Annotated in this window: 48 protein-coding genes, 4 tRNA genes and 1 pseudogene (1 of these 53 running past the window's edge); 16 read left to right on the forward strand and 37 right to left on the reverse strand. The window is 44.0% G+C overall.

Annotated elements, in window-relative coordinates; genetic code table 11:
- Window positions 1–130 (forward strand): IS1 family transposase (locus Xhom_RS02490; RefSeq protein WP_244590775.1); only part of this gene is annotated, 130 nt, incomplete at its 5' end.
- 342 nt (window positions 131–472) lie between these two features.
- Here the strand turns inward: Xhom_RS02490 and Xhom_RS45615 are convergent.
- Both Xhom_RS45615 and Xhom_RS36290 read right to left on the reverse strand, forming a co-directional pair.
- A pseudogene (locus Xhom_RS45615) lies at window positions 473–845 on the reverse strand (DUF805 domain-containing protein).
- Window positions 846–1,350: 505 nt separating this feature from the next.
- Window positions 1,351–1,488, reverse strand: coding sequence for a hypothetical protein (locus Xhom_RS36290; RefSeq protein WP_232326391.1), 138 nt, complete (start codon window positions 1,486–1,488; stop codon window positions 1,351–1,353).
- Here Xhom_RS36290 and Xhom_RS02500 point away from each other — a divergent pair.
- Window positions 1,430–2,011: an MFS transporter gene (locus tag Xhom_RS02500; protein WP_232326375.1), complete on the forward strand. Its 582-nt coding sequence runs from the start codon at window positions 1,430–1,432 to the stop codon at window positions 2,009–2,011. The genes Xhom_RS36290 and Xhom_RS02500 overlap by 59 nt on opposite strands.
- Window positions 2,008–2,520 (forward strand): MFS transporter, encoded by a 513-nt coding sequence (locus tag Xhom_RS02505; RefSeq protein ID WP_069317263.1) that lies wholly within the window; start codon window positions 2,008–2,010, stop codon window positions 2,518–2,520. Before Xhom_RS02500 ends, Xhom_RS02505 begins: the two co-directional genes overlap by 4 nt.
- Here Xhom_RS02505 and Xhom_RS02510 read toward each other — a convergent pair.
- The 6 genes from Xhom_RS02510 to pldA form a co-directional block, all read right to left on the reverse strand.
- Window positions 2,488–3,489, reverse strand: coding sequence for a LacI family DNA-binding transcriptional regulator (locus tag Xhom_RS02510; protein WP_069317264.1), 1,002 nt, complete (start codon window positions 3,487–3,489; stop codon window positions 2,488–2,490). The genes Xhom_RS02505 and Xhom_RS02510 overlap by 33 nt on opposite strands.
- A 55-nt stretch (window positions 3,490–3,544) precedes the next feature.
- A complete protein-coding gene (locus Xhom_RS02515) occupies window positions 3,545–4,942 on the reverse strand; it encodes an MFS transporter (protein ID WP_069317265.1) in 1,398 nt (465 codons plus the stop codon).
- 543 nt (window positions 4,943–5,485) lie between these two features.
- Window positions 5,486–6,286, reverse strand: coding sequence for a sugar/pyridoxal phosphate phosphatase YigL (gene yigL, locus Xhom_RS02520; protein ID WP_069317266.1), 801 nt, complete (start codon window positions 6,284–6,286; stop codon window positions 5,486–5,488).
- Between the two features lie 11 nt (window positions 6,287–6,297).
- On the reverse strand, window positions 6,298–7,305 hold the full coding sequence (gene pldB / locus Xhom_RS02525; RefSeq protein ID WP_069317267.1) for a lysophospholipase L2: 1,008 nt from the start codon (window positions 7,303–7,305) through the stop codon (window positions 6,298–6,300).
- A 92-nt stretch (window positions 7,306–7,397) separates the two neighbouring features.
- Window positions 7,398–9,224 carry an ATP-dependent DNA helicase RecQ gene (gene recQ, locus Xhom_RS02530; RefSeq protein WP_069317268.1) on the reverse strand — a complete coding sequence of 609 codons (1,827 nt, stop codon included), beginning with the start codon at window positions 9,222–9,224 and terminating at the stop codon, window positions 7,398–7,400.
- A gap of 115 nt (window positions 9,225–9,339) precedes the next feature.
- Window positions 9,340–10,200 carry a phospholipase A gene (gene pldA, locus Xhom_RS02535; RefSeq protein ID WP_084023177.1) on the reverse strand — a complete coding sequence of 287 codons (861 nt, stop codon included), beginning with the start codon at window positions 10,198–10,200 and terminating at the stop codon, window positions 9,340–9,342.
- 368 nt (window positions 10,201–10,568) lie between these two features.
- Here pldA and Xhom_RS02540 point away from each other — a divergent pair, with 368 nt between their 5' ends.
- Both Xhom_RS02540 and rarD read left to right on the forward strand, forming a co-directional pair.
- Window positions 10,569–11,054 (forward strand): thioesterase family protein, encoded by a 486-nt coding sequence (locus tag Xhom_RS02540; RefSeq protein ID WP_069317269.1) that lies wholly within the window; start codon window positions 10,569–10,571, stop codon window positions 11,052–11,054.
- 1,174 nt (window positions 11,055–12,228) lie between these two features.
- Window positions 12,229–13,119 carry an EamA family transporter RarD gene (rarD, locus tag Xhom_RS02550; protein WP_069317271.1) on the forward strand — a complete coding sequence of 297 codons (891 nt, stop codon included), beginning with the start codon at window positions 12,229–12,231 and terminating at the stop codon, window positions 13,117–13,119.
- 73 nt (window positions 13,120–13,192) lie between these two features.
- On the opposite strand, the gene corA is transcribed toward rarD, so the two are convergent.
- The 7 genes from corA to lptM all read right to left on the reverse strand — a co-directional run bounded on the left by corA (window position 13,193) and on the right by lptM (window position 19,893).
- Entirely contained in the window at window positions 13,193–14,146 is a 954-nt protein-coding gene (gene corA, locus Xhom_RS02555) for a magnesium/cobalt transporter CorA (protein WP_069317272.1), read from the reverse strand.
- An 88-nt stretch (window positions 14,147–14,234) separates the two neighbouring features.
- Window positions 14,235–16,400: a DNA helicase II gene (gene uvrD, locus Xhom_RS02560; RefSeq protein WP_069317273.1), complete on the reverse strand. Its 2,166-nt coding sequence runs from the start codon at window positions 16,398–16,400 to the stop codon at window positions 14,235–14,237.
- A gap of 83 nt (window positions 16,401–16,483) precedes the next feature.
- Window positions 16,484–17,200, reverse strand: coding sequence for a 5-amino-6-(5-phospho-D-ribitylamino)uracil phosphatase YigB (gene yigB / locus Xhom_RS02565; RefSeq protein WP_069317274.1), 717 nt, complete (start codon window positions 17,198–17,200; stop codon window positions 16,484–16,486).
- Entirely contained in the window at window positions 17,200–18,114 is a 915-nt protein-coding gene (xerC, locus tag Xhom_RS02570; RefSeq protein ID WP_069317275.1) for a tyrosine recombinase XerC, read from the reverse strand. Before xerC ends, yigB begins: the two co-directional genes overlap by 1 nt.
- Window positions 18,111–18,815 carry a DUF484 domain-containing protein gene (locus Xhom_RS02575; protein ID WP_069317276.1) on the reverse strand — a complete coding sequence of 235 codons (705 nt, stop codon included), beginning with the start codon at window positions 18,813–18,815 and terminating at the stop codon, window positions 18,111–18,113. The genes xerC and Xhom_RS02575 overlap by 4 nt, the downstream gene beginning before the upstream one ends.
- 76 nt (window positions 18,816–18,891) lie before the next feature.
- Window positions 18,892–19,716, reverse strand: a complete 825-nt coding sequence (gene dapF / locus Xhom_RS02580; protein WP_069317277.1) for a diaminopimelate epimerase — start codon at window positions 19,714–19,716, stop codon at window positions 18,892–18,894.
- A 42-nt stretch (window positions 19,717–19,758) separates the two neighbouring features.
- Window positions 19,759–19,893 (reverse strand): LPS translocon maturation chaperone LptM, encoded by a 135-nt coding sequence (lptM, locus tag Xhom_RS02585; protein WP_071933883.1) that lies wholly within the window; start codon window positions 19,891–19,893, stop codon window positions 19,759–19,761.
- Between the two features lie 78 nt (window positions 19,894–19,971).
- Between lptM and cyaY the strand changes: the two genes are divergently transcribed.
- Complete coding sequence (cyaY, locus tag Xhom_RS02590) at window positions 19,972–20,292, forward strand: iron donor protein CyaY (RefSeq protein WP_069317278.1); 321 nt, start codon at window positions 19,972–19,974, stop codon at window positions 20,290–20,292.
- 80 nt (window positions 20,293–20,372) lie between these two features.
- On the opposite strand, the gene Xhom_RS02595 is transcribed toward cyaY, so the two are convergent.
- Window positions 20,373–22,973 (reverse strand): class I adenylate cyclase, encoded by a 2,601-nt coding sequence (locus Xhom_RS02595; RefSeq protein ID WP_071933884.1) that lies wholly within the window; start codon window positions 22,971–22,973, stop codon window positions 20,373–20,375.
- A gap of 703 nt (window positions 22,974–23,676) precedes the next feature.
- Between Xhom_RS02595 and hemC the strand changes: the two genes are divergently transcribed.
- Genes hemC through hemY form a run of 4 tightly spaced genes read left to right on the forward strand, consistent with a single transcriptional unit; the run spans window position 23,677 to window position 27,804 of the window.
- Complete coding sequence (gene hemC / locus Xhom_RS02605; RefSeq protein WP_069317279.1) at window positions 23,677–24,618, forward strand: hydroxymethylbilane synthase; 942 nt, start codon at window positions 23,677–23,679, stop codon at window positions 24,616–24,618.
- The gene (gene hemD, locus Xhom_RS02610; RefSeq protein WP_069317280.1) at window positions 24,615–25,355 is read left to right on the forward strand and encodes a uroporphyrinogen-III synthase; all 741 of its coding nucleotides are present in this window, start codon (window positions 24,615–24,617) and stop codon (window positions 25,353–25,355) included. The genes hemC and hemD overlap by 4 nt, the downstream gene beginning before the upstream one ends.
- A gap of 20 nt (window positions 25,356–25,375) precedes the next feature.
- Window positions 25,376–26,596, forward strand: coding sequence for a uroporphyrinogen-III C-methyltransferase (gene hemX, locus Xhom_RS02615; RefSeq protein ID WP_069317281.1), 1,221 nt, complete (start codon window positions 25,376–25,378; stop codon window positions 26,594–26,596).
- Window positions 26,597–26,598: 2 nt separating this feature from the next.
- The gene (gene hemY, locus Xhom_RS02620; RefSeq protein WP_069317282.1) at window positions 26,599–27,804 is read left to right on the forward strand and encodes a protoheme IX biogenesis protein HemY; all 1,206 of its coding nucleotides are present in this window, start codon (window positions 26,599–26,601) and stop codon (window positions 27,802–27,804) included.
- A 764-nt stretch (window positions 27,805–28,568) separates the two neighbouring features.
- On the opposite strand, the gene Xhom_RS02625 is transcribed toward hemY, so the two are convergent.
- The 19 genes from Xhom_RS02625 to trxA all read right to left on the reverse strand — a co-directional run bounded on the left by Xhom_RS02625 (window position 28,569) and on the right by trxA (window position 46,594).
- Window positions 28,569–28,645: transfer RNA gene (locus Xhom_RS02625), tRNA-Pro, on the reverse strand.
- A 27-nt stretch (window positions 28,646–28,672) separates the two neighbouring features.
- Window positions 28,673–28,759: transfer RNA gene (locus Xhom_RS02630), tRNA-Leu, on the reverse strand.
- A gap of 15 nt (window positions 28,760–28,774) precedes the next feature.
- Window positions 28,775–28,850, reverse strand: a tRNA-His gene (locus tag Xhom_RS02635).
- A gap of 85 nt (window positions 28,851–28,935) precedes the next feature.
- A tRNA-Arg gene (locus tag Xhom_RS02640) sits at window positions 28,936–29,012 on the reverse strand.
- 183 nt (window positions 29,013–29,195) lie between these two features.
- Window positions 29,196–30,563, reverse strand: a complete 1,368-nt coding sequence (gene thrP / locus Xhom_RS02645; protein ID WP_069317283.1) for a bifunctional threonine/serine APC transporter ThrP — start codon at window positions 30,561–30,563, stop codon at window positions 29,196–29,198.
- A gap of 305 nt (window positions 30,564–30,868) precedes the next feature.
- A complete protein-coding gene (gene wecG, locus Xhom_RS02650) occupies window positions 30,869–31,606 on the reverse strand; it encodes a lipopolysaccharide N-acetylmannosaminouronosyltransferase (RefSeq protein WP_069317284.1) in 738 nt (245 codons plus the stop codon).
- Window positions 31,593–33,035, reverse strand: a complete 1,443-nt coding sequence (gene wzyE, locus Xhom_RS02655) for an ECA oligosaccharide polymerase (protein ID WP_069317285.1) — start codon at window positions 33,033–33,035, stop codon at window positions 31,593–31,595. Before wzyE ends, wecG begins: the two co-directional genes overlap by 14 nt.
- Window positions 33,032–34,126 carry a TDP-N-acetylfucosamine:lipid II N-acetylfucosaminyltransferase gene (locus Xhom_RS02660; protein WP_069317286.1) on the reverse strand — a complete coding sequence of 365 codons (1,095 nt, stop codon included), beginning with the start codon at window positions 34,124–34,126 and terminating at the stop codon, window positions 33,032–33,034. The genes wzyE and Xhom_RS02660 overlap by 4 nt, the downstream gene beginning before the upstream one ends.
- On the reverse strand, window positions 34,123–35,373 hold the full coding sequence (gene wzxE / locus Xhom_RS02665; RefSeq protein WP_069317287.1) for a lipid III flippase WzxE: 1,251 nt from the start codon (window positions 35,371–35,373) through the stop codon (window positions 34,123–34,125). Before wzxE ends, Xhom_RS02660 begins: the two co-directional genes overlap by 4 nt.
- Window position 35,374: 1 nt before the next feature.
- On the reverse strand, window positions 35,375–36,505 hold the full coding sequence (gene rffA / locus Xhom_RS02670; RefSeq protein WP_069317288.1) for a dTDP-4-amino-4,6-dideoxygalactose transaminase: 1,131 nt from the start codon (window positions 36,503–36,505) through the stop codon (window positions 35,375–35,377).
- Window position 36,506: 1 nt separating this feature from the next.
- A complete protein-coding gene (gene rffC, locus Xhom_RS02675) occupies window positions 36,507–37,220 on the reverse strand; it encodes a dTDP-4-amino-4,6-dideoxy-D-galactose acyltransferase (RefSeq protein ID WP_069317289.1) in 714 nt (237 codons plus the stop codon).
- A complete protein-coding gene (gene rfbA, locus Xhom_RS02680; protein WP_069317290.1) occupies window positions 37,198–38,079 on the reverse strand; it encodes a glucose-1-phosphate thymidylyltransferase RfbA in 882 nt (293 codons plus the stop codon). The genes rffC and rfbA overlap by 23 nt, the downstream gene beginning before the upstream one ends.
- A gap of 18 nt (window positions 38,080–38,097) precedes the next feature.
- A complete protein-coding gene (rffG, locus tag Xhom_RS02685; RefSeq protein ID WP_069317291.1) occupies window positions 38,098–39,183 on the reverse strand; it encodes a dTDP-glucose 4,6-dehydratase in 1,086 nt (361 codons plus the stop codon).
- A complete protein-coding gene (wecC, locus tag Xhom_RS02690; protein ID WP_069317292.1) occupies window positions 39,180–40,442 on the reverse strand; it encodes a UDP-N-acetyl-D-mannosamine dehydrogenase in 1,263 nt (420 codons plus the stop codon). Before wecC ends, rffG begins: the two co-directional genes overlap by 4 nt.
- Entirely contained in the window at window positions 40,439–41,569 is a 1,131-nt protein-coding gene (gene wecB, locus Xhom_RS02695) for a non-hydrolyzing UDP-N-acetylglucosamine 2-epimerase (RefSeq protein ID WP_069317293.1), read from the reverse strand. The genes wecC and wecB overlap by 4 nt, the downstream gene beginning before the upstream one ends.
- 179 nt (window positions 41,570–41,748) lie before the next feature.
- The gene (gene wzzE / locus Xhom_RS02700) at window positions 41,749–42,810 is read right to left on the reverse strand and encodes an ECA polysaccharide chain length modulation protein (protein ID WP_069317294.1); all 1,062 of its coding nucleotides are present in this window, start codon (window positions 42,808–42,810) and stop codon (window positions 41,749–41,751) included.
- 31 nt (window positions 42,811–42,841) lie between these two features.
- The gene (gene wecA / locus Xhom_RS02705) at window positions 42,842–43,915 is read right to left on the reverse strand and encodes a UDP-N-acetylglucosamine--undecaprenyl-phosphate N-acetylglucosaminephosphotransferase (protein ID WP_418384938.1); all 1,074 of its coding nucleotides are present in this window, start codon (window positions 43,913–43,915) and stop codon (window positions 42,842–42,844) included.
- Window positions 43,916–44,277: 362 nt separating this feature from the next.
- Entirely contained in the window at window positions 44,278–45,537 is a 1,260-nt protein-coding gene (rho, locus tag Xhom_RS02710; RefSeq protein WP_010845326.1) for a transcription termination factor Rho, read from the reverse strand.
- Window positions 45,538–46,252: 715 nt separating this feature from the next.
- Window positions 46,253–46,594 (reverse strand): thioredoxin TrxA, encoded by a 342-nt coding sequence (gene trxA, locus Xhom_RS02720; protein WP_069317295.1) that lies wholly within the window; start codon window positions 46,592–46,594, stop codon window positions 46,253–46,255.
- A gap of 121 nt (window positions 46,595–46,715) precedes the next feature.
- Between trxA and rhlB the strand changes: the two genes are divergently transcribed.
- Together rhlB and gppA are read left to right on the forward strand one after the other, a co-directional pair.
- Entirely contained in the window at window positions 46,716–47,999 is a 1,284-nt protein-coding gene (gene rhlB, locus Xhom_RS02725) for an ATP-dependent RNA helicase RhlB (RefSeq protein ID WP_069317296.1), read from the forward strand.
- A gap of 23 nt (window positions 48,000–48,022) precedes the next feature.
- Window positions 48,023–49,531 (forward strand): guanosine-5'-triphosphate,3'-diphosphate diphosphatase, encoded by a 1,509-nt coding sequence (gene gppA, locus Xhom_RS02730; protein ID WP_069317297.1) that lies wholly within the window; start codon window positions 48,023–48,025, stop codon window positions 49,529–49,531.
- Window positions 49,532–49,564: 33 nt separating this feature from the next.
- Here the strand turns inward: gppA and rep are convergent, their stop codons facing one another.
- The gene (gene rep, locus Xhom_RS02735) at window positions 49,565–51,586 is read right to left on the reverse strand and encodes a DNA helicase Rep (protein ID WP_069317298.1); all 2,022 of its coding nucleotides are present in this window, start codon (window positions 51,584–51,586) and stop codon (window positions 49,565–49,567) included.
- 753 nt (window positions 51,587–52,339) lie between these two features.
- Between rep and Xhom_RS02740 the strand changes: the two genes are divergently transcribed.
- Window positions 52,340–53,455 (forward strand): class II histone deacetylase, encoded by a 1,116-nt coding sequence (locus tag Xhom_RS02740; RefSeq protein WP_069317299.1) that lies wholly within the window; start codon window positions 52,340–52,342, stop codon window positions 53,453–53,455.
- Window positions 53,456–53,540: 85 nt separating this feature from the next.
- On the opposite strand, the gene ilvC is transcribed toward Xhom_RS02740, so the two are convergent.
- On the reverse strand, window positions 53,541–55,019 hold the full coding sequence (ilvC, locus tag Xhom_RS02745; RefSeq protein WP_069317300.1) for a ketol-acid reductoisomerase: 1,479 nt from the start codon (window positions 55,017–55,019) through the stop codon (window positions 53,541–53,543).
- A gap of 166 nt (window positions 55,020–55,185) precedes the next feature.
- On the opposite strand from ilvC, the gene ilvY reads away from it, so the two are divergent.
- The 3 genes from ilvY to emrA form a co-directional block, all read left to right on the forward strand.
- Window positions 55,186–56,091, forward strand: a complete 906-nt coding sequence (gene ilvY, locus Xhom_RS02750; RefSeq protein WP_069317301.1) for an HTH-type transcriptional activator IlvY — start codon at window positions 55,186–55,188, stop codon at window positions 56,089–56,091.
- Window positions 56,088–56,870, forward strand: coding sequence for a helix-turn-helix domain-containing protein (locus Xhom_RS02755; protein WP_069317302.1), 783 nt, complete (start codon window positions 56,088–56,090; stop codon window positions 56,868–56,870). The genes ilvY and Xhom_RS02755 overlap by 4 nt, the downstream gene beginning before the upstream one ends.
- A gap of 235 nt (window positions 56,871–57,105) precedes the next feature.
- Window positions 57,106–57,671 carry the start of a multidrug efflux MFS transporter periplasmic adaptor subunit EmrA gene (gene emrA / locus Xhom_RS02760; RefSeq protein WP_069317303.1) on the forward strand. It continues 589 nt past the right edge of the window, so only the first 566 of its 1,155 coding nucleotides appear in the window; it begins with the start codon at window positions 57,106–57,108; its stop codon lies off the right edge, out of view.

Consider the following 57,671-nt stretch of genomic DNA (forward strand, 5'->3'; position numbering starts at 1 on the left):
AGAGAGAACGAATTTAACTCAGCGTACTCGAGTAAAAAGACTGAATAGAAAAACTATCAGTTATTCAAAATCCGAAGAAATGCACGATAAGGTGATAGGGACTTTTATTGAGCGTGAGTACTATTTTTGATATTCAATCTAACTATTTAATACATGACCTGCAATAGATCAGGGGATAAATCGTAATACTCAAGACGCAATTCATGCATAAAGAACTCCTTATCTCAGACAATTAGTAAACATGATGAAGATATAATTTACTGACGGTTAGAATAAGGGACAAGATTAGAATTTTGGATCATGACACGTTATATCCAATGGATTTAGAGTTGCAGTGTGGCGGTAAGAGAGAGAACCCAAGTAGGATTATTTGTTGCTTGGAATTTTATTAAAAAAAACGCTGTCAGAAAATTAATAGGCAGCGTTTTAAAAATGTTGGCAAACTAAATAAAATCAAAGTTACTTTAAAGTATTAACGCATTCCTTTCGGATCAGCACCGTAATCATTACTACCTTCAGAGCCTTCAAGAAGGATAAATATAAACACGACTAATCCTCCAAATGGAATAAGGTTCAATAATAACCACCAGCCAGAATGGTTAGTATCATGAAGTCGGCGTACTGTTACTGCAATCTGTGGAATCAAAATAAAAACCCCATAAACGCCAGCCAACGCCAGCCAACGCCAGCCAACGCCAAACCAGAATTCTCATCAATTGCAGAACCCAATACAATGAGGATCAAGATATAATCATGTTAAATAAATAGAACATCCAATATTCTTGACGACGTGCACGCCCTGAAAAATCAGCATAATTTTTTAAAACACTTAAATACCAATTCATAATTTTATTTCTTTGAAATTTAACTTAACAAAAACAAGACAAACTATAAAGGATGGAGTGATTTTATACTTAATTATATTTTAAAGTCTATAATTCATTGTTATCAGAATAGTATTATCTTATTCATTACATTATTAGATAGTGAATTAAAAAACCCTGCCAAATGTGAAATTATAAAAACAAATGATATAAATATCGCTAAGACATATCAAAGTTAGATCTAAAACAATTGGAAAAATAAGCCCTATTAAATTATGATTAATACTCGTTAGAGTATATCTTCAATAAAAATATAATTAATCATGTTATTTATATAAATAAATTAATATCAATTCAAAATCATCTCATTCCATTAGCTAAGAGAGAAAAATCGAAAAATGCTACGCCAGAAATCAATTTATTTACATAAAATTAACATAAGACTATTATCCAAGCATCAATCATCCCTGTTTTTAATACCCTGATCATTCGAGATAGCATGAAAATTTTATCCGGTCGGCCTTGGTTACTGATAGCATTTTTTTGATATCGAATTTTTTTCCTCAGTCGCTGTCTCCATCGGAATGTATCTTATCCCGTGGTACATCAGTAATACCGCGGGTGAACCCGCATTCCTTGCAACAACCGCCATGTTCTCTGCCATCTTGCTCCTTTTTTTGACACCTGTTATTGGCAAATTTATCGATTCTCTCAATCGAAAATCAATTCTAATATTTATTACTGTCATCATATTGGTGCTTTTTCTGTTTCTTTTCCTCTCTGACGACGGTGTTTCGAATCGCCTATATGCCCTAATATGCGCCTATGTATTTATCCAAATTTATTTTGCGATTTTCTACATTACCCGACAGGGATTTATCAAAGATGTCTTTATGGAAAATGAGCTTTATCGCATTAATGCAATCCTTGAAATAGAGTCTCAATCTTCAACACTACTGGCAGCTTCATTGATTATTTTATTTGCTAGCTCATTAACCAGTACCGATATTTTTATACTACTGGCAGGAATGGCATTTATTTCTCTGATTATGTTAATGCTCATTCCTTATGCTTCTAAAATAATTACCGACAGAAATAATCCTCAACATTCCCGACCAAAACTCCCACTTTCATTTTTAAAAACTGACCTGTTTTGCTATATGGCAATGGGAGCAATCCCCTTTTGACAATCAATGTTATCCAAGCCCCTTTTATGAACAGTGTTCTCCTCGAACCCATCAGCTCTTATGCAACTTATGGCATCATATATGGCTGTGGAGCAATATTAGTTGGGTTTATCATGGAGCGTCTATCTAATCGTTATCCTCAACGCAATCTGATACTTCTTTTCACGTCTACTTTCGCAATAACACTCGCCGTTATTGCCCTGAATCCAACCCTTGAGATTATTCTGGCAGGAGGATTTATCCTCGGGTTTTGCAATTCCGCCTCACGGATATCAAGTCAAAACCTTATTCTGCACGAAGTGGATTCCGCCATGATCGGACGCACATTTTCATACGGGCAATTTTTCACACTATGCGGAAGGATTATTGCAACCGGGCTTGTGCCGTTGATATTTGCTAATGACTATCGGCTGGTATGGAATTATGTTTTCGCTATCAGCATCATTGCGCCAATGGTACTACTCTTGCGGAGATACTTATTTACAACCACAAGACTCACCAATCTGTAGTTCAAATTCAAACTCACGTTCCTGAGCTTTTCCATTCCATGTTCTCAAGATTTCGATGGCAGTTTGTGCCATCTTATCGATTGGCTGACATACGGCCGTTAATGAAGGTACATTAAATAGTGATTGTTGAGTAGCATTGAAACAAACCAATGCCATATCATCAGGTATCGCTATCCCATGCTCAGCCAATGCCCGCAGGCATCCAAATGCCTGTAATTCATTGGTTGCAAACACTGCTCGCGGTCGCTTTCCTTTTAACATACGCAAAGTCGCTTCATAGCCGCCCTGACGGGTATATTCGGTAGAAAAAATCCACTCATCACGTACAGACAAATTTGCCTGCATCAAAGCATCACACCAACCAGACAATCGATCCTGCGTGTTTAACATACGAAGAGGTCCGCAAACAATGGCGATATCACGATAACCATGCTGAGTCAGATGTTGAGTTACCTTGAACGCCGCCAGCCGTTCATTGACACGAATTGCGCTGACATTCGACCCTGCACTTACCCAATCCAGCATGACACAAGGTGTACCACTGGCTTGGATCAGATCGATGTAAGGATGGCGATCGACACTGGTATATAACAAACCATCAATTTGACGATTTAAGAGATTGTTGATCAGCTCTTTTTCACGTGTCCGATTATCTCCTGAATCCCCGGGCAACAATACTTGCCCGTGCTTGAAGGCCTCTTGCTGTAAAGCATGGGCAACAGAAGAAAGAAAGGGATTAGCAATATTTGGCAAGATAAGCCCGTAAGCATGTGTTGTACCTGAAACCAATGCTTTCGCAATACTATTGGGCCGATATCCCGTTTTTTGGATCGCAGCCAATACGCGTCGGCGAGTGGCTTCTGCGACAGGCCTAGGACCATCGTTGATCACGTAACTAACTACAGCCACCGAGGTTCCGGCTTCTTTCGCAACATCACTGCGAGTCACCCTTTTCAGACATGAGTTCATATCTATGTAGTCCGCAGGTTAAGATAAAAATTCAGACAATAGCCTAAGATGGATTCTAAATCGCGTCTTCAAGCAAATTAAGATCCCGACCACGTGTTTCTGGCGCAAAGAATGTCGTGATAAACCCAATACTTGCCATCACGGTAAAATAACAAGCGATAGGCCACCAATGCCCAGAAAAAGACAGTAATGCCGATGCGACTAATGGGGCTGTTCCCCCCGATAGCATTGCCCCCAGCTCTTTTGCAAAAGCCATTTTGGTATAACGATTCGTCACCCCAAAGAGTTCAACTCCCCATGCTGCCTGAACACCAAATATTCCCAAAGAAGCCAGCCCCATTCCCACAACAATTGTTGGTATCACAATCATGGATTCACGACTTTCCAGTAAGATAAAAGCGGGGAAAGCATAAAGTATCAGTAACAGGCAAAACCAACGATAGGTGATACGACGCCCAAATCGATCAGATAGATGGCCCGCCAATGGAATGATCAAAAAACCCAACACAGAGGCAATGAATACGGCAATGGTGGGTATAAATTTATCCAACATCAGCACCTTGGCGACATAACCAATAATGAACCCTTGCGCCAGATACGATGGGCCATTTTCACCAATTCTTAAGCCCACCATGATCCAAAAAGCTCTGGTTCGTTGCCAAAAGCGTCGGGTTTCATACGTGGATTGCACATTTTCATTTACGGCTAATGATTGCAAACGTTGTTCCGCCAATAGCGCTTTATGGCGCTCAAAAACAGGCGTTTCACTCATGTACAGACGAATATAGAACGCGACTATTGCAATCAAGACACTGGATAGAAATGGAATTCGCCATCCCCAATCCAATAAACTCTCTTTGTCCATAGTCAACACCAGCAGCCAAACCAGTGATGCCAGTAACGTTCCACTATTGGAACCGAGAGCAATGACAGACGAAACTAATCCGCGTTTTGCTGGCGGTGCAAATTCGCCCAGTATGACCGCGCCACCAGAAAGTGCCGCTCCCGCTCCCAAACCTTGCATAAATCGCAATGTCACCAAACAGGCTGGAGCCCAAACGCCTATATGTGCATAACTTGGAATAAGCCCAATTAGCGTGGTTGAGAACCCCATCAGAATGACCGTCATTACCATGACGCTCTTGCGCCCTCTACGATCACCTAACCATCCAAACACGAGAGCGCCAATTGGCCGTGCAATAAATCCCACTGAATAGGTTGCAAAGCTGGCAAAGAGAGCGACAGCAGGCGTCATATCGGGAAAGAAAACATCCCCAAAAATAATCCCCGCCGCTAAACCATACAAAGCAAAATCCGCATACTCCATTGTTGTCCCTAACCAACAGGAAAAGATGGCACGAAGAAACCCTTTTCGCCCTTCTTTTGTTGCTAGAAACTCTTCAGAAGCATGTTGTATTTGAGTGACAGCTAACGCCGTACTTTCATACGGCATAGCAAGATATTCCCTGAATGTTGGAACAGAAAAATTTTAATTCTAACGTGATGTATTGAGAATTATTATTCATAAATTATTTTTACATATAAACTTATCTACTCGCGTAGAATATTCAAATAGAATAACTAAATAATTGAACGTAAATCACAAATATTAAGGGAAAATTAGTTTCTGTAATTAATAATTTTTGAAATAACATACTAAAAATTATAGCGTATCAAAAAATAGATCACTCAATCTATTTACCACACAGATTATCAATCTCATCAAAATAAAATCCAATAAATTTAAAACACATTAAAAACAAATAATTACAACCAATCACCCCAAAAAATACACAAGAAAAATTTATACAACATCGGTAAACATTAACTTATTAAAATAATTACTCTTGTTTTTTATTCAAAAATAAAATAAAAAATAACTTCCCTATAAAAAATCAAAATAAATAATACTATTAACTATTGTTATTAATATTAGATACAAAAAAACAGCATCTGAACAGATGCTGTTTTAAATCAAATATTCAAATTATTTGCATCAAACTTGATACATATTCCGTAAATAACACGAAACTGCATCATCAACATTGGAACCAATAACCTCTATTTCCGGCAAAATGTCTTTCAGACGCTGATGCGCTCCCTGCATAATGCAGCCCTTGCCTGCCACACTCAACATTTCCCGGTCATTCATACCGTCGCCAAAAGCGATACAATTGATCAATTGGTATCCGATGGATTGGCAAACCTGCTCTAACGCATGACCTTTAGAAACACCACCAGCCATCACTTCCAGACAATTTCTCAGTGAAAAGCTGACATTGACTTTCTCTCCCCAGCGGGCATTGATCCTCTCTTCCAAATTCACCAAATAATCATGATCTTCACTGGTGTAATAAACCTTGCACACACCATCTGTAGGGAAGCTATCGCGTTGGAAAAGCTGGTAATGGAAAACGGACTCCTGAAAAAAGTCTTTCTGTTCAGGCGCTTCACGATTCACGAACCAATCATCATTGTTAAAGTAATTAGTTAAAACCTTGGGATTATCAAATTCCAATAGGCACAAATCGCGAGCAATCTGAGGATCTACATTGTGGCTGAATACCAATTCATCCTGAATATTGTGAACTCTTGCTCCATTAGACGTGATCATGTAGGCATCAATGCCCAATCCATCACGGATTTGTCCAACATCAATGTGATGGCGTCCTGTCGCAAAGATAAAATGAACTCCCCGCTCTGTCAGCAAGCTCAGGGTTTCCTTGGTATACGATGTTAATTTATGATCGGGAGACAACAGAGTGCCATCTAAGTCTGAAGCAACAACATGATACATGGTTATAGTTCCTAAACTAAATTGTTCTGGTCAAAAAAATCACAAATTGCATTGAGAGCCTGTGCCCGCAATGCATCATTTTCAAACAGGATTTCGTGATGTGCCCCTTGGATAACCAGAGGCTTTTGTTCTTCTTTTCCTGTTCCGGCTCTTTGACGTGATTCGCAAAAAGCCAATATCTCCCGATTACTAATCACTTTATCTTCACTCGCTTGCAAGACTATGAGTGGAGTCTGAATTTTACTGGCATTTTCAATCAGATTATCGCCCATTAGCATACTTTCACGCATCCAATGGTAGGTTGGGCCACCAAGGCGCAATTCAGGGTAATCAGCATAATAACGCAAATAACGCTGATAGCGTGCATAGCTGTGCGTTAATGTATTAATAAAGTAAGGTGATGGCTGCCATTGACCGGTCGACAATGCGTAAGCATTGCGCCTTTTGACATGATGTTCCGCCTGATTAACCAGAAAATTAGCCAACCAACGGGGCATGGGTAAGTTGATGCCAAACATCGGTGCACATAGCGCCACTGCACGAAAAATCGGCTCTGGGTGACGCTGTAGAAAACGGCTAAAAATCGCCCCCCCCATTGAATGGGCCAGTGCGTAACAACGATGAGACTGACGAGGAGCCAGTTCCAATTCGACAAATTTTGCCAAGTCATCCACATAATGATCGAACGCTTCAACATGACCTTTTTGTCGATCACTCAACATTCGTCCTGAACGCCCCTGCCCTCGGTGATCAATGATGAAAATATCGTAGCCCAGATGATAAAAATCATAGGCCACTTCTGTATATTTCACGTAGCTTTCACTGCGGCCGGGTAAGATCACAAGTGTTTTGTCATGGCAGGAAGAACAGAAGGAAGCGTAATGGATGGGGACATCATCAACACCCATAAATTGCCGCTCTTCCCTCGTTCGCCAAAAATCCAATAATATTCCATTCGCAAAGGCAGAGAACTGAGTTTCGCGGTTTAACCAGCTCGTTTTCAATATCTCAGGTGCCATTCATCATCCTCTGTTTACCCAGCGTCTTTCAAGTTGCCGCTTTGTTGGCTACACGCAGCATCTTGAAACCCATTGGGTATAATTATCCTTGTTTATTCAAAACCTTCAAAATGATCACGGATCAACGCCATGAAAGCTTCCCCAAAACGCTCCAGTTTTCGCTGCCCAACACCATTAATCAGCAAAAGTTCATCCGGTGTTATTGGGCAATGTTCAGCCATCTCAATTAACGTAACGTCATTGAAAACAACAAACGGTGGAATGTTGTTTTCATCAGCAATGGATTTGCGTAATTTGCGTAATTTGGCAAATAATTTACGATCATAGTTTCCACTGTATGATTTGTTTTGCTGATTACGGCTTTTCAGGTTTTGGATACGTGGCACCGCAAGCTGTAAGGGTGCTTCACCCCGCAATACAGGCCGTGACGCCTCTGTCAGTTGTAACGCAGAATAATTGGCAATGTTTTGAGTAATCAGCCCCAAGTGGATGAGCTGACGCATGACGCTCATCCAATGTTCCTGACTCTGCTCTTTACCTATGCCATAAACTGGCAATTTGTCATGACCGAAATCTCTAATACGTTGATTATTTGCGCCACGCAGTACTTCTACAATATAGCCAATCCCAAAACGTTGTCCAACACGATAGATGCAGGATAACGCTTTCTGTGCCTCTACCAAAGCGTCATAACGTTTGGGTGGATCAAGGCAAATATCACAGTTGCCACAGGTGGTCTGGCGACTTTCACCGAAATAATTCAACAATACCAAACGCCGGCAGGTTTGTGCCTCTGCAAATGCTCCCATTGCGTTGAGTTTGTGTCGTTCGATGTCTTGTTGTTCACTTGCGGGTTTTTCTTCCAGACAACGACGCAGCCATGCCATATCAGCAGGATCGTAAAACAGCACCGCTTCAGCCGGTAAACCATCTCGACCCGCCCGCCCCGTTTCCTGATAATAAGATTCGATATTGCGCGGAATATCAAAGTGCACTACAAAACGCACGTTGGGTTTGTTAATCCCCATCCCAAATGCCACTGTTGCCACAACCATCTGCAAATCGTCTCGCTGGAAAGCATCCTGTACCCACGCACGTTGGTTGTTCTCTAATCCGGCATGATAAGGTGCAACACTTAGCCCACGTTTTTGCAGACGTTCTGCGGTTTCTTCTACTTTGTTACGACTGTTGCAGTAAATAATCCCACTTTTTCCCTGCTGACCACGTACAAATGACCAGAGCTGATCAAGCGGCTTATATTTTTCTACCAGCGTATAGCGAATATTGGGACGATCAAAGCTGCTGATATGAATAATCGGCTCGTGCAACTCCAACAACCGCACGATATCCTGACGGGTGGTTTTATCCGCCGTTGCTGTCAGCGCAATGACAGGAAGATTGGGAAAACGGCGACGAAGCTGCCCTAATGCCCGATATTCCGGGCGGAAGTCATGCCCCCACTGAGAAATACAGTGAGCCTCATCAACCGCTAATAAAGCTGGCTGCCAATCGTGAAGATGATCCAGAAAGTTATCTGTCACCAATCTTTCAGGCGCGATATAAAGCAGCTTAATGTTGCCCTGACGACAACGATGGATGATGTCAAATTGCTGTTCACGACTTTGGGTTGAGTTTAAGCATTCTGCTTCTACTCCATTCGCTCTCAATTGATCAACCTGATCTTTCATCAGAGAAATCAACGGGGATACTACCAACGTCAGCCCATTTTGAACCAACGCGGGGATCTGGTAACACAGCGATTTACCGCCTCCCGTTGGCATGATGACCAGACAGTCGCGTCCATCAAGAACAGCATCAATCACCTGCTGCTGTCCCGGACGAAATTGCTGGTAGCCGAATGTTTTTCGTAATGCTTGTTCAGCCAGCGATGCCGTGCTGATGAGTTCTGCGGTAGACACGCCTTTCCTCGATCGTTAAAAATCAATCCTTGAAAAAACCTTAAAAAACAGGTTGTAAAAAATACAGGTGCGATCCCAGCACCTGTTCATTATGCCAATCTCATTACCGGAGTAATTACAGCATATCATTCAGCATGACACCGATACCAAAACGCGTTTGCTTGATGTTGTAATCTATCATCGATTCGCCATAACCGCAGAATAACTGGGTATACAAACGAACATGCTTCGATATCGGATAACTCCAACCCAACTCTCCACTGCCGTAACCTCTATTCCAGTTATAACGCCCCTGAGCAGTAAACACACTGTCTCCCCAGATATAACCGAACTTCACACGGTAATATCCCATGTAACTATTTATGTCCGCGTTATCATCATGACGAGCGCCTTCAGGCAGACGATACCACGACTTTAAATCCACCTGCCAATTGCTGTTTTGCACCATCAAGCGTGCATAGAGTCGGTTCCAGCTACGGGAGGTCGATTCCGACCGTCCATTGGATTGATGGCTGATCCCTGTCTCAATCTCTCGCAGATGCCAGCCAGCAAACTCATAGTCTGTCAGCCATGCCAAAAAAAGTTGCGGTTCATAGTTCGTTTCACGAAACGGGGATGACTCTTTCTTATTACTGAGTTGCCACCATGAACGCTGTGTATAGGAAGCACCAAGTAAAGAGTCCTCTCCCACAATCCCCCGCCACAGAGGAAAACCAAAACTTATTTGAAAACTGGCTTCATCTTTGCGCACATGATCTACCCAATCATAACTGTGGATCGCCTGTTTATTGATCTTGGCACCATAAGTATAAATAATGTAATTCGTATCATAAGGATAGAGCATAAACGGCGAGTCCTGCTCATCTAACATCGCCGAGAGCACACTTCCTCTCACTATATCAACCTGCTTATTATCGCCATGGGCCCATGGCGATAATAAGCAGGAAATAACCAGAATTTTCGATAGAAAACGCATTGCTGGTATCCTTATCGTTGTCATTCAAATATCGTCGTTCGAAGATAAAAGAAGATAAAAATTGCCGCTTATTCTACACACTGAATGGTTATTTTTTGTAGTCAGTTTTTTTCAGAACGCTTTTTTTTTCGAAATGTTTCACAGACTGGTAAGATCGATAATAAAAGCATAAGATTAACAAGTTATTAACTATATCCTTCATATTTCAAGTTGCCTTTCTGTTGGCTGTGCTCACTTATCTTAGCCAAATAGTGAGCTATGCCTGAGGATTCATTCACTTGACGCCGCAATGCAACTCGATATCTATTGGGTATAGATAATTTTATTAAATATCAGCGCCTTACTTTTTCATAACCAGGAAACCAATCATGGAAAATACGCAGCGAGCCGACAGAATATTAACACTAGAAGAAGCCCGTAGGTTTATCGGGGAGGTCTTCGTTTATCATATGCCATTCAACCAACTTCTGGGGCTCGAGCTGATCCGATTCGAACAAGATTATGCAGAACTACAATTTCACCATCAAGAAAAGCTAGTCGGTAATATGGCCCAAAAAATCCTGCACGGCGGTGCTATCGCTTCGATACTTGATGTTGCTGGTGGTTTAGTCTGTACGGGTAGCATTCTGGCTGCAATGGAAACAATCACAGTAGAAGAGATGAAAAAACGATTGCCGACGATAGGTACAATAGACCTACGTATTGATTACTTGCGTCCAGGACGCGGGGAAGTATTTACCGCCAGCAGTAACGTTATACGAGCAGGCAACAAGGTGTCAGTCGCCAGAATTGAATTGCATAATGAAAATCAAGTTCATATCGCCAGCGCGATGGGGACTTATTTGGTTGGGTAAGTGTTTTACGGGTAGCGGGTAGTGACAACGTAGGCAGATAAAAATTAGCCTTGTGTAAATACACCCGCTATTTCTCCTAATATATCCTTTTTCATCTTATATTTACTTCTTTAAGCCATTAAAGAAAATCCTTATTAAGAATAATAAATAGACAACCAGTCTGATTATATCAGACCTGTAATCACGATAGATAAATCTGCAATAGCCTCTATACAACACATACTTTAACAGTCATCAGCTCAGACAATAAAACCCCAGAAAATAAAACTATAATAATTGTTTTCCAAACGTTATTTTAAAATAACTCGCCAATAAATTAACAAGGAAACAAGATATGCAATCTAAAAATACAGCCGAATCAGAAATCCTAGCAGCGCCGTTGTATATATATGGTATCCCTGTAAAAGACAGCTAGTTGGGTATGCTTCTATTCATATAGGTGGAGTACCTCAATTTCCCTGGCCGGATGATTTTCCGGCAATGCAGGATAAAAAGAATGAAATGTATAATGTGTATAATGGGAAAATGTATGCCAACTCACGTATGGTTCATTCCTACAACTTTATTTATAAAAACTGCTCAACAATAGTTGCCAGGAATATTAAAAGCAGGTGGGGTAGAGCGTGTATTAATCCAATTAAAATAAAAGGTTATGCAAAAAATATATATTGGACACCTAAAGATATAGCCCAATTATGTAATGAGCAGAGAATTAATAATATGGCTGTAAAAGTACGGGGGCTAGATTGCTCTGATAAGCTGAAATTATCATTTAAGGCGTTAATAGGTTTACGATAGCAATAATAGGTAGGATATAAATTTGATATAGGCTGCACGCAGAAACCCGATCATATTCCATTCATATTTAAGATCATGGCGTTGTTGGCTGAACTCAGTCAAATTTTTATGTATTCTTCACCCTCCAAAGATTGTTTTTTACTCTACCGATGAATGTCATTTTTTCAGTAGGAAAAGTGAATTCAAACATATAATATTAGATTATTAATTCATATAAAAACAATAAATCAGCATAAAACACTATTTGAATAAGAAATAATATTTTATTTATTCATTACGTCATTAAATTCTTGTAAATCATTCAACCCGATGCCACATTGTATATGAGCTAACGCTTTCACATCTCTTCTAAATTATCAAAACATTCAAGGATATTATGAGTAACCAACAGACGGCCAAAGGTATCTTGTATGCCTTGGGGGCTTATCTTATCTGGGGATTGGCTCCCATCTACTTCAAGACCATACAGCACGTTCCCCCCGATGAGATCGTATCACACCGCGTTATCTGGTCAGTTTTCTTTATGGTACTGATGCTGACGATGACTCGTCACTGGCGTCAGGTTTGGGCAGTTGTCCGCCAACCTAAAAAACTGCTGTTATTGGGCATTACTGCCTTCACGATCGCCAGTAACTGGCTCACCTATATCTGGGCGGTGAATAATAATCATCTGCTGGAAGCGAGTCTTGGGTATTTTATCAACCCCTTGGTAAGTGTGTTACTTGGCATGTTGTTCCTTGGCGAACGATTCCGCCGCATGCAATGGGTAGCTGTAGGGTTGGCATTAATTGGTGTATTGATTCAGATATGGCAATTTGGCTCTGTGCCGATAATCGCCCTATACTTGGCAACGACATTTGCACTTTATGGGCTGCTCCGCAAGAAGCTGGGAGTGGATGCACAGACCGGCATGATGATCGAAACCGTCTGGGTGTTCCCTGTTGCGCTGATTTATTTGCTGTTTTTCACGCATACCGTGACCAGCAATATGTTGAATAATACATTATCCCTGAATCTGCTGCTCATCGCTGCGGGTATCATTACCACTGTGCCACTGCTGTTATTTACCGCCGCAGCCGCACATTTGCGTTTATCTACGCTGGGCTTTTTCCAGTATCTTGGCCCAACGCTGATGTTCTTACTGGCAACACTGGTTTATGGTGAAGAAATGGGCCCGGATCGTCTGATCACCTTTGGCTTTATCTGGGCAGCATTGGTTGTCTTTATATTAGATGCGCTTTATACCCAGCGTCGCTTACATAGATAACTAAATATTCTTCCGCCCTTCAATGGGCGGAATTTCTATTTCAGATTCTTAAATTGTCACTTCTCGCTTTCAATTACAGCCAATTCTTCCGCTTAAAGTAGAGATAAGGCGCCAGCCCCGCGGCAATCATCAGGCCGATGGCCGCCGGATAACCGAATGTCCAATGTAATTCCGGCATAAATTCGAAGTTCATACCATAACTGGAAGCCACCAGTGTTGGTGGCAGAAACACCACGGAAACAACGGAGAATATTTTGATAATGCGGCTCTGTTCGATGTTGATGAACCCCATCGCGGCCTGCATCAGGAAGTTAACTTTCTGGAACAGCGATTCATTGTGCGGTAACAAGGATTCGATATCCCGCAGGATCTCACGGGCCTGCTCTAACTGATTTGCGGGTAAACGGGCACGACGCACAAGGAAGTTCAGGGCACGCTGACTATCCATTAGACACAGACGAACTTTCCAGCCAATATCTTCCTGCTCAGCAAGGTTAGACAGAGCTGAATCAAATTCATCCCCCTGCTTGCCTTCCATAATGACTCGGCTCAGGGATTCCAGCACACTGTAGATGTTTTCAATGACATCAGCCAACTGTTCAATCTTGGTTTCGAACAAATCCAACAGCAGTTCATAGGCATTCCCGTCAACCATCGTCTGGTTACGGGCGCGCATTCGGTACAATCGAAATGCAGGGAGTTCACGCTCTCGCAATGTGTAGAGACGACCGTCACGAATAGTAAACGCGACTGTCGAGTTGCCAGCATGATCTTCGGCATCTTCAAAGTAGAAGAATGAATGGACGTGCATACCGTCTTCATCTTCAAAAAAACGTGCCGATGCCTCAATGTCATCCAATTCGGTGCGGGTTGCCAAGGCTTGTCCCAGCTCATTCTGGACTCGGAGACGATCTTCATCCCCCAAACCCACCAAATCTACCCACATGGAGTCAGATAACTGATCACCTTCTTCATCAATTTCCAGACGGAGCAGGCGATTATTCTCTAATTTAAATGCGTTCAGCATGTACCATAAGTCTCCTTATACTCCCTACTTTTATCGTAAGGCGCGAATGTTACGCTCATAAGAAAAAGCCTGTCAACATTCGACCGGATTATTGGCCAGTTTCGAGTCTGGCATAAGCGGCCACCAGCCATTTAATGCCTTCACCCTGAAACGCGATTTGCAAACGGCAATGTTCCCCACTGCCTTCTATATTGATAATCGTCCCTTCACCAAATTTGGGATGGCGTACACGCTGTCCAAGTGAATAACCACTGTCGCTGGTACTGATAGGTGTTCCCAGTCGCTTATGACTGACCGGACGGGATACCGTCGCCCGCAAACGAACTTCTGCCACGCATTCCGTCGGTAGCTCGCCAATAAAACGAGATGGACGGTGATGTACTTCTTTGCCATATAAGCGACGACTTTCAGTATAGGTCAGTGTCAGTTTTTCCATCGCCCTTGTTACACCAACATAGGCCAAACGACGTTCTTCTTCCAATCTTCCGCCTTCTTCAATGGACATTTGGCTCGGAAACATGCCTTCTTCCATGCCCACAATAAAGACTTGCCGGAATTCTAGCCCCTTAGCCGAATGCAGTGTCATCAATTGTACGGCGTCTTGGTAAGAATCTGCCTGACTTTCCCCTGATTCAAGTGCTGCATGAGAAAGGAAGGCTTGCAATGGCATCAGGTCTTTGTCTTCATCCTGATAGCTGAATTGGCGGGTTGCAGTGACCAACTCTTCAAGGTTTTCGATGCGAGCCTGCGCTTTTTCGCCTTTTTCTTGCTGATACATCGCCCAGAGGCCGGAATCACGAATAATGCGATCGGTCTGCACATGTAACGGCATCTCCTGCGTTTCGGTTTCCAGCGCTTCAATCAATTCAATGAAACGCTGCAATGCCGATGCCGCTCGCCCCGCCAGCACTTTTTCCTGAATCAGTAACAGGCTGCTTTCCCATAAGGTTTTTTGCTGATCACGCGCCACCTGACGTACAACATCAAGCGTTCTGTCACCGATGCCGCGTGTCGGTGTATTTACCACTCGCTCAAAGGCGGAGTCATCATGACGGTTTGCCACCAAGCGCAAGTAGGATAAGGCATCTTTAATTTCCTGACGCTCAAAGAAGCGTTGACCGCCATAAATGCGGTAAGGCATGGACGCCTGTAATAAGGCTTCTTCCAGTACACGGGATTGGGCGTTACTACGGTAGAGGATCGCACACTCTTTCAGTGCCCCGCCATTATCCAGCCAATGCTTGATACGGCTGACCACATAACGGGATTCATCCAACTCATTGAAAGCACAGTACAGTGAAATAGGCTCACCTTCGCTTCCTTCAGTCCACAAATTTTTGCCTAAGCGATCGCTGTTGTGAGCGATCAGGGCATTGGCAGCCTTAAGGATATTGCTGGTAGAACGGTAATTCTGTTCCAGACGGATAGTTTCCGCCCCCGGGAAATCCTTAAGAAAGCGCTGGATATTTTCTACCTGTGCACCACGCCAACCGTAAATGGACTGGTCGTCATCCCCGACAATGATCACCTTGCCGGTATCGCCAGCCAACAGACGGATCCAAGCATATTGAATGCTGTTAGTATCCTGAAATTCATCTACCAGAATATTGGTAAAACGTTCGCGATAATGTTGCAGGATCTGCGGTTTGTTCAGCCACAGCTCATGAGCGCGTAACAGCAGCTCAGCAAAATCCACCAACCCTGCGCGATCACACGCCTCTTGATAGGCTTGGTAGATTTTCAGCCATGTCGCTTCCACCGGATTACCATAGCTTTCGATATGCTGCGGACGCAAACCCTCATCTTTCTTACCGTTGATGTACCACATGCCCTGACGGGCCGGCCACTGTTTATCATCCAGATTCATCGCCTTGATGATACGCTTGATCAGGCGATGCTGATCCTCACTATCAAGGATCTGAAAATCCTGCGGCAGATTGGCATCAAGATGGTGGGCGCGCAGCAAGCGGTGAGCAAGGCTGTGGAATGTTCCGATCCACATCCCCCCCTGACTGGTGCCAATCAGGTTTTCAATTCGGTGGCGCATCTCAGCGGCGGCTTTATTGGTAAACGTTACCGCCATAATGGAAAACAGTGAGGCATTCTCAATTGACAGTAACCAAGCGATCCGGTGGATCAGTACGCGCGTTTTGCCACTGCCAGCACCAGCCAGCACCAGCATATTAGTACGAGGTGCCGCGACCGCTTCGCGTTGTTTATCATTCAGGCTTTCGAGCAGATAAGAAACGTCCATAATTACCATCAGTTGTTTACAATGACTCAATTTTTAAGTATGACTGATTGCCACTGTTTTTTTATACAGATTTCAATTTGAAATTATATCAGTGCTATCAAAGAAGCCAAATCAGAAATCTCAACATGTGGAACCAAGCGCCCTTCAGGTTCCCGCATCAGATCTTTATTTTCGATATTAATCCAGCAAGCCTGCATTCCACTGTAAATTGCCCCTTCTACATCCGTCTTCAAATTATCCCCCACATGCAAGATCTGATTTATGGGCAGATTCAGCCGCTCAGCCGCCAGATGGTACATATCAGGGCAAGGCTTGGAACGCCCATCTACACCCGCTTTCAGGACAAATTCAAAATAAGGGGCCAACCCACAAGCAGCCGGTTCAGCATTCCCATTAGTGATAGCCACCAGCGGTATTTTTGCTGCGAGTGCAGACAAGGTCTGATGGGTTGATTCCGCAACAGTGATTTGATTACGCCAGTACGTAAAGCAAGACATAATCTCATCGGCACCACGCCTTATTTCCTCACCATTAAAACCGTGATGGCTGAACATAAGTTCTGCAGATTGCTGGCGCCATAGGGTGACGTCATGGTAAATCTCCGGCTCTAACTCAAGAACAGCCTGCCGATATAAACGCAAATCTTCATATTCAAAGCTGCTGAACCTGGCATCGTACTGCCGAATAAAACACAACACTTCTTTTTCGGTTTTATCGATTACGGGATGATTATCGTAAAGTGTATCATCCAGATCGAATGTCATCGCAGCAAATGGCGCGAGAGGCCGATAAAAACGCATTATGATTTCCCTCGTTTAGCTCTGGGGTGGGCGACATCATAGACTTTAGTCAAATGCTGGAAATCCAGATGCGTATATACCTGAGTCGTTGACAGGTTCGCATGTCCCAGCAATTCCTGTACTGCACGCAAATCACCGCTGGATTCCAAGATATGCGTGGCAAAAGAGTGGCGCAATTTATGGGGATTAATGTGACTGTTTACACCTTGCTTAATGCCCCATTGTTCGAAGCGTTTCTGTACGTTACGGGCAGAAATCCGTTTCCCGCTTTTGGTGGAAATGAAAAGCGCATTATCTTCCGGCTCAAACAGTTCCCGCATTTCCAACCAACGTTGAAGCCATTCCTGCGCCACTCGACCAAATGGCACTTTACGCTCTTTACTGCCTTTTCCCTGCACCCAAACTTCGCCACTTTCCAGATTTAAATGGCGACAATCAAGGCCAACCAGCTCAGACAGACGCAACCCCGCACCATACATCACTTCCAGCATAGTTCTGTCGCGCACGGACAAAGGATCATTCAAATTGATGTTGAGGAGCTGGTTAACCTCATCCACATCCATATTTTTGGGCAAGAGGCGTTTTTTGCGGGGCGCACTGACAGATTTAGCAGGATTGGCTTCCAATTTTCCCTGTGTAACCATCCAATCAAGGAAGCTACGCAAAGAAGAAAGACGCAGTGCCAGGCTGGCAGACTGCAATCCAGCCCGACGGCTACGGGAAGCAAACATTCTGACGTGAGTTGGCTCCAGAACCTGCCACTGCTGTATTCCTATCTTCAATGACATCTCCGCCAAAACAGCCAAATGGCGTCGATAGTTGGTGATCGTAAGAGGGCTTAAACGTCGTTCAACCCGCAGATAATGCAAAAAGGTTTCCACAGGTGCCAATAATAAGTCGATTGGCTGAGTCATGCGCGTTCAATCCAGCGGGACAACAACCCTGGCAGCATTTTCGCCAATTGGTCAAGAATGTCCGTTCCCATTCCTTCGTGATAGTGATGTTTATCATGGCTGTTGAAAATGATCATGCCCAAATCTCCTTGTGCCCCTAAAAGGGAGATCGCCACCGAACCAACATGGCGTGCCTGTGGCATCAACAGTAAAATTTCTGGGCCGTGCAATGAGCCAAGGTAATGATTTCGATCACCAAATCGCTTAATGCGGACAGGTTCAAAGGTATAGCGGGAAATCGCCAGATCCGGTGAGTTCAGTGGTGCACCAAGATGCCATTTATCACTAAACAACCGAATATAGCTGTTACTTAGCCCGAATGTTTTTGACCATAAGCTCAGGCAGGAAAGAAAATCCTGCAAACTTTTAGCACCAGAGAGATCTGACAACAAGTGCAACAGACGACTAAACAACACTTCGTTTTGTTTAGCCTGTTCCATCAAATGGTTCAGGTCATTTTCTAGATAACGGATGCGTTTCCTCTGGCGGTTCATATGCCATTCCATCAAAGAAACGCATTCACGCACCGGATGGGGAACCCGTATCTTATCGACCATATCGGCATTACGGATAAAAAAATCGGGATTATTCAGCAAATAATCCACGACTATTTGATCATCCAGCCTGTCTTCGATGTGCAATGGTTCGTCTTTTTCACCCATTTTCCAATGCCCCATATTTCAAAAATGGCTTAATACACACAGAGCCAATCGCAAATAACCCATCGTAAATGGCCCATCACAAGTGAATTACACCGTCATAAACGTGGGTTGCAGGCCCTGTCATAAAGAGTGGTTTACCCGGGCCATCCCAGCTAATTCGCAGCTTACCGCCCGGAAGATCTACACGAACCTGGTTATCCAGTAGATTTTGCTGAATACCTACAGCAACGGCCGCACATGCGCCACTGCCACACGCCCGGGTCTCGCCTGCACCACGCTCAAAGACTCGCAACCGAATATGGCCCCGGTTCATAACCTGCATAAAACCAACATTCGCTCGCTCAGGAAAACGCTCGTGGCTTTCCAGCTCTGGCCCTAATACGTCTACTTCAGCAGTGTCCACATCCTCAACCTGAATAACACAATGAGGATTTCCCATCGACACAACACCACAAAGCACGGTGCGTTCGATGGCGCGGATAATATAGGTTTTCTCAGCCTTGTTAGCACGAAAAGGAACGCGCTGCGGTTCAAATTCCGGTTCACCCATGTTGACACAGACTTGATCATCATTGGTGATGCTCAATACCATCCGGCCTGCTCGTGTACTGACCTTGATGTCTCGTTTATTAATCAGCCCCTTGAGACGAACAAAACGGGCAAAGCAACGTGCTCCATTACCACACTGGGAGACTTCACTACCATCAGCATTAAAAATACGATAGTGGAAGTCTAAGTCGGGATCATAAGGCGCTTCAACAATCAGAAGTTGATCAAAGCCCACACCAGTATTCCGATCAGCCAGACGGCAGATTAATTCTGGAGAAAAATAAACATTCTGGGTCACTGCATCAACGACCATAAAATCATTGCCAAGACCATGCATTTTGGAGAACTGCATATTATACGACTCCAACTCCAAGAGAATCACATTACCGACTCACTATCTTTGAATATCCACAGGAACCAATGTCGCAGAAGTTTCAGCAGGAGGGAAATAAAGGGGGCCTTTCAAGCCACAACCTGTCAGGGAAAGTAATGTTATGATAGCCAATGACCAGTAAAATTGTTTTCTCATTATATTAATGCCTGTGATTCATGCGCCAATACTCTCTATAATCGCAGTTAGGCCCTGAAAAGCAAATAGGAAATAAACATGAACGATAGCGAATTTCATCAATTGGCCGATCAATTGATGCTTCATCTCGAAGAGCAACTGGATATTTATGATGGCGATGCAGATATTGACTGTGAAACAAATGGTGGCGTAATGACGCTAAGTTTTGAAAACGGCAGCAAAATCATTATTAATCGCCAAGAACCTTTCCATCAGATTTGGTTGGCCACCAAAAATGGGGGTTACCACTTTGATTATCGGAATAACCAATGGATTTGTGACCGCAGTGGCAACGATTTTATCTCCGTGCTGGAACAAGCCATGACTGAGCAGAGCGGTGAGCCATTCCAGTTTTCGTAAGTGCCATTTTTATGGGGACTATTCCCATCATCTCTCAAGTTGCAGCCAACACCGCTGCAACTTGAAAGGGAAAAAATATCTCAATAGTGATATAGAGAACTGCAAGGTTCATGTGGCCCACACAATTCCTCAAGACGTTCATCAATACGCAACGTTGTGTCATTCGTTTCCGTATCATCCAACGGGAATGTACCATCCACAAAGGGGACTACATAGGTACGTTCACCTTTCTTAACGATTTGATAGAACTGCGGTAAGTTGAAATTGATAAAACTGGAACCATAAGTAAAGCGGTCATGTGATGAAGAATAAAAACGACTGACGTCTCGTACCAGCTCCTCTTTACTTCCTTCACAATGTGAATAAATTTCGACTTGATTTGACTCGTCCAGAATATAGATATTAAACCCCTGTTTATTTTCAATATTTTCGAAAAAAAACTGGATAATTCCCTCACAGGCAACGCCATCTATCGCTGGCGGCAAATGTTTTTCCTTGGTATCAATTTTGACGGGTAAACCATGCAGCTTCGTATTGGAAATTGCACCATAGAACTCCACGGCATTTTCCAGTTTCTGTACCGATACGTTTAATCGTTCAAAAAACAGTCCCCAGGTTTGGCCTGAAATACGTAACGCTTTAAAACGACTGAGATCCTGACGGTTACTGGAAAGACGCAACTCTATACATTCTGAAACCAATTGCTGGATACGGGTACAAATCAACCCACTCAGGTGTTCGCTATAACAAAAAACTTCAACACTAGATGGCGGTGCAGCATCACGATGCATTTTTCCCAGTATTGTCTTCAAGGCTTCCAAGACCGATTGCTCACCACTGAAATGCAGGGTTCTCACTTCATTCCATGAGTTACGGTAAAGCAAATCAACGCTGCCCACCAAACATTGCTGTAACTCTCCAAAACTGAAAACATTCAGCTTCCTGAAATCAAAATCAACAGCCTGATTGGAAAAATCAGCCGTGGGATCTTTTTCCAAATTGACAATAATTGCCAAATGCCGAATTTCACAAGGGCTATATAATGCTTTTGGTGTTGGTGCAGGTAAACGGATCGGAAAATGAGTGGAAATATCGTTCATCAAATCGCACAGTTTTGATCTGTCACACTGAGATTCACCGTGATGCATATGAATCTTAGTTTCTTTCGTCAGCAGACCATTAAAATAGGTCCATGACACCAATTTATTCAGATAACGGTTATATTCCAGCGGTTGGTGGCCGATGATTGATTCTATCGTTGGGGCATGATTGTACAGATACCAGCCACTACGGTTTACTCGCCCAGGCGGAACGTAGATGAAGGTTAGATTTTGCTCTGATAAATCGGGGGAAATCTGAGGATTCACTAACGTAACTTTACCGGGCAGTGCTTCAAAAGCTGCATACAATTTGCGCGTCAATACGCCAATATCTTGTGGGCTGGCACTCACACTCAAATTGTTACGGCGGGCAAAGCGGATCAGGTTGCGATAGCTCTGCATCATGGTATCGAGCAACTCATTGTGGGCATCACGCACCTGCTCAATTTTCCATGAGTTGCGATTATCCAGCATAGCTAATTTGCTGTCATCCCAACACCATTCCTTCACCAACTGAGACATCACCTGCTGGCGCCATCCTGTACAGCCTTTATCATCATGGCTTTCCCGCAACTTTTCGCATACCTTCAGGTAAAAACAACGACGTACCAAATCCAGACGGGTCAGATCGTCCGTAGCAGTCAAATAACGAGTGACACGCTCCAACATCATGCTATAAGAATCAAGACCAAAGGAAACAATCGTGCCATTGTGGAAATATTGTTTCATCTCCATCGCCAGAAGCTTTCCATTGGGGTATTCCCATGAATAAGCTTCCAGAAGCAGGCTTTTCAATACAGCCTTATACGGGGAATCTACACTTTTATAAAGTTGCCAAAGACTCGCCCCAAAATATTCTTCTGCTGACAATTCCCCCAAGCCGCCAAGATCCAGCCACTCATTGGGTGTCAGAACACCCTGCGCATAAAGAGAAAGAACATATTCATCGTAATGTACTTCTTCTTCAACAGGAACCATCGTCCACAACAAACGTTTACCGGCCATGCAAACCGCTGTACGATAAAATTCATCAAGCAGAAGGATATGCTGGGTCGAACCACAATCCTCACCATTCAAGCTGCCGCAAGCATTGTGCCGAAAGCGGTTTTCATCAATCAGAAAAAAAGTGACCTCAATCCCCAGAGAAGCCGCCCATTGTTCGATCAGGGTGCATTTACGCTCCAGTAATGTTTTTTCATCATTATCCAGCCAAGATTGATGGCAGATCCAGATATCTAGGTCAGAAGAGCAACTTTGTCCTATAGAAGAGGTGCTACCCATTGAGTAAATACCCGTAATTGGCAATTCACCATTGGGGGCATGCGGCAAGGCACCAGCAAGCTGGATTTCCAAATCATTAATCCAAAATTGCTGGGTTTCATCAGGAGTAAAAAAACAGACGCCATGCGGGACGTCTCTTTTGATATAACCCGGCATCATCGGGTGATGATAGTGTAATAATACTGGAATTAAATTATGAACTTGCTTAAAAGCAGTGCTCATTGACTCAGTGGCACGCTCTAGCCTAAGTTGATTAATTGCATCCAGTCGCTGCTTCAGCGTTTCAATATAGAGATACAAGAGTTTCGCCTGATATCAGTTCCAGTGCCCAAAGTAGTCCCCTGTTTCCGATATGTGTGGTATGACAGAATTATTTTATAATTATTTTTACAAACTTATTGTCGGAAACGTGATCAATTTAACACCTTGCGGTCAAAGCGTAAAGTATGCAATACCATCTTTTCACTTTCCCCGCAATAGCTGATTACCAATTAACTCATTGTAAAATATTAAGTTAATCACAAAACAGATACAGCAATATATTTTTTTAGAAGGGGTATTATAGTTGATTATTTTTCATAAAGAGGATGTAAAGCATTGTAAATGCATAAAACATCAATAAATATTTCATTAATAATATTTTTTAATTACTGGATATCCCCTTTCTATTTTTACTCGTAAGCTAAACACAAAATATCAATTTACTTTTAACTCGATATTTTTGTTTATTTTCCTTATTTATTTTAAATATTATTTTAATATTTAAAATTATTTTTATCCCGTGATCTGTGTATCCATAGGCCAATTTGATTTTTCTCGACATTTTAGCGAAAAACGCCATGCCTCTTTCACTCAATACGAGTGCCATCACAAAAGCTGCAATAGATCAATGAGCTGTCACTCACTGGAAAAAAAATCATTGAGATGTTAAAACTGGCGCTATTTTCTCACTATTTAGTGGCTAACTGGCGGCTAAAAACCGCTATACCCAATAGAATCATCCATGACAATGAAAATCATTCGTATCGCTACCCGTCAAAGCCCATTGGCTATGTGGCAAGCGCAATATGTCCAAAAGCAATTAGAGCATTTTCATCCAGAACTGAAAGTAGAGTTGGTTCCGATGGTCACTCGTGGAGACATTATCCTCGATACTCCTTTAGCAAAGGTGGGAGGCAAAGGGCTGTTTGTAAAAGAGTTGGAGCTGGCACTACTTGAAAAGCGGGCTGATATTGCCGTCCATTCCATGAAAGATGTTCCCATCGAATTTCCTGACGGTTTGGGGTTGGTCACAATCTGTGAACGAGATGATCCACGTGATGCTTTTGTTTCAGTAGAATACACCTCGCTTGATGAACTGCCCGCCGGCAGTATCGTTGGTACATCTAGTTTACGTCGTCAATGCCAGATCCGTCAGCTACGTCCCGATCTTGTCATCCGTGACTTGCGTGGTAATGTCGGAACTCGTCTGAATAAACTCGATAACGGCGATTATGATGCCATTATCCTCGCAACAGCAGGTCTGAAAAGACTGGGGCTGGAAGATCGAATCCGCATGCCATTACCGCCTGAGTTGCTGCTGCCAGCCGTCGGTCAGGGTGCTGTCGGCATTGAGTGCCGACTTGATGATCAGCAAACCCGAGCACTATTGGCTCCCCTGAACCATGCAAGAACAGAAATCTGTGTTCTCGCTGAACGCGCCATGAATACTCGTCTTGAAGGAGGCTGTCAGGTTCCCATCGGCAGTTATGCCATCTGGCAAAAAGATAAAATCTGGCTGCGCGCCTTGGTTGGTGCTCCTGATGGCAAGCAGATTGTACGTGGCGAAAGAGTCGTGTTACCCGAAGAAGCCCGTCAAGCTGGAGTAGCATTGGCGGAGGAGTTATTGGAAAAAGGCGCCCGCCAGATTCTGGCCAGCGTATACCAGAGGAATCCACCTGAATGAGCATTTTGATCACCCGCCCTGCCCCCGCAGGAGAGGAATTGGTCAAGCGGCTGCGGGCTGTTGGAAGAACAGCCTTCAGCGCACCACTCATCGAAATTTTCCCGGGGGCAGATTTGCCATTACTGTCACAAAAACTGCAATGGCTGTCTGCGGGAGATCTGGTTTTCCTATTATCAAAAAACGCCGTTCATTATGCTAATGAGCAGCTTATCCAAGAAGGGCAATCATGGCCTGATAAGCTATCTTATTATGGTATCGGCAAATCAACTTCCTTGATGTTTCATCAACAAACCAGGCTGAATATTTTCTGGTCTGAGCAAGGTGAAACCAGTGAAGATCTACTGCAACTCCCCGCATTACAACAGATCGACAATAAAAAGATTTTATTGCTCCGGGGCAATGGCGGCCGTGAAGTGATTGCGTCTACATTGCGAATGCGGGGAGGAAAAGTGGATTACTGTGAATGTTATTCACGACAGCCAGTCAAATACCATACAGCCGATTTCAGTCTTCACTGGCAGCAATGTGGTATAAGAACCATCGTTGTAACAAGTGGCGAAATGCTGCAACTGTTATATAACGTAGTAACTGATAGCGATGGGAAAGCGTGGTTATTGGGTTGCTGCCTGATTGTGGTCAGCGAACGCCTCGCCAATATCGCCCAGTCATTGGGTTGGCGAGTGATAAAAGTAGCCAAGAGTGCAGATAATGACGCCTTAATGCAGGCACTGGAATAAACCAATATGGGATGTCCATTATGACGGAACAAAAGAAATCCACCGATGCGATTGAGACAAAAAATCCTCAGCAGCCTGAAATGGCTCCTCATAAACCCAAACGCTGTGGATGGGTAGGAAGTACTCTCTCAATTGCCATTTCGCTGGCGATAGGTATTGGTGGCCTTTACATTTATTATCATGGTAAACAGCAGAATGCGGCATTAAACGCCGAAAACCTCGCTCTTCAGCAACAAGTTGTGTCTCTGGCACAGCAGCAATCTGCCGATAAACAAAATATTGATGTTAAGCTTCAGGAGTTAACCGCTTCCTTACAAACAGCCACTTCGCAGAACCAACAGCTCAATAACCGTATAGAGGCACTCCAGACCCGTGTTTCAGCGTTTTCAAATACGGATATAGAAAACTGGCGACTGGCACAGGCAAGCTCCCTCGTTAAAATGGCTGGCCGCAAAATATGGAGTGACCAAGATATCACCACAGCTATTGCCTTACTGAAAGATGCGGACCAGAACCTTGCTGAAATGGACGATCCCAGCCTGAACTATGTCCGCAAAGCTATCATGACAGATATTGACTCTCTGACCAAAATCAAACTGGTTGATTCAGATGGTATTATTCTGACTCTGAACCATCTGTCAAACCAAATCGATAGCTTACGTCTGGCTGATAATATGCAGCAAACCACGCCAAAGGATGGAAAGGAAGATATCTCGGATTCGCTCTCTGACTGGCGTCAAAACCTGAGCAATAGCTGGGACAGCTTTATGGATAATTTCATTACTATCACCCCGCGTGACAACAGCAGCATACCTCTGTTGGCACCTAACCAGAACATCTATATACGCGAAAACATCCGCTCCAAGCTGCTCATTGCTGCACAAGCGGTACCCCGCCATCAAGATCAAATTTACAAAGACGCATTGGCATCCGTTGGAACGTGGGTAAAAGATTATTTTGATACTACCAACCCAACGACAGAAGCCTTTTTGGCAAACGCTAAATCACTGGAACAACGACCACTGTCTATTGAGGTTCCTGAACAATTGAGCAGTCAACCGATATTGGCGGATCTGGTACGCAAACGTATCTACAATTTACCCCAGCCAGTACGATCTCAAACTGAATCCCAAACTGAAACTCAGCCAGAAATCCCACCAAAGGCTCAGCCCGAGGCACAATTACAGCCAACCACAACAATCGTATCTGGTCAGGCAAAAACCTCCATTGAGGAGAGCTGAGCATGCTGAAAGTATTATTATTGTTCGTTATTCTCCTTGTGGGCATCGTACTTGGCCCCTTGTTGTCTGGACACCAAGGATACGTTTTGATCCAGACAGACAAGCACAATATCACCACCAGTATTACTGGACTGGTGATTATGTTCCTCCTGCTACAATTCCTGCTGGTTTTTATCGGTTGGTGTTACCGTCGATTAAAACGTACCAGTACATTCACTCATAGCTGGATCTTTGGTGGATACAAGCGTAGTCGGGCTCGTTCGCAAACCAAACAGGCACTGCTCAAACTTGCCGAAGGGGATTTTAAGCAGGTCGAGAAACTGATGACTCGCAATGTTGATCATGCGGAGCACCCTGTTGTGAACTATTTGCTGGCAGCAGAAGCTGCCCTGCAACGCGGTGATTATTTCCGTACCAACCAGTATATTGAACGCGCCGCAGAAGTGGCTGATAAAAATCAGCTTCCCGTCGATATTACCCGTGTACGTATCCAACTCGCACAAGGTGAAATTAATGCCGCAAGCAATGGTGTGGATAAGCTGCTGAATCATGCTCCTCGCCACCCCGAAGTATTACGGTTGGCTGAACAGGCCTATACTCTCTCAGGTAATTACCAATCCCTGATTGATATTTTACCTTCGATGGTAAAGGTTGGCCTGCACAATGAAGAAGAGGTTCATAAATTACGTCAGCAAGCCTATGCGGGGATAATGAACCAAATCATGGCAAAACAAGGCTATGCTGGGTTGAAGGTATGGTGGAAAGACCAAAACCGTAAAATTCGCAATGATATCGCACTGCAAGTTGCTATGGCCGAGCATTTGATTGAATGCAATGATCACGAGACTGCCCAGCAAATCATTCTGAATGGGTTAAAACAGCAATATGACGAACGTCTCCTACTGTTAATTCCACACCTTAAGGCGAATGACGCCGAATCCGTACAAAAGATACTCAACCATCTGTTAAAGCAACATGGGGCGACACCATTGCTCAACAGTACGATGGGGCAGGTTGCTTTGCGTCAAGGTGAATGGGTCAGCGCCGAAACAGCCTTCAAAGCGGCTATCACACAACGCCCGGATGCCCATGACTATGCATGGCTTGCTGATGCTCTCGATAAATTACAAAAACGTGAAGAAGCTACTCAAACCCGTAACAAAGGGTTTATGCTGACTTTGAAGCGTGATAGCGATATCGAAGCGTAAACCGCTTTTTGTATATGCCCAATAGTAGATTTTGGGTTGTATCAAGGCGACAAGTAGATGAATCCCCAGTCTCATAGATAGCTATGTGGCTGGGGGGATAAATATCAAAAAAGATAGAGAAGCCGCCAAAAAACAGGCAAAAAAAACACCTATCAAAAAAGACAGGTGTATAAATACAATCAGGTCTACAGACGGATAGTGCCTCACTCAACGTTGTGTCCGGTTTGTGATGAAAAGAAGTAATGCTTACTCATCTATAACGTGGACTATAGGCACCGACAATCAGCTCTACATCATCCTGAGGTTTATGAAGCTAATGCTGTCATAAGGAGTAGGATGAGTATCTACAAATGTAATAAAGCATTTTCTGTGCCAACTTTTTAATTCCAGAATAAATTTGTTTAACTCAATATCTGACTGACTTTCAAAAATCGCTATCTCCGCTTTCCCTAAAAATAATCAAAAATACCGTCTCCCATTTGAGACATTGTTTAATACACTTAAATATAAGTAATTAGAATCAACAGGTTGAATGTCTCCAATTTGAGACACGATATAGACTCTTTGTCGTTAAAACGCAACACCAACCAACAAGAAATTTACGATATTAAGTTAAAGGTATTAATAAAAGCTGAGGTATGCAATTCCATTCACGGGAAACGATAATGAAATTAAAGAGAAAAAAGAGAGGTAAAATGAAGAAAATGTTTTTATCAACAGGAAAAGAAAAAGCCCTGCAATAATAGCAGGGCTTTCTCAGAATTTGGTCGGCGAGAGAGGATTCGAACCTCCGACCCACTGGTCCCAAACCAGTTGCGCTACCAAGCTGCGCTACTCGCCGAAATGTACTTCTTAAATCTCTTTTTTATGGTGCGAAGGGGGGGACTTGAACCCCCACGTCCGTAAGGACACTAACACCTGAAGCTAGCGCGTCTACCAATTCCGCCACCCTCGCGTTTCATAAAAAAGATGGGGTGGCTAACGAGACTCGAACTCGCGACAACTGGAATCACAATCCAGGGCTCTACCAACTGAGCTATAGCCACCATAACAGCTATCTTTTTATATACTGCTATTACAACGTAATTTTACCACAATAACTCATACTCACTGCTCTTGCACGCTTTAAAATGGCGCGCCCGACAGGATTCGAACCTGAGACCTCTGCCTCCGGAGGGCAGCGCTCTATCCAGCTGAGCTACGGGCGCTTAACGCCGTTGCGGTGGAGGATAGTACGTATTTAATGTCGTACTGTCCAGTGCTTTTTTAAAAGAAATGATTCGTTTGATTATGCTTTACTCATTTAGCTGATAAAGACAGCACATTTCCACCGCAAGCCGTTTAATTGTTTAAGAATTAATCTGTCAAACTATTTTGATTATTACTGCGAATCAACTGTTTCTGCGAATCAGCTTCATCAGAAAATAAATTGATGACACGATCAGCAAAAATGTTCCCCCTACCATCAGTGAGAAACGCGTATCTGGATTAATCGCCATCCCGACCAATACACAACACAAGAAAATCAATGTCAGGTAATTGACATAAGGGAACAAAATAGATTTAAACCGATGCTGTTTTATGGCTTCTTCATTCTGCTTACGGAAATGCAATTGACTCACCAGAATCACAAACCACGGCACCATACCAGGTAATACACTGGCGCTATAAACGTAAACGAATACCGACTGTGGGTTTGGGATCAGATAATTCAGGCTAGAACCTGCGATCAAACAAGCAATGGTGATCGCGATACATCTCACTGGCACACCATTTTTCGATAATTTCAGCAATGAAGCAGGCAATTGACGGTTCTGCGCCAGGGCATACAACATTCTACCGCCACTGTACATTCCGCTGTTACATCCTGAAAGCGCAGCAGTCAGTACAACAAAGTTAATAACAGCCGCGGCAGAAGCAATACCAACCTTAGAAAAAGTCATTACAAATGGGCTGCCATGCGCACCAACTTCTGTCCACGGGAACAGAGTCACAACAATGAAAATGGCTCCGACATAAAAGATCAGAATACGCCACAAAATATTGTTAATCGCTTTTCTGAGGGTAACCTGAGGGTTTTTCGCTTCACCCGCAGTAATACCAACCAGTTCTACTCCCTGATAGGATGCCACGACGATACAAAGGGCAAATAAAAACCCTTTCCAACCACCAGAAAAGAAACCATCATGTGAGGTCAGATTATCCAAGCCAATGGGCTGCCAATCATTACCCAAACCGAAAAAAATCAACCCAATGCCAATCAGGATCATCACAATAATCGTAGTGACTTTAATCATGGCAAACCAGAACTCCAACTCACCGTACAGCCTCACAGCCGCTAAGTTCGCTAAAGCAACTAATCCGACCGCCACCAGCGCGGAAACCCACTGAGGCAATTCCGGGAACCAAAACTCGGCATAAACACCGATGGCAGTGATCTCTGAAATCCCCACGGAAACCCACATAAACCAGTAGCCCCATGCAGTCAGATTCCCCCAGTAAGGACTCAGGTACTTATGCCCAAAAGAAGCGAATGAACCCGTAACAGGTTCAAGGAACAGCATTTCCCCCATTGAGCGCATGATGAAAAAGACAAAAAGGCCAGCAATGATGTAAGCCAGCAAAACTGAAGGACCAGCCCATTTCAACGTACTGGCTGACCCCATGAACAGCCCTACGCCGATTGTGCCACCGAGCGCAATTAGCTCAATATGACGTGCCTCAAGTCCTCTTTGCAGGCTCTGTTTTGAATCACTCATAAAACTCCCTATCCACTTTTATGATGTCTATATTTGCAAACAGAAAAAATACAGGAATTGATAATTAATCATTGTAAAAAAGGCTGGGATCAAAACACGTTTTGCCAATCAGGGAAACAGAAAATTGTAAAATTAAATCAGAGCCGTTTTGTTTAGTGTCTCCGTTAGAGAGCACAACACTCAATAAAGATGATTTTTAATCACATGACAAGAGGGGTATTTCACGTTTTTGACAAGTGAAGTATTCAAGCTGCCACTGTGTTATCTGCGTGGCAACTTGAATAATGAGGAGCAGAATGGAGAAGTTACAGTTTTCCGCTGTAATAATAACCAAGAAATCTCAATAACTTGAGCTGCCTACGGATACGGCTGGGTTGAGAAAGCAGGCGATATAGCCACTCCAGTCCCAGATTCTGCCAGATTTTCGGAGCTCGTTTCACATGCCCGGTAAAGACGTCATAAGTCCCCCCAACGCCCATATACAACGCATCAGGGTATACCTTGCGGCAATCACGCATGAAAATTTCCTGCTTAGGTGATCCCATCGCGACTGTAACAATCGCCGTACCGCTGGCCTGGATCCGTTCAAATAGTGCATCACAAGTTTCCGGTGTAAAATAACCGTCCTGACTGCCCACAATATTGACGTTCCATTGGGTACGTAATTTGTTCTCTGTTTGTGCCAAGACATCAGGTTTTCCACCGACCAGAAAGACTGGCGTTCCTTCACGGCCGGCTCGCTCCATTAAGGCTTCCCATAAATCTGCCCCCGCAACGCGAGACACATCCGCATCCGAGTATTTACGGCGAATGGCACGCACGATGCTAATGCCATCCGCATATAAATATTCGGCCTCATCCAGCAACATGTTCAGGGCATTGTCTTTTTCTGCTGCGAGGACTTTTTCTGCATTAATCGCAACCAACGTACCTGTTTTTACCTGCCCATCTTGAAAAATATGATCAAGGAAATGCGACATGCCACGAAACCCCCAAATATTGAGGCCTCGGATGCTGTATTTAGGAATGTTATTCAACGCCATTTCTCTTCCTTACATCCAAAATAACAGGTGTTTTTTGCGATGCAGCCAAATTGCTGACAACAAACGTTCGGATCAGCCCCGCGCTTTCAAACAGCCAATACAGTAACTTCGCCGCTACCAGGCATAAACCAAAAACGATACAAAAAAACACAACCCGGGAAACAAAGGAATCGACCCCTTCGCGGGCAAGAACAATCATGTTAAAGATTGCACCAAAGCAGAAAGCCTGCAAAATTGCAGCCTTATAGCGATTAGTTTCCTGTTTTCCAGCTTCATAAATCCAGTCAAACCATTTGATAATAAATCCGACAACAACCGCCCCCAGAGGGATAAAGAACACGCCGCCCATAACCACCAGCGAACCAATTAATGTCGGAGAGATCGCAAGACCTGAGCGATTATCCAACACATCCCATGTAAAGTAGTTGGCGGTGTTCCAGACTAAATTGGGTCTGTCCGGCCATAACCAACTGGGGATAAAGACATAAAAATCACGGACAATCGGTGCCAGACCCTGGAAATCTATTTTGCTGTAGTTATCCAATAATAATGCCAAATTTTCCCACGGCGAGAAGGTATCCCTTGTGAGATAAAGAAAAGTATAAAACGCTTCCGCCCCGCTCACGTCTAAGCTATAACGCTTTAACGCCAGCCAGAACATGCCAACAACACCCATAATACCTGCTGCAAGCAGCATCCACAGCGTAATCCAGCCACGAACAATCCCGATGAACAGGAACAGCGCAAACGCAATAATAATATTTGCACGTGTGCCTCCAACGATCACATAGGTCAGAATACCAAACCCCACCGTCGCCACCAAAAAGCATAACCAGCGGGTTTTCGTTGGTTTCAGGAAAAAAATCACCAACATGGCAGGGATAAAGAAATAGAAGAATCGCTTAAGCGCCACACCAGAAACTTGGCTAGAAAATATCTGGCTGTAAGACTGTAATTTAAATAGCAGGAAACCGTTCTGCATAAAGAACGCCCCTACCGTGCCAAGAGCAATACCCGCAAGCAACAGGCAGGCCAGATTAGTTTCTACCCGATTCATGGTGAACAAAGGCTTGCGCGATGGAATAACAAGTGACGTTTCAGATTCTGCGTTATCACTACGTGCCTCATCACTGAGCCGGGTTTTATAAGAGACACGAGTTTTATAAGAGATATAGTAAATGGCGTAAAAACAGCCAGATGCCAACATCGCATACAACAATGAATCGACAGGCACCACCTGCACATCAAACTGGAACACCAACATGCTCGTCAGCGGGAAACCAAAATAGAATGTCAGCAAATATAGCAATGAAAAGAATACGTTAAAGTTAAAGCGGACACGCCGAAATTCTTGATATGTCAAGGTCAGGATAAAAACCAATGAGATCACGTAAACGACAAATAACCCACCGAATTGTGTCAAGGTCATTGATACTCTCCAGATGCAGCCGATAGGGCGATTTTCCACCCCTCAATGAAATTGGGGTCAAAAAAAGCAATTGCCTTTTTATCGAGGGACAGCATCTGACGCTGTGCTTCCTGCACCCAGTATTTATTCAGTTCATCACCATCAAACAGAACAGGAACATGCTGTTCTGCCAAATCATGCCAGAATGGGTTCTGGCGGCTCAGAACAAACGGAATACTAAATTGAATCAATAAACAGAGTGTTCCAATACCCTGCTGCCGATTAAAAATGAAATAACCTAAATCACATTGACGCAACAATACCAAATACTCATCAAACGCCATGCTATCTTTCAGGATCTGGACGTTTTGAACCGGAAACAGCGACAAGGCCGTTTGCTCCACACGCTGAATATAGGCTTGATTATTATCGGGATAACCCATTGGCATAATCACCCTTGCCTCATCACCAAACTGACGATGAATCTTCTCCAGTGCTTCAATATGGCGGTTAGATTGATCCCCTGAATTGCCCAGTAAAATTGTGATCCCTTCTGGTGAGCATGTTTTCTCTGTTACCGTCAGCGCAGAGTTCATGCGGGTGGGGAAATAGAGCAATGATGATGGCACATCGGGCTTGGACAGACCTGTATGTTGGAAAAAGCGCTGGAGATCGCCACACGTGGCAAAAATATGCCCCACCCGCTTTTGCGCCAAACGGCGGAGAAGATAAAACAAACGGAATTTCAGTTGGCGTGACTCTTCATATAAATCAGCCCCCCACACATGCCACCAAAATTGATGGCGTTTGATTTTTCCCACTAATAAAGCCAGCCACAAAGCAGTATTAAACTGCCCGTGGAAAAAGAAACGCGTCATTCTGTTTGCCTGTGCTTTCTCGATCACCGCCCGTGATAGGGATTTTTTGTTGTTATAAACTGAGATCGCCAATTCAGGATAATTTGATTGCCATGTGTTGTCTTTAGACACCACCATAAAACACGGTTTGACTGGGAAATTCATTTCCCTTGCCAAGACGTCATTAAAGAAACGCAATAACGTTTGATTGTGATGTGGGATATCCGATCCCAAGACGTGAATTAGGGTTGTCATACTCGCCTGCGATAAATAATAAATACGCTACAACAAAGAATGAAATAAATAATGTAAGTCGCCATGTACGCCTGAGCTGCTCCCAACGCTCCATTTACCGGTATCAACCAATGGGAAAAACCGGTCAGTAGGAGAAATTGACTGACTTCAGCCAATACATAAAAACGCAATGCAGCTTTCGCGATTACCAGATAACCAAAAACATAAGCGCCAACTTTCAACACATCGCCCACTAACTGCCATACAAATAGATCCCGCATTGCAATAAATTTGTCTGAAAACAGCAACCAGATAACGAAGTCACGCAACAGCCAAACTGATAAACTTGCGGCCGCCACGGCAGGTAAAACAAATTTCAGGGCTTTCACAATTTCACGGGTAATTTCTTGCTTACTCTCCAAACGGGAAAGTGTCGGCAATAAATAAACCGTGAAAGAGGCGGTAATAAATTGTAAATAGGCATCTGAAATACTGCTCACGCCTTGCCAAATGCCAACCGCTTCCCAACTATAGCGAGCTGCCAGCAAGTTTCGCATCATGATATAAGCGACTGGCAACGTAATGGAAGTCAGCAGCGCCATCAAGGTAAATTTTCCCAAATGGCTGGCAATCGAGCGATCCCACATGGGTTTCAAGGCCGAGAAGGGAATGACCTTACATTTCAGAAGCATCAATCCCGCTGGCAGAACAACTAAAGCAGGAACCAAAGCTAGCCCTGCCAATGCACCTTCATAACCCCCAAGCCAATAACTGAGGCTATAGGCAATAACCCCTGTCAGACTACCCAGAATCAACGCTAGCGCATTTCCTTTAGCATCCCTGAAGCCTTTCAAGATAGCCAGAAAATAGTTCGCATACGCAATCCCCATTTGAATAAATGCGAGCGTCTGCACAACGGTTTTATAACGATTGTGACCAAACAGGCCAGTACTGATAGCATCACTGAACAAGAGGAAAATCACGGCCAGCAGTGTCGAAAAACCCAGAATAATCGAGGAGGATGTCCCTAACACAGTCCTCAGTCTTTCTGGTTGCTGATGATGTTCCGCTACGTATTTGGTAACACCGTTAAAAATCCCCGCACCAGACAGTACGCCCAGAACGGTAATAAGTTGGCGAAAGTTACCGGCTTGCCCAACACCTGTTGGGCCAAAAGAGACCGCCAGCAGTTTAACAACCAGCAGCCCCACACCAATTTTGATAAGTGTGGAGCCGGCTGTCCAGACAGAAGCTTTGGCAAGTGACATATCAGGCGAAATATTCCTTGATATGATTGATGACAACTTGCTGATCTTCATCAGTGATGTTGTAAAACATTGGCAAACGTACTAAACGTTCGCTTTCGAGGGTAGTAAAGCGATCTTCACCGTGGAAACGGCCACATTTTTCACCCGCCGGGCTGGTATGCAATGCCACATAATGAAATACGGTAAGAATGTTATGCTCTTTCATGTAACTGTTGAATGCACTGCGTTCTTCCATATCTTTTAGCTTGATGTAGAACATGTGGGCGTTATGTTCTAAACCTTCCGGAACCACAGGTAAGATCAAATGCCCGGCATCTGCCAACGGTTTCAATGCTTGATAGTAGTTATCCCACAGAGCCAGACGACGCTGATTGATTTTTTCCGCAATCTCCAATTGCCCCCACAGGTAAGCAGCTTGCAAATCAGATAGCAAATAACTGGAACCGATATCGCGCCATGTGTACTTATCGACTTGTCCACGGAAAAACTGGCTGCGGTTAGTCCCTTTCTCGCGAATAATTTCAGCGCGTGCGATCAGCGATTTATCATTGATTAATGTCGCACCACCTTCACCACCTGCTGAGTAGTTCTTGGTTTCATGAAAGCTAAAACAACCAATATGACCAATCGTACCCAATGCGCGACCTTTATAGGTCGACATAACACCCTGTGCCGCGTCTTCTACCACATACAAATTATATTTTTTCGCCAACGCCATAATCGTATCCATTTCACAGGCCACGCCCGCATAATGTACCGGCACGATGGCACGTGTTTTCTCTGTAATGGCAGCTTCAATTTTAGTTTCATCAATGTTCATGGTTTCAGGACGAATATCCACGAAGACAATGACTGCCCCACGCAAGACAAAAGCGTTGGAGGTTGAAACAAAGGTATAGCTCGGCATGATGATTTCATCGCCCGGCTGGATATCCAGCAAAATGGCAGCCATTTCCAGTGACGCGGTACAAGATGGTGTCAGCAATACCTTCGGACAACTAAAACGCTGCTCCATCCACGCTTCACAACGCTGGGTAAATTCACCATCCCCACACAATTTGCCGCTGGCCATCGCCTGTTTCATGTATTCAAGTTCAGTGCCGACTATCGGTGGTTTGTTAAATGGAATCATTTCATCCTCTGTATAACCAATATGCGGTGCTCTCAATGATGGCACCACGACGTGTATAAAGACGCAAGGCAGTGATGTTGCTGATTTGTGTTGCCACTCTCAGTCGTTGTATCTGATAGCGCTGACACCACTGTTGCGCCGCCGACATTAATTGTTTTCCGATCCCTTGATGGTGGTTACCCGGTACAGCGGCCAATAAGCCAATGCGCGCCTCATGGCTGCCGATATCTCTTAGAGTGACAAACCCCATAATTTGACCGTTTTTATCATTGATAAGCAGGCATTCATGGTCAAACATGCCCAAAACTGCCTTTTCGACCCAAGTTGCATAAAATCTGCCACTATCACCGGGCTGATACCACGGAGCACGGAATCGGCTGGCAGTGAATACATGTGACGCCACTGCCTTTAATGCGGGGATATCTTGTGATTTTGCAGAAATTAGTTTTTGCCCCACATCAATGCCAGAGGTGTTTCCGGCTTCAACCGATAACAGTAAATCAGCCTCACCCTCCACCAAAGAAAATCCCAAGGTGGACAGCTTATCAATAATGTCAGTTTTCTGGGTCGGTATTTTTGCTTGCACTAATGCATACTCATCCAACTGGACGGCTGTTATCGCCGCCGCGTTTGATGAGAAATTAAGGCGTGCCGTGGATAAGCCAAAAAATTGGCTATCCCAAGTCAAGGGTTCAAGATTGGCGTGAATAGACATTGAGCAAATCCATTAAATATTTGCCGTAACCCGTTTTTGCCAAGTCTGCGGCAGCCGCTTTCACTTGTTCATTACTCAGCCAGCCATTCCGCCATGCTATTTCTTCTAAACAGGCGATTTTGAAGCCTTGTCGCTTTTCGACAGTCTGGACAAAGGTACTGGCTTCAATCAGGCTGTCATGGGTGCCAGTATCCAACCATGCAAAACCACGCCCTAATAATTCGACGTTCAATTTGCCGCATTCCAGATACATCTGGTTAATACTGGTGATTTCCAGTTCACCACGGGCAGAAGGTTTTACTTGTTTGGCAAAATCTACCACTTGATTGTCGTAAAAATAGAGTCCTGTGACTGCCCAATTGGATTTAGGCTGAACGGGCTTTTCTTCAATGGAGAGCACCCGATATTGATCATCAAATTCAACGACACCAAACCGCTCTGGATCCATCACTTGGTATCCGAATATGGTAGCGCCTGCTTCACGCGCTGCCACGCTTTGTAGTTTTGGGCTAAACGCCTGACCAAAAAAGATATTATCCCCAAGCACCAGACAGCAAGTATCATTGCCAATGAACTCTTCACCAATCAAAAATGCCTGTGCCAAGCCATCAGGAGAAGGTTGTTCTGCGTAGCTCAGACGGATGCCAAACTGATTGCCGTCACCCAATAGCCGTTTAAAAGCGGGGGTATCTTCCGGTGTCGAGATAATCAGGATATCGCGTATTCCTGACAGCATTAAAACTGACAGCGGATAGTAAATCATCGGCTTGTCATAAATAGGCAATAACTGTTTTGAAATGCCTCGTGTTATTGGATACAAACGGGTACCAGATCCCCCAGCCAATATAATTCCTTTCATGCTATCCCCCAGATGGGCTTATTCATTGCCCAAGCCAAGACGTTCTCCTGCATAAGAGCCATCCTGAACCCTGCGCCACCAATTTTCATTTTCCAGATACCATTGCACAGTTTTGCGAATGCCGGATTCGAATGTTTCCTGTGGGGTCCAGCCCAGTTCGCGCTCAATTTTTGCTGCATCGATCGCGTAACGCATATCATGTCCAGGGCGATCCGCCACATAGGTAATCAGGTCACGATAATACGTGACACCTGCGGGTTTTTCAGGGCACATTTTTTCAAGACAAAATTCTTCCAATAAGGTGCAAATGGTTTCCACAACATCAATATTTCTGCGCTCGTTATGCCCACCGATATTATAGGTTTCACCGACTCTTGCCTTTGTCACAACCAAATACAGCGCCTGGGCGTGATCTTCCACATACAGCCAATCACGGATCTGCTCTCCCTTGCCATAGACCGGCAGAGGTTTACCAGCCAGTGCATTCAGGATGATTAATGGGATCAATTTTTCCGGAAAATGGTAAGGCCCATAATTATTGGAACAATTCGTGATCACGGTCGGTAGACCATAAGTACGACGCCATGCCCTCACTAAATGGTCGCTGGAAGCCTTCGATGCAGAGTAAGGACTACTCGGTGCATAAGGGGTCGTTTCAGTGAAAAAGCCGTCTTCGCCGTGCAAGTCTCCGTAGACTTCATCCGTTGAGATGTGATGAAAACGGAATGCAGTGTGTTTTTCCTGATCCAGTTGCTGCCAATATGCACGTGCTGCTTCCAGCAAAGTGTAAGTACCAATGATATTGGTTTCGATAAATGCTGCTGGTCCATCAATTGAACGGTCAACATGGCTTTCCGCTGCCAGATGCATAACGGCATCCGGCTGGTATTGCTGGAATACACGCTCCAAGTTATCACGCTGACAGATATCAACTTGCTCAAACGCATAGCGGGGATGGTTAGCAACCGGTGCCAGTGATTCAAGATTTCCGGCATAAGTCAGGCTATCAACGACGACGACACTGTCTTCGGTATGATTAATAATATGACGCACAACCGCAGAGCCAATAAAGCCCGCACCACCTGTGATAAGAATGCGTTTCACCGCCAAACTCCTTTTGTATCAACAACCCATTTTTGTTTTATGGCATCACCATCAATGGCTTTAAATTGCTTGTGATCAACCAGCATCAAGATAACGTCAGCTTCTTCCAATGCTTTCGTCACGTCCATCAATTCTGTTAATCCTTTCAGTGAATTGGGCAGTTCATGCACGTTAGGCTCAACAACCAAAGTTTGACCGGCATGCCATTGTGCAACCATTTCTGTAATATGAACGGCTGGGCTTTCACGCAAATCATCGATGTTAGGTTTGAATGCCAGCCCAAAACAAGCAATTTTAACCTCATTTGCCCGTTTGCCACTCTCGACCAGGCAGTCCGCTACTGCAGCTTTCACTTGATCGAATACCCAAAGTGGCTTGCCATCATTCACCAAGCGCGCAGTTTGAATTAAACGGGCTTGTTCTGGATTCTGGGACACAATAAACCACGGATCGACAGCAATACAGTGTCCGCCCACGCCGGGGCCGGGTTGCAGTATATTGACGCGTGGATGACGATTTGCCAGGCTAATCAGTTCCCACACATTGATTCCCTGTTCAGCACAGATCAAAGAAAGTTCATTGGCAAAGGCGATATTGACATCACGGAAACTGTTTTCGGTCAGTTTGCACATTTCCGCTGTTTTGGCATTCGTAACAACACATTCGCCTTCGAGGAAGATTTTGTACAGTTCACTTGCCCGGCGAGAGGATTTTGGTGTCATCCCTCCGATTACGCGATCATTTTTGATCAATTCCACCATGACTTGTCCCGGCAGAACCCGCTCAGGGCAATAGGCGATATCAATGTCCGAATTTTCACCACTTTGTTGTGGGAATGAGAGATCAGGCCGGGCTGCTGCCAGCCACTCAGCCATCTGTTCTGTCGCACCAACTGGTGAGGTCGACTCCAAAATAATTAAATCGCCTTTTTTCAAGACTGGCGCGATTGATTCCGCCGCAGCGCGAACATAAGCCATATCCGGCTCATGATCTCCCTTAAACGGCGTTGGTACGGCAATTAAAAAAGCATCCGCTGTTTGTGGAGTTGCTACGGCTTTCAGATAGCCACCTTCAACTGCCACTTTCACAACCTTATCTAAATCAGGCTCAACGATATGAATCTCGCCACGGTTGATCGTTTCTACCGCATATTGGTTGACATCCACACCGATAACTCTTTTTTGGCGGGAGGCAAATGCCGCTGCAGTGGGCAGACCGATATAACCCAAACCGATAACAGAAATTGTTTCAAAATTCATAATGTCACCTGATTCTTCCTCAATACTTCGAGAATTCGCTGGCAAGCCTTACCATCACCGTAAGGGTTATGGGCATGGCTCATTTGTTGATAAGCAATATCATCCGTCAACAGACGCGTCACTTCTGCAACGATAGTCTGTGTTTCTGTTCCCACCAAACGCACTGTACCCGCATCAACGGCTTCAGGTCGTTCAGTGGTATTACGCATGACCAGAACTGGTTTTCCCAGAGAAGGCGCTTCTTCCTGAACGCCACCAGAATCAGTCAAGATCATGTAGGCATGGTTCATCAAATAGACAAAAGGCAGGTAATCCTGAGGTTTGATAAGGATGACGTTATCAATATCATGCAGAATACGCTTAACCGGCTCACTGACATTCGGGTTCAAATGAACAGGATAAACCACCTGAACATCAGGATGAGTTCTGGCGATCTGTGCCAATGCTTCGCAAATACGCTCAAACCCTCTGCCAAAGCTCTCACGGCGGTGGCCTGTCACCAGAATTATTTTTTTATTCGAATCGATGAAGGGATAAAGTTCAGCAAGCTGCTCATACATGGCTTCATCATTCATGATGCGATCACGTACTGACAGCAGTGCATCAATAACGGTATTGCCCGTAACAAAAATACGGTTTTCCGCAATCGACTCTTTTAATAGGTTATTCTGGGAATTCTCTGTCGGCGCAAAATGGTACATTGCCAAATGTCCCGCAATTTTGCGATTGGCTTCCTCCGGCCACGGAGAGTAAAGATCTCCGGTTCTCAACCCTGCTTCAATATGGCCGACCGGGATATGCTGATAGAATGCAGCCAGACTGGTTGCCATGGTGGTAGTCGTATCACCATGTACCAATACCACGTCAGGCTTAAACTCTTCCAGCACAGGTTTCATGCCTTGTAGGATGCGGCATGTAATATCCGTGAGATCCTGCCCCTTTTGCATGATGTTAAGATCAAAATCCGGTGCTATCCCAAACAAGTGCAACACCTGATCCAACATCTCTCTATGCTGGGCGGTAACGCACACTTTTGCGTCAAAGGCAGTATCCTTAGCCAATGCGTGTACCAACGGCGCCATTTTAATGGCTTCCGGCCGAGTACCAAACACAGTCAACACTTTCACAGTGGCTCTCTTATTTTGTAAATCATTGCTGACGTTTCCACGAAAGGGCGTTCTTAACCGCCATTTCCATCCCTGCATCCGCTCAGTAGGCATACCGAATACAGATGACGGAAACAGTCGTTAACTTGTTATTACCCTAAATAAAACTGATGAATTATGTAACTGATGAATCATGTGTATTAACTGTCGGGGCGTGGACGCCTTACCAGAGCGACTCCAGCTCCCACCAGCATACCAATGGCTCCCCACATAATCATCATGAAAGCACGACGGGGACTGTCTCGATTGACGGGTTCCTCAGGCGTTCTTAGATAGCGGTAAGTCTGGAAAACATCTTGCAGAGTTGGGCCGACGTTTAATGTCGTCAGCATCGCCATGTTTTGATCATAATCGATACTGTAATTAGGCCCCGTAGCTTCCAAAGTTTCAATCTGAGCCTGCAACAATGGCGTACCCAGCATAAACATTTTAGATTCAGGTAACTCTTCGATAGGGATGCTCGTCTGATTACGGTGAATGCCTTGTTTCTCAGCTATTTTCAGTGATTGCTGCAAGACATTCAATTCGCGATTGTAAATCACCTTAGCCACAATCTCCTGACGTTTCACCAGCGCTTTCATCGACTGAGTGCGTGTTGCCCATGCACCTTTAATTTCATTATTCAGGTGAGTGCTCGCGTGTTGATTGGCAAACGCAATATACTTGCGCAGAAGCTGGTTGGCATCAACGGCCGTTTCTGCCGTCAATTTGATACTGTCATTTAACGCTTTATTGTCATCACGCCGAGTGATCTGAATATTGTTGATCAATTCATCCAGCAATGCGGCATCAGCTTTAGCCTTCCCTTCCCTGCGCTGTTTGTAATAATCGGAATGAAGCCAAAATTCACGACGGGTATCATACGCCGCAACTTGTGTCATGAATTCTTTATATGCACCATCTGGAATAGTCGGCAATTGTGCTTCTGGAGAAGCATTGATGTGGGTATCCAGATTGCGCATAAACTGTTGTTGTGAATAGTAACTCCCGAGGTTATTGGTCGTTGGTAAATCCACAACAGCGGTTGTGCTCCACTTTGGCTGCATCAGATAAGATACGCCCAGAGCAACAGCAGCGAAAATCATTGCCAGTGCAATAATCCATATCTTCCCATACCATAGAGCATGACACAGCGCACGAATATCCAGCTCATGTTCTATAACCGGTTGATCCTGTTTAGATTTCGTTTCTGAATTTATCACTGCACAAAACCCCTTTGATAATTCGATGTCTTTAATGCTGGTTTTCTGCCCGACGCATACGGCGTTTACACCGTTTGATAAAACGGGCCACCCGCCATGCATGCTTGATGCAATAACCATACAGCACAAATGCGAGCAAGAATAATGCCAACATCATCCACTCTGGAATAAAACTCAATCGATCACCAATAATGCCCACTGCCGCCAATAAAGCCGCTGCCACTGTAATCAAGATAAACGCTTGACGGGGTGTAAACCCAGCGCGCATCATCAAATGGTGAATATGCTGGCGATCCGGAGAAAACGGACTCATTCCTTTACGCAGCCGACGGTACATAATAGCCACCATATCCATCAATGGAATCGCAATGATCCACAATGCTGTTACAGGGCTAATAGAACGGTTTTCTCCTTGTGTCGATTCGGTGAGTAACCAAATAATGGTGAAACCGATTAAGGTACTGCCCGCATCGCCCATAAATACTTTGAAACGTTGACCGAATAGCCCAAGATTGAGAAAGGTATAAGGCAAGATCCCTGCAATAAATGTAAAACACCAAAATGCCAGTGCTGTATTACCATTTTCGTACAGCAAAATCCCCAAGGCACCGAAAGAGACACAAGATAATCCCCCCAGCAGACCATCAATACCATCCACCATATTGAAAGCGTTAATGGCCGCCCAGACAGCGAATAAAGTCACAACATAGCTGAATGGGCCCAATGTCATTTCCCATGGACCAAAAGCATTACCCAAGTTTTCAAGCTTAAGGCCGGCGAAATACATCATACTGATACCCACCAGCGCTTGAATCGTTGCCCGAATCTTCACACTGATATCAAAACGATCATCTAATGCCCCGATAAAGACTAATACCCCAGCACAAATCAAATATAACCATTTATGAGGTATAAACTCTTTTGTTATAACAAAAGCGAAAAAAAGACCAAAAAAAACAGATATTCCCCCCACCAAAGGCACTAAACCATGGTGGCGTTTACGGTAATTCGGTTTATCGACCAGACCTATACTTTTTGCTACTTTGCGTACCACAAACAAAAACGCGAACGAAAATATAAATACGCAAAAAACTTCGACACTTATACTGGTATTATTCACAATAACAACTCTCTGCAAAAATAACGATGGGTCATCTATCATTCATTAACTTATGGATTCTCCAGTCAATACCAAACCCATAAGCTCCCTGTTAATAAGACAGACATCCTGATTTATAAAAATTAACCGATTGGATCATATAAACAGTAGGGCATGCCCAAAAATGATTTATCAAACTATTATAAAGCACTCGTTTAAAAAACACGCATTCAATTAATCGAAAAACATGCAAAATACATACCATTTCAAGCTAATAGGATAAATCACCAATAAAAAACGCCACAAAAACGTGGCGCTTTAATGAAATGATTACTTTTTATTTCAGGACGATGAATTCGCTTGCGGCGTTATGAGCGTTTCATAAAATCGAAGAACTCTTCGTTGGTTTTTGTCATAGCTAGTTTGTTGATAAGGAATTCCATCGCATCGATTTCACCCATCGGATGAATGATTTTACGCAGGATCCACATCTTCTGCAGCTCATCTTGTGTAGTAAGCAATTCTTCTTTACGTGTACCAGAGCGGTTGTAATCAATGGCTGGGAAAACACGTTTTTCAGCGATCTTACGGGACAGGTGCAATTCCATGTTACCTGTACCTTTAAATTCTTCGTAAATAACCTCATCCATCTTAGAGCCGGTATCAACCAGCGCTGTAGCAATGATGGTCAGGCTACCACCTTCTTCTACGTTACGTGCAGCACCAAAGAAACGTTTTGGACGATGTAACGCATTTGCATCCACGCCCCCGGTCAATACTTTACCGGAAGCAGGAACAACGGTGTTATACGCACGAGCCAGACGGGTAATGGAGTCCAGCAGAATAATAACGTCTTTTTTATGCTCAACCAGACGTTTTGCTTTTTCGATGACCATTTCAGCCACTTGAACGTGACGGGAAGCAGGTTCATCAAAGGTTGAAGCAATGACTTCACCTTTTACCAGACGCTGCATTTCGGTAACTTCTTCTGGACGTTCGTCAATCAGTAGAACCATCAGAACGCAATCTGGGTAGTTGTGGGCGATGTTAGCTGCAATATTTTGCAGCAGCATGGTTTTACCCGCTTTTGGTGGAGCGACAATCAAGCCACGCTGACCACGACCAATCGGTGCAGCCAGATCCAGAACTCGAGCTGTCAAATCCTCAGTCGAACCATTACCACGTTCCATGCGCAGACGGTTATTGGCATGAAGTGGAGTCAAGTTTTCAAATAGGATTTTACTGCGGGCGTTTTCAGGTTTATCAAAGTTAACTTCGTTAACTTTCAGCAGGGCAAAATAGCGTTCACCTTCTTTTGGTGGACGAATTTTCCCTGAAATAGTATCACCGGTACGGAGGTTAAAGCGGCGGATTTGACTAGGGGAAACGTAGATATCATCGGGACCTGCGAGGTAGGAACTGTCTGCGGAGCGGAGGAAACCAAATCCATCCTGTAATATCTCCAGCACCCCATCTCCGAAAATATCCTCTCCGCTTTTAGCATGCTGCTTGAGAATAGAAAAAATGATGTCTTGCTTACGCATACGAGCCAGATTTTCCAGCCCCATATTTTCGCCGAGAGTAATCAACTCAGATACCGGCGTATTCTTTAATTCGGTAAGATTCATAATGGTGGGTTCTTTAACTCGGGGTATATCTCGAACTATGAACGTGAATGGTATGGCAGCGTTATCGATGCCTGTTTATTTGTACCAAAAACGAATAACACCTTCTAACATATTAATTTATATTACAAGGTAATAGTTTGAAGTACTCAGATTGATTGCAAAATAAGGCTGACAAACTGTCAAAACACGACTGAGATAATAAAGAAACATAGTTAATTTCAATATTAGGAACTATCTCAGCGTAAGCACTATCTCAATGTAAGCACCGTTTCATTATGAATGTTGTCTTAGTGGGTTCTATACCCAACACAAGAGGATTCAACATAAAAAACGCCTAACAAAAAACATCCAGCTTAAAAAAGATGTTCAGCATCAGAACACTATCAGTACACCAAGCTATATACATACTGAGTAATTCGTATATAACCTCAGAAATTTTACCAAATGCGATATGCTATCAGATGCTTCAGGTGATCCGGAAATAACAGATTTATCAGACACTACAGATTGTTTAGTATGCAACATGCCTAATGTCAACTCTTTCGATCAATATATGTTAATAAATCTCTATATCGAGTAAAGAATTCTCTTATTCAATGCCTCATACAAGCACGTGACCGCTAACTTACCATGCTTCGCAGCGGACGTCTAGCGGTCAATCGGATAAATCACTTGATCCGCTAAACGCCCGTAATTACTGTGACCTAACTCTAAATTAGAGATGTGGCTCCAAAAACTCTTTCAATTGAGTTTTTGACAGGGCCCCCACTTTTACCGCAGCCTTCTCACCGTCTTTAAATAAAATCAGTGTAGGAATACCGCGAATACCGAATTTTGGTGCTGTTTCTGAGTGATCATCAATATTCAGCTTAGCAACAGTCAACTGATCTGCGTATTCTGAAGCAATTTCATTCAAAATAGGCGCCATCATTTTGCAAGGACCGCACCATTCAGCCCAAAACTCAACCAGAACAATACCGGCTTTTGCCAGTTTGTCTTCGTTGAAGTCACTATCAGTCAGATGAGAGATCTCAGCACTTACAATCTTTTCATTCATTATTTTGGCTCCAAAAGTAAAATCTTTTTCGGTGTCAGTGTACATTAACCAACATAAGGGTGTCTTTATTTCAGCGGATACACTTTCTTAAAGCAATAGTTAACTGATATTCTACCACACTATGAGCAAAACACATTTGACAGAAAAGAAGTTTTCCGACTTCGCATTGCACCCCAAGGTAGTAGAAGCCCTTGATAAAAAGGGATTTTCCAACTGTACGCCGATACAGGCGCTAACATTGCCTTTTACTGTCGAAGGCCGAGATGTTGCGGGGCAAGCACAAACCGGAACAGGCAAGACGCTGGCATTTCTGACGTCTACTTTTCATTATTTACTAACCCACCCTGCGGCGAAGGAGCGCAAAATCAATCAACCAAGAGCGTTGATTATGGCTCCTACCCGCGAATTAGCTGTCCAAATTTATTCTGATGCCGAAGAACTCGCAGCATCCACTGGGTTGAAAATGGGTCTAGCTTACGGCGGCGATGGCTATGATAAGCAACTTAAGGTGCTGGAATCCGGCGTCGATGTCGTCATTGGCACAACCGGTCGTTTGATCGATTACGCAAAAAATGGGCATATCCATCTTGGTGCCATTCAAGTTGTCGTACTTGATGAAGCGGATCGTATGTACGATTTAGGATTTATCAAAGATATCCGCTGGCTATTTCGCCGCATCCCTGTTGCCACAGAAAGAATGAATTTGCTGTTTTCCGCCACCCTATCTTACCGAGTGCGTGAACTGGCTTTCGAACAAATGAATAATCCTGAATATGTGGAAGTGGAGCCTTTACAAAAAACAGGGCATCGCATTCAGGAAGAGCTATTTTATCCCTCCAATGAAGAAAAAATGCGTCTGCTACAGACCTTGTTGGAAGAAGAGTGGCCAGATCGCTGTATCATTTTTGCCAATACCAAACACCGCTGTGAAGATATCTGGGCACATCTGGCTGCCGATGGTCATCGTGTCGGTCTGCTGACGGGTGATGTCGCACAGAAAAAACGCCTGCGTATTCTCGAAGAATTCAGTCTGGGAAATCTGGATATTCTGGTTGCTACCGATGTTGCCGCTCGTGGGTTACATATTCCATCTGTGACACATGTCTTTAACTATGACCTGCCGGATGACTGTGAAGATTATGTCCACCGTATTGGTCGAACTGGCCGTGCTGGAGAAAGTGGTCATTCCATCAGTCTGGCATGTGAAGAGTATGTGTTGAATCTGCCTGCTATTGAAGAGTATATCCAGCATCAAATACCTGTCAGCAAATATAACAGCGATGCACTGCTGAAAGACTTACCAGTACCCAAGCGCCGTAACCGTGCACGTTCAGGAGGACATCCACGCCGTACCAATATGCCGCGCCGTGGTAATGCACCGCACAACCGTAAACGTTCAGGCTAAATAACATATGCTGGAATAATACTATGCTGAGTTCTTCTTCGCTTTATGCCGCTATTGATTTAGGCTCAAACAGTTTCCATATGCTGGTTGTCCGTGAAGTATCCGGTAGTATTCAAGTGGTCACGCGCATTAAACGTAAAGTCAGGCTGGCCGCCGGATTGGATAAAAACAACCAATTATCACAGCAAGCCATGGAACGAGGATGGCAATGCCTCCGCCTGTTTGCGGAATATTTGCAGGATATCCCTGCCTCACAGATCCGCGTAGTCGCGACAGCAACATTGCGACTTGCAGCAAATTCCGATGAATTTGTCGGGAAGGCCTGTGAAATATTGGGGAACCCAGTCAAAATCATCAAAGGTGAGGAAGAAGCTCGGCTAATTTACCAAGGTGTTGCCCATACTACTGGAGGGCCTGAAAAGCGTCTCGTTGTGGATATTGGTGGTGGCAGTACCGAATTAGTGACTGGCACTGGCGCACAAGCGACCCAATTATTCAGTCTTGAAATGGGCTGTGTGACTTGGCTGGAACGCTATTTCAATGATCGTAGCCTGACAGAAGAAAACTTTGCAAAAGCAGAAATGGCGGCTCAGCATATTCTTGATCCCGTCACGACAACGTTACTTGCTCAGGGTTGGCAGATTTGTGTAGGCGCTTCCGGCACCGTACAGGCACTACAAGAGATCATGATCGCCCAAGGTATGGATGAACTGATCACACTGCCGAAATTACAGCAACTTAAATCTAAAGCAATTGAATGCGGTAAGCTGGAAGAACTGGAAATTGATGGTCTGACGTTAGAACGGGCATTAGTTTTCCCGAGTGGGTTAGCCATCTTAATTGCCATCTTTCAGGCGCTGGGCATCGAAAGCATGACACTGGCAGGTGGAGCATTACGTGAGGGATTGGTGTACGGGATGCTGGATTTACCGATTGAACAGGATATTCGCGCCCGAACTCTACGCACAGTTCAGCAACGCTTTCATCTGGATATCGAGCAGGCTCAGCATGTTCAGGAACTGGCCAATCATTTTTTTCAGCAAATTGCCAAATCGTGGGAATTGGATGAACGGTGCCGTGAGTTATTAGGCAGTGCTTGTCTGCTGCATGAAATCGGCCTGTGTGTCGATTTTCGCCAAGGACCAGCCCACTCAGCTTACTTAATTAGCCATTTGGATCTGCCCGGTTACACTCCGGCACAAAAGCGTTTGATGGCAATACTGTTGAAAAACCAAAGTGGCACCATCGACTTTGCATCACTCAGTCAGCAAAATGCCCTCCCCTTATTACTAGCACAACGGCTATGCCGTTTATTGCGCTTAACGATTATCTTCGCCAGCCGTAGACGGGATGATACTTTACCTGCCTTACGGCTACGGGTCGAAAACGAGTCACTGATTATCATTCTGCCCTATAAATGGCAAACACAGCACCCACTCAGGGCTGAAGCACTACATCAAGAAATCAAATGGCAAAGCTACATCCAATGGCAGCTATTTATTGAAGAGCAGAGTAACTCACATTTAGGATAAGCAGCGTCATAGCGGATAGGTTTCAGTTGCGGCTCAGTTTTTCTGCCCTAGCCCCAAACGTGATTTAATATCCGCAAGGCGCGACTGCCCTTGTTTCATCCGCTCTTCCGCACTTATCACACGTTTGCCCTGTGGCCAGTCCAAATCATCTTGTGGCAATTCAAACAAAAATCGGCTTGGTTCAGGGCGAATAAGTTCGCCATACTGACGACGCTCTTTGCTGAGAGTGAAAAACAGCTCCCTTCGGGCACGAGTAATACCTACATAAGCTAGCCGACGCTCTTCCTCAATATTATCTTCATCAATACTGCTTTGATGCGGTAGCAAACCTTCTTCCATCCCCACCAGAAAAACATAAGGAAACTCCAGCCCCTTGGAAGCGTGTAGTGTCATCAGTTGAATCTGATCCAACTCTTCATCTTCCTCACCGCGCTCCAACATATCCCGCAGAGTAAAACGCGCCACGACTTGAGAAAGGGTCATGGGTTCATTTAAGTCGTCCCCTTCAAGCATTTCGCTCATCCAAGTGAAAAGTTGATTGACGTTTTTCATTCTCATTTCAGCCGCTTTTGGGCTGGGTGAGGTTTCATATAGCCAGCTTTCGTAATCCATGCCACGCAGTAAGTCTCGCACAGCCAATAACGGCTCGCGCTCTGTCTGACGGGATATTTCATCCATCCAGTGGGTAAAACGTTGCAATGCCGCCAAACCACGTCCGGTCAAATTCTGCTCCAGACCAAGATCAAAACTGGCTTGATATAAGCTTTTGTTGCGATGTTTCGCCCACTCTCCCAGTTTCTGAACCGTCACCGCCCCGATTTCTCGCCGAGGTGTATTAACGATGCGCAGAAACGCACTGTCATCCTCAGGATTAGTTAAGACACGCAAATAAGAGAGTAAGTCTTTAATCTCTGGGCGAGAAAAGAACGACGTTCCTCCCGAAATTCGGTAAGGAATGCGATTTTGCATCAGCATTTTTTCGAAGATGCGGGATTGGTGATTACCGCGATAAAGAATGGCATAATCTTTATAATCTGTTTTATTGATAAAATGATGAGCGATCAGTTCTCCCACGACTCGTTCAGCTTCATGATCTTCATTGTTGGCTTCAATCACTCGGAGCAGATCGCCATAACTCAATTCGGAAAACAGCTTCTTCTCAAAAACATGCGGATTGTTGGCAATCAAGATATTTGCTGCTTTCAATATCCGCCCTGATGAACGGTAATTTTGTTCCAGCTTAATCACATTTAACTGCGGAAAATCGTCTTTCAGTAGAATCAAATTCTGTGGACGAGCACCACGCCATGAATAAATAGACTGATCATCATCACCCACGACCGTAAAGCGCGCACGATTCCCCACCAACAATTTCACCAATTGATATTGGCTGGTGTTGGTATCCTGATATTCATCCACCAGCAAGTAACGAATTTTATTCTGCCAACGTTCCCTGACTTCTTCATCACGCATTAGCAACAATGTTGGCTTAGTAATCAAATCATCAAAATCGAGAACATTGCAGCTGTTCAAATGCAGATCATAACGACGATAACACTCCGCAAATTGATGTTCCTGTGAGGAACGAGCTTGACGCATGACCTGTTCAGGTGACAGAAGATCATTCTTCCAGTTGGAAATACTGGAGATCAATTTTTGCAGTAGATCTTTATCTTCTTCCAGTAAATCAGCAGTGAGATCTTTCAACAATGCCATTTGATCCTGATCGTCAAACAAAGAGAAGTTACTCTTCATACCCAGCGCCTTATATTCACGCTTGACGATTTCCAGACCCAAGGTATGAAATGTCGAGATCATCAACCCTTTGGTTTCCTTGCGCCCCAACGTTTGTGCGACACGTTCTTTCATTTCTCGGGCGGCTTTATTGGTGAAGGTCACGGCGGCAATATGGCGAGCTTGGTAACCACAAGCGCGGATCAGGTGAGCAATTTTATTGGTGATCACCCGGGTTTTACCGGAACCTGCACCCGCCAGAACCAGACAAGGCCCTGTCACGAATTCAACTGCTTGTTGTTGGCTAGGATTTAATCGCATACTGTTTCGAAGGTTATATCAAGATAAATATCAGGGGTAGGAAGCTTAGCAGAAAGCGGGACAGGGGGGCGGTTTTCTTTGTTACCCAATAGATTTCAGATTGCATTGAGGCAGCTTGAAAGATGAAGCGTATAAACTGATTATTTAACATATAGAATATATCCACCTACACCAGTCGTTTATTTTCAAGCAATATTTGAAAAATATTGGAGTCAATCACAGTAAAAGGGAATACGTGCAAATACTTTTCGCACAAAATTATATGCCGTTATTTTTAGTTGTCCTCTATGTCATTACAGGATTAAAATTATTTAGCAAAAAAATATCTCTTTACGCATTCCTCTCCTCATTAATACTGTTCACTAGTTTTTATGAAAATAAGGATTACCCTATATCTATAGTCATTATCATCTCCGCCCCTTTATTATTTGTTACATTCTCAATAATATTTAAAATTGTCAGCATGAAAAGCAGAGAAATTACTTATTATTCATTACGCTGCTGGATAATGATAACGGAAAATCAAATAAAAAATTTCATTTAATATCAATAGAATACAGGAAACACTCTTTTTAAGAGTATTATTTTTAACTGATAAAATAAAACTTATCATGTCATAAACTATTTCTGTGATAATCATTAAAGTTATTTAACTTACCATAGATTTATTATCATTCCCTATGTAATAGTGAATTTACACTCACCATTTTCACTCACATACGTTACAACGATATCAGTAAAAAGGGATGCAATATGCTACGTAAAACTGGTTTTTTCTTTGATGAAAGCTGCTTATGGCATCATAGCGGATTACAACATGTCTTAACCTTTCCTGCGGCTGGGTGGATGCAACCTCCTTCTGGAGCCGGACATGCTGAATCGCCGGAAACCAAGCGCAGAATGAAAAGCTTGATGGATGTTTCCGGTTTAAGTCACTCCTTGCAGCTAATGAGCGCTGAACCTATCGATGAAGCAACATTAAGACTCGTTCACACAGAATCTTATCTACAGCGTTTCAAATACCTGAGCGATAACGGCGGTGGCGTATTGGGAGATGAAGCTTCGCTGGGGGCAGGCAGTTATGAAATTGCCAAACTGTCTACTGGGCTAGCCTATGCTGCGGTAAAAGCCGTATTGCACGGTGAGCTGGACAATGCCTACAGCCTTTCTCGCCCACCTGGGCATCATTGCCTACCCGACCAAGCCATGGGCTTCTGTTTCCTTTCTAATATTTCTCTTGCGATTGAAAAAGCAAAAGAGCAACTGGGCCTTGGCCGAGTAGCGGTAGTTGACTGGGATGTGCATCACGGTAATGGAACACAGCATATCTTTTGGCAACGGGATGATGTACTGACAATTTCACTACATCAGGATCGCTGCTATCCCGCAGGTTATAGTGGCGAAGACGATATCGGTGAAGGTCCGGGTGAAGGATTCAATATCAATATTCCACTGATGGCTGGTGCGGGTCATGACAGCTATATGTATGCCATAGATCAAATTGTCATGCCGGCACTGCGACGTTACCAGCCTGAGCTGATTATTATTGCCTGTGGCTATGACGCCAATGGCTTTGATCCACTAGCACGGATGCAGCTACATAGTGACAGTTTCCGTGAGATGACGCGTAAGATGCAACAAATAGCAGATGAGTTCTGTCATGGCAAACTGGTGATGGTGCACGAAGGCGGTTATTCCGAAGCCTATGTGCCTTTCTGTGGCTTGGCCGTCATGGAAGAATTATCAGGTGTTCGCACTGAAGTGATCGATCCCGCGCTGAACATGCTTGAATCACAGCAACCGAGAGCACTGTTTGAAACTGTTCAGCGTCAGGAAATTGATGTTCTGAAACAACAGCTTGCCCTGTAAATCATTATAAAAAAATAACGCCTGATAGGATTTCATCGGGCGTTATCTCATGTATGGCATTTATAGAGTCTGTCTGATAAGAAAATTATCCACCGACAGAGATGCGTTTCATATCAGTCATATAACCACGCAGAGTATGGCCGATAATTTCAATCGGATGGTTACGAATAGCTTCGTTAACATCACGTAATTGAGCATTGTCGATACTACTATCTGCCACGGATTTACCAATGTCCCCAGCCTGCAAAGTAGCCATAAATTTCTCTTTAAGTAATGGAACTGCAACGTAAGAGAACAGATAGTTACCGTATTCAGCCGTATCGGAAATTACCACATTCATTTCATACAGACGCTTACGAGCAATGGTATTCGCAATCAGCGGCAACTCGTGCAGCGATTCGTAATAAGCAGACTCTTCAATAATGCCGGAATCCACCATCGTTTCAAATGCCAGCTCGACACCTGCCTTGGCCATCGCAATCATCAACACGCCATGGTCAAAGTATTCTTGCTCGCTGATGTGACCGTTATAGTCCGGGTAATTTTCAAATGGTGTCTTGCCCGTTTCCTCACGCCAAGTCAGTAGATTTTTATCATCATCCGCCCAGTCAGCCATCATCGCGGAAGAAAATTCGCCAGAAATAATATCATCCATATGTTTCTGGAACAGTGGAGCCAAAATCACTTTCAGTTGCTCAGAAAGGGCATAAGCACGCAGTTTTGCTGGATTGGAAAGACGATCCATCATCAGCGTAATGCCGCCTTGTTTCAGAGCTTCGGTGATAGTCTCCCAACCAAACTGAATTAATTTGCCGGCATAACCTGACTCTGCACCCTCGGCAATCAGTTTGTCATAACACAGCAGGGAACCAGCCTGTAACATACCACACAAAATGGTCTGTTCGCCCATCAGGTCAGATTTTACTTCTGCTACAAAAGAAGATTCCAGAACCCCCGCACGATGGCCACCAGTAGCCGCCGCCCACGCTTTCGCAATAGCCAGCCCTTCGCCTTTCGCATCGTTTTCCGGATGAACAGCAATCAAGGTTGGAACACCAAATCCACGTTTATATTCTTCGCGAACTTCCGTACCCGGGCACTTAGGTGCAACCATCACGACAGTAATATCTTTACGGATCTGTTCACCCACTTCTACAATATTGAAGCCGTGGGAATATCCCAATGTCGCGTCTTCTTTCATTAAAGGTTGCACCGCCTGAACAACCGCAGAATGCTGTTTGTCAGGCGTCAGGTTAATAACCAGATCGGCGTGTGGGATCAATTCTTCATATGTACCAACCTTAAAGCCATTTTCGGTTGCCTTACGCCATGATGCGCGTTTTTCTTCTATCGCTTCGTTACGCAAGGCATAGGCAATATCCAAACCTGAATCACGCATATTAAGCCCTTGATTTAGCCCTTGCGCCCCACAGCCGACAATCACCACTTTCTTGCCTTTTAAATATCCTGCTTCGTCAGCAAATTCTTCCCGTGCCATAAAACGACATTTGCCTAACTGCGCTAATTGTTGGCGCAAGTTTAACGTATCAAAATAATTAGCCATGGTGACTCCGATATAATTAGGTGTGAGGTTGTTTGCATAAAACCAATATATGACATGAACGCTATTGCTTAAATTGATATATTAACAAGACTATATTGCAGTTTATGCAACATTCTTTTTTGATGGCTATTGACAGCAAAAATATTCAGTAAAAGGCGCAATAACTATGGATCTACGTGATTTAAAACTGTTTTTACATCTTGCAGAAAGTTGCCATTTTGGACGCACAGCCAAGGCAATACATGTCAGCCCGTCCACACTTTCACGCCAAATCCAACGACTTGAAGAACAATTAGGGCATCCATTATTTCTACGAGATAACAGGACAGTAAAATTGACCTCCGCGGGGGAACAATTAAAACTATTTGCTCAGCAAACGCTTTTACAATACCAACAATTACAACATTCTCTTAATCATCAAAGTCCATCTTTGACAGGCGAGTTACGCCTTTTCTGTTCAGTTACTGCCGCTTATAGTCACCTTCCACAAGTTCTGGATAAGTTCCGAGCTGAACACCCTTTGGTGGAGATCAAATTGACAACAGGAGATGCTGCTGATGCTGTCGATAAGGTGCAATCTACAGAAGTGGATTTGGGTATTGCCGGAAAACCGGAGAAGCTACCGGATAATATCGGTTTTACCAAAATCGGCGAAATTCCTTTAGTATTGATTGCGCCCTCGTTGCCTTGTGCCGTAAGAGCGCTGGCAATGCAGGAACAACCGGATTGGAATGCGATTCCGTTTATTTTGCCGGAACATGGGCCTTCCCGTAAACGCATTGAGCTTTGGTTCCGACGGAACAAAATCCACCACCCACAGATTTATGCTACCGTTTCTGGTCATGAAGCGATTGTTTCCATGGTCGCGTTAGGTTGTGGTATCGCATTAATTCCTGCGGTTGTGGTTGAAAATAGCCCTGAACCCGTCCGTAACCGGGTGTCACTGTTGGAAAATATTTATCTGGTTGAACCGTTTGAATTAGGTGTCTGTGCGCTTAGCAAACGGCTGCATGAACCTCTGATAAAGACATTTTGGGGATTATTGTTATCTGACAATAAAGTGATGACATGATACAGGCAATCAATAAAATCCCCTATGCCGTTAGGTTATATGAGTATAACAGCCAATATTTGGTGCTCTCACATAATATGAAAACAGAGTGGCACCACCATCCATGTCTTCAATTAACGGTTTCACCTCATTATTCAAAGATAAGAATTGATACAGAACAAAGGCCGCAGCAAGCCTATGGATTTATTGTTGCCAGTAATATTAAACACAGGCTACATACTGAAGATGAACCCTGTTTTAACTTTTTGGTGGATCCCATTCATCCTCTCTATCACTTGCTATTACACAAAATCAAAAATTCAGATATCGTCTACCTCGAATCAGAATCATCCCGCCTGATAGCAGATTATTTCGTTTATTGTGTGCAATCTAATACTTCGCCTAACATTCTCATTCTCAATTATTGGCTAGGCCAATTAGATGACTGTGATTGTTATTTGGATGACCGGATTGTCAAAGCAACAACGCTCATTTCTGAATTATCAGTTAAGTGTATTTCTTCCCATGAAATATCCAAACGTCTCTATTTGTCGGAAAGCCGCTTTTTACATCTGTTCCGGCAAGAAATGGGGATCAATTTCCGTGGTTATTTACTCTGGAAACGATTCCACCATGCCTTTGAAAATATCCATTCTCCTAACTCACTCACTGCACTGGCCTATCAAAGTGGATTTTCTGACAGCGCCCACCTTAGCCGAACGTGTATGAAGTTATATGGATTACGCCCCTCCGAATTAAAGAATGCCAGCGCTGATTTTGCTGATTATTTTTCTCTATAGCCAATAGATTTCGAGTTGTATCAAGGTGGCAAGTGAATGAATGAAGCCAACAAAGAGACAGCTTGAAAAATGAAGGGCATAGCCAGTTTATTCAATTAAAAAACATATCTCCTTATTAGGCTACTTCCCCTGAACGACTCATTACATGAGTCATTCAGGGGTTTTAGTCAGATCACTACAACCATAATTATTTTTGTTTCCAATTAAATTCATGGGATAAATAGTGGAGGAAAAAATGACATCGCCATCAGATATGGAGAAAACATCAAAACGCAAGCCAGTGCTGATCCTTGTGACATTTTTATTTATCTCAGCAGGCTTAGGTTATCTTGCCTATTGGTTTACAGCTCTTCGCCATTATCAGACGACTGACGATGCCTATGTTGCCGGCAACCAAGTTCAAGTCATGGCGCAAGTGTCAGGCAGTGTGACAAGCATTTATGCAGAGAATACCGATTTTGTCCGGCAAGGTGATATTTTGATACAACTGGATACGGTAGATGCAGAACATGCATTAGAACGAGCCAAAAATATTCTTGCCAATAGTGTCAGACAAACACATCAAACAATTATCGATAATGAGAAATTACTGGCGAATGTTGCTCTGAAACAAACGCAGTGGCAGCAAGCGGTAGAGGATTTAAAGCGACGAGAGCATTTGGGCACAACGGGCGCCATTGCCAAAGAGAACCTGAGCCATGCCCGCAGTCATGTCCAGATAGCCAAATCTGAATTAGATGTTGCACGCCAGAAATTCCGCGCTAACAAGGCGCTCATCATAAACACGCCGCTTGCCCAACA

Source organism: Xenorhabdus hominickii (genome assembly GCF_002632725.1).
Classification (GTDB): domain Bacteria; phylum Pseudomonadota; class Gammaproteobacteria; order Enterobacterales; family Enterobacteriaceae; genus Xenorhabdus; species Xenorhabdus hominickii.

Coding starts and splice junctions, on each gene's coding strand:
- Xhom_RS36290 (WP_232326391.1), bottom strand. CDS start 1,488: ATGGCAGAGAACATGGCGGTTGTTGCAAGGAATGCGGGTTCACCCGCG.
- Xhom_RS02510 (WP_069317264.1), bottom strand. CDS start 3,489: ATGAACTCATGTCTGAAAAGGGTGACTCGCAGTGATGTTGCGAAAGAA.
- Xhom_RS02515 (WP_069317265.1), bottom strand. CDS start 4,942: ATGCCGTATGAAAGTACGGCGTTAGCTGTCACTCAAATACAACATGCT.
- yigL (WP_069317266.1), bottom strand. CDS start 6,286: ATGTATCATGTTGTTGCTTCAGACTTAGATGGCACTCTGTTGTCTCCC.
- pldB (WP_069317267.1), bottom strand. CDS start 7,305: ATGGCACCTGAGATATTGAAAACGAGCTGGTTAAACCGCGAAACTCAG.
- pldA (WP_084023177.1), bottom strand. CDS start 10,200: ATGCGTTTTCTATCGAAAATTCTGGTTATTTCCTGCTTATTATCGCCA.
- Xhom_RS02540 (WP_069317269.1), top strand. CDS start 10,569: ATGGAAAATACGCAGCGAGCCGACAGAATATTAACACTAGAAGAAGCC.
- rarD (WP_069317271.1), top strand. CDS start 12,229: ATGAGTAACCAACAGACGGCCAAAGGTATCTTGTATGCCTTGGGGGCT.
- corA (WP_069317272.1), bottom strand. CDS start 14,146: ATGCTGAACGCATTTAAATTAGAGAATAATCGCCTGCTCCGTCTGGAA.
- uvrD (WP_069317273.1), bottom strand. CDS start 16,400: ATGGACGTTTCTTATCTGCTCGAAAGCCTGAATGATAAACAACGCGAA.
- yigB (WP_069317274.1), bottom strand. CDS start 17,200: ATGCGTTTTTATCGGCCTCTCGCGCCATTTGCTGCGATGACATTCGAT.
- xerC (WP_069317275.1), bottom strand. CDS start 18,114: ATGACTCAGCCAATCGACTTATTATTGGCACCTGTGGAAACCTTTTTG.
- Xhom_RS02575 (WP_069317276.1), bottom strand. CDS start 18,815: ATGGGTGAAAAAGACGAACCATTGCACATCGAAGACAGGCTGGATGAT.
- dapF (WP_069317277.1), bottom strand. CDS start 19,716: ATGCAGTTCTCCAAAATGCATGGTCTTGGCAATGATTTTATGGTCGTT.
- lptM (WP_071933883.1), bottom strand. CDS start 19,893: ATGAGAAAACAATTTTACTGGTCATTGGCTATCATAACATTACTTTCC.
- cyaY (WP_069317278.1), top strand. CDS start 19,972: ATGAACGATAGCGAATTTCATCAATTGGCCGATCAATTGATGCTTCAT.
- hemC (WP_069317279.1), top strand. CDS start 23,677: ATGACAATGAAAATCATTCGTATCGCTACCCGTCAAAGCCCATTGGCT.
- hemD (WP_069317280.1), top strand. CDS start 24,615: ATGAGCATTTTGATCACCCGCCCTGCCCCCGCAGGAGAGGAATTGGTC.
- hemX (WP_069317281.1), top strand. CDS start 25,376: ATGACGGAACAAAAGAAATCCACCGATGCGATTGAGACAAAAAATCCT.
- hemY (WP_069317282.1), top strand. CDS start 26,599: ATGCTGAAAGTATTATTATTGTTCGTTATTCTCCTTGTGGGCATCGTA.
- thrP (WP_069317283.1), bottom strand. CDS start 30,563: ATGAGTGATTCAAAACAGAGCCTGCAAAGAGGACTTGAGGCACGTCAT.
- wecG (WP_069317284.1), bottom strand. CDS start 31,606: ATGGCGTTGAATAACATTCCTAAATACAGCATCCGAGGCCTCAATATT.
- wzyE (WP_069317285.1), bottom strand. CDS start 33,035: ATGACCTTGACACAATTCGGTGGGTTATTTGTCGTTTACGTGATCTCA.
- Xhom_RS02660 (WP_069317286.1), bottom strand. CDS start 34,126: ATGACAACCCTAATTCACGTCTTGGGATCGGATATCCCACATCACAAT.
- wzxE (WP_069317287.1), bottom strand. CDS start 35,373: ATGTCACTTGCCAAAGCTTCTGTCTGGACAGCCGGCTCCACACTTATC.
- rffA (WP_069317288.1), bottom strand. CDS start 36,505: ATGATTCCATTTAACAAACCACCGATAGTCGGCACTGAACTTGAATAC.
- rffC (WP_069317289.1), bottom strand. CDS start 37,220: ATGTCTATTCACGCCAATCTTGAACCCTTGACTTGGGATAGCCAATTT.
- rfbA (WP_069317290.1), bottom strand. CDS start 38,079: ATGAAAGGAATTATATTGGCTGGGGGATCTGGTACCCGTTTGTATCCA.
- wecC (WP_069317292.1), bottom strand. CDS start 40,442: ATGAATTTTGAAACAATTTCTGTTATCGGTTTGGGTTATATCGGTCTG.
- rho (WP_010845326.1), bottom strand. CDS start 45,537: ATGAATCTTACCGAATTAAAGAATACGCCGGTATCTGAGTTGATTACT.
- trxA (WP_069317295.1), bottom strand. CDS start 46,594: ATGAATGAAAAGATTGTAAGTGCTGAGATCTCTCATCTGACTGATAGT.
- rhlB (WP_069317296.1), top strand. CDS start 46,716: ATGAGCAAAACACATTTGACAGAAAAGAAGTTTTCCGACTTCGCATTG.
- gppA (WP_069317297.1), top strand. CDS start 48,023: ATGCTGAGTTCTTCTTCGCTTTATGCCGCTATTGATTTAGGCTCAAAC.
- rep (WP_069317298.1), bottom strand. CDS start 51,586: ATGCGATTAAATCCTAGCCAACAACAAGCAGTTGAATTCGTGACAGGG.
- Xhom_RS02740 (WP_069317299.1), top strand. CDS start 52,340: ATGCTACGTAAAACTGGTTTTTTCTTTGATGAAAGCTGCTTATGGCAT.
- ilvC (WP_069317300.1), bottom strand. CDS start 55,019: ATGGCTAATTATTTTGATACGTTAAACTTGCGCCAACAATTAGCGCAG.
- ilvY (WP_069317301.1), top strand. CDS start 55,186: ATGGATCTACGTGATTTAAAACTGTTTTTACATCTTGCAGAAAGTTGC.
- Xhom_RS02755 (WP_069317302.1), top strand. CDS start 56,088: ATGATACAGGCAATCAATAAAATCCCCTATGCCGTTAGGTTATATGAG.